Origin of the sequence: Rothia nasimurium (genome assembly GCF_035916755.1) — a bacterium.
In the GTDB taxonomy this organism is placed as follows: Bacteria; Actinomycetota; Actinomycetes; order Actinomycetales; family Micrococcaceae; genus Rothia.
On the sequence record NZ_JAYWIX010000002.1, the window covers coordinates 86,624 to 143,674 of the forward strand.

Sequence of the window (57,051 nt, forward strand, 5' to 3'; positions counted from 1 at the left end):
GTTCAATATTCCCACATTTGTTTTTAACACGGGTGGGGGCCCCTTTATTTTCCCCCCCCCCACCACCGTTGTATATGTTCCTGTAGGGCCTACTTGTAGGAGCCCAGCAGCACCGCCGCGCCGCCGTCCACGCCCTTAGCGCCCTGTACGTAGTCGGGGTTGCTCTTGTGCTCGCCGGTGTCCTTCTGTACGGTACCCAGTACCCAGGAGGGCAGGCCGCGCTTATTCAGGCGCTCAACAGCTGCATCGGCGACAGAGGGGTCAACCACGGCAATCATGCCTACACCCAGGTTCAGGGTGCGTTCCAGGTCAGCCTGGGGAACAGAACCCAGCTCACCGATCAGCTTGAAGATAGCGGGAACCTCCCAGGTAGAACGCTCCACCACACCTACGGTGCCCACCGGCAGCACACGAGCCAGGTTAGCGGCCAGGCCGCCACCGGTTACATGTGAGAAGCCGCGCACACCCGAGCCGGTCTGGCCGTCCTCACCGTTAACCGGGAAAGCCTCAATCAGATCCAGGCAGTCAGCGGTGTAAATGCGGGTGGGCTCCAGCAGCTCCTCACCCAGGGTACGGCCCAGCTCAGCCACCTCACGCTCGTACTCCCAGCCAGCAACCGAAAGTACCTTACGCACCAGGGAGTAGCCGTTGGAGTGAATACCGCTGGAGGCCATAGCAATCAGCACATCGCCCTCACGCACGCGGTCGGGCCCCAGCAACTCGTCAGCCTCAACAATGCCGGTAGCGGCACCTGCCACGTCGTACTCGTCCTCAGCCAGCAGACCGGGGTGCTCAGCGGTTTCGCCACCTACCAGGGCGGTACCAGCCAGGGAACAGCCCTCAGCCACACCGCGCACAATATCGGCGATACGCTCGGGCACCACCTTGCCGGTGGCAATGTAGTCGGTCATAAAGAGCGGGCGGGCACCGGTCACAACGATATCGTCTACCACCATACCCACCAGGTCATGACCGATGGTGTGGTGAATATCGAGCTTCTGGGCAATGGCCACCTTGGTGCCCACACCATCGGTGGAGGTCGCCAGGTAGGGCTTGCGGTAATCCTTGAGCACAGACAGGTCAAAGAGGCCAGCAAAGCCACCCACACCGCCCACTACACCGGCCCCGTGAGTTGCCTTGACGGCGTCCTTCATCAGCTCAACAGCGCGGTCGCCCGCCTCAACATCTACACCAGCCGAAGCGTAGGTAACTGCGTTCTGGTTCTCGCTCATTTAGCGGGCCTCTCGGTCAGTGCCGGTAGAATCGGCAGGAATCGTATCTTGGGGAAGGACTAAATCTTCAAGGTCTGAATCGGGGCCAGGCTCACAAGAGCCGGTGCCCGATGACGCCGGGGTGCCATCAAACTTGTGCTCCAGCGCCTCGGTGCCGGGGCGGGTTTCGATAGACACCGCCTTGGCCTTAGAAGGCTTCTGGGCAACAGGACGCTCCACCGTCACCTCGGCCGCGGTACCGGCCAGCGGGCCCCCCTTGGAATCATCGAAGATGGACTTGCCACGGCGGTCTTCACTGGGCAGCTCGATGGGGTACTTACCGGTAAAGCAGGCGGTGCACAGGCGCTCGCGGGGCTGCTCGGTAGCGGCAATCATGCCGTCTTCTGAGATGAAGCCCAGGGAGTCAGCGCCCAGCGACTTACCGATCTCTTCAATGGTCAGCCCATTCGCGATCAGCTCGGAGCGCGAGGCAAAGTCAATACCGTAGAAGCAGGGCCACTTGACCGGCGGGGACGAAATCCGTACGTGTATCTCTTTCGCGCCTGCCTCTCGTAGCATGCGCACCAGGGCGCGCTGGGTGTTGCCGCGAACGATAGAATCATCAATCACGACCAGGCGTTTACCCTCGACTACGGAGCGTAGGGGGTTGAGTTTGAGCCTAATGCCCAGCTGGCGGATGGTTTGCGAAGGCTGAATGAATGTGCGGCCCACATAGGCGTTCTTCACCAGGCCGTTACCGAAAGGAATACCCGACTCTTCGGCGTAGCCAATAGCGGCCGGGGTGCCAGACTCAGGGGTGGGCATGACCAGGTCAGCTTCTACCTTGTGCTCGCGGGCCAGCTGACGCCCCATCTCAACACGGGACTCGTAGACACTACGACCCGAAATCGTGGTATCGGGTCGGGCCAGGTACACGTACTCAAAGACGCAACCTGCGGGCTTGGCTTCGGCGAAGCGCTGGGAGCGCAGACCGTCCTCGTCGATGGTGATGAACTCACCGGGCTCAACCTCGCGCACGAAGGACGCGCCGACGATGTCGAGAGCGGCGGTTTCTGAGGCGATGACCCAGCCGCGGTCAAGACGACCCAGTACCAGCGGACGCACGCCCTGGGGGTCACGCGCTGCGTAGAGGGTGTGCTCGTCCATGAAGACCAGGCAGAAAGCACCTGAGAGGGTGGGGAGTAGGTCGAGGGCGGCTTCTTCGAGGCTGTCGAAGTCGTGGTCCTTGAGTAGGGCCGTGACCAGGGCGGTGTCGGTGGTGTTGCCCTGGGCGAGCTCGCCGCGTTCGGGGCGCTTGCCGCCGTTCTTAGCCAGTAGACGGTCGTAGAGGTCAGCCGAGTTGACCAGGTTGCCGTTGTGGGCCAGCGCTAGTGTGCCGTGGGGGGTGTCGCCCAGGGTCGGCTGCGCGTTCTGCCAGATGTTGCCACCGGTGGTGGAGTAGCGGCAGTGACCAACCGCCATATGGCCGCTCATTGAGTTGAGGGTAGCCTCGTCAAATACCTGGGATACCAGGCCAATATCTTTGTAGACGTTCAGGTGTTTGCCGTCGCTGGTGGCTATACCGGCTGACTCCTGGCCACGGTGCTGCAGGGCGTAGAGGCCATAGTAGGTGAGCTTAGCGATATCTTCGCCGGGGGCCCATACGCCAAAGACGCCGCATTCGTCTTTAGGTCCGTGGTCAACGGGGTCAAGGTCGAAGGATAGTTTTCCGTCAGGACGAGCCAAGGTGGTTTTCCGTCTCTTCTTGTGGGGTGGTTATCTCGCCGTGCAGCGTGGGATGGCGCACGTGAGCGAGCGAACATTACAAGTGTACCTGCCCAAGTGCTCTACTGATAAGTAAAGCCCACCTGCATCACCTCTTCAGTGATCAGATGGGCCTACTTTTAGTCCTGGCTACTGACAGCCCGGTAGGTGGTGGTGCGCTTGGTGGAACGCCGGTCAAGAATCAGGGCTAGCACTATGGCAAGGGCGGTGCACAGGGCACCGAAAATGACCGCCATTACGCCAAAGACAGCGCCGAAAGTATAGTTGGGGTTCTCCGGGCCGAGGGCTGTGACCACAAACGCTACAATCAGGCCGATGAGCAGACCGGTGACAGCAAAAGCCGGCAGGGACGGGGCACGGCGCACAGTGAGGTTGGCGCGGTCAGGTGCGGACGCCGGCGCAAAATGCTGGCCGGGAGCCGCCTGCTTCTCAGCCTCGGTGAGAGGAGCAGCAGGTTTGGTGGGGCGACGGAATCTCGACAGGATGCTCATAACTACTAACCTTACCAAGGCTAGGTTTATAAATCGTCTGTGGTCTGTGCTAACTCTAAAGCATGGAGAGACGTATACCTTTGACTTTGTGTATAGGCGCTTCCGCGACCGTGACGCTCGTGTTTGATGGGATGGCTAAGGGTTCGGTGCTCACCATGGGGAGGTTTTTCGTTGGGCGATGAAAGGATAAAAACCTGATAACGGCCGCCATCCCAGCCAGCAGCTCGAGCAGCCATGATAGCGTTACCAAGTTTGCGTTCATTTCGGTTGTTGCTTGCCATGAGCTGTTCCGCGTGTTCTTCGGTCCACAGCACATCATCACGTTTAAATTTAATCCGGGCTATTTCAGGCTTAATCTCTTTTTCAGAGTAAAAGGCCATATAGTTGACGTCTTTGAAGGATCTTCCGGCCTGACACACGTAGATATGGTGGTCGCAGTAAAGAGGCCAGGCCTCTTTCCCCGCTACTACAACGGTGTCTTCTGAGCTTACGGGCTTTTCTGCGTAGATAGCATGCACTCTCGATACAGATCGCATCCAGCTCTCGAACTGTGGGTCAATGTACCCAGCTAACTTAAAGATTCTTGTAACTTCAAAGAGAATGTCCGTATTAAGCAGAGAATCGTGATGGGCGATTCTATTTCTAAATTTTCTTACAGCCTCTAGCTCGACAGCGACGGACTTGCGCTTCCCTTGGTACGCATGCGGAAATGCTTTATGCAGGCACTTTTTCCATAGCTCATCGTATTTGCTTCCCAGTAGCCCTGACCAGAAGCCAAAAGAAAGAGACGCTGAAATCTGGTCCCGGTTATTTTGATGTACTTCAGGGAGTCGGTTCCGCCCTGTTGCTATCATTTCAGCAATGTGATGACTGATGAGTGGCTGTGAAAAAATCCACGGGACGCTTGAGGGGCTCTGTTCGTGGTATTCCCTGAGCGCCTTATCTATGGAATTACGTACCCCTACTTCAAGGTAGGCAATCAGCTCAAAACAAGTGCTCGCCATGCGATGGATCCAGGCGTAAAGTTCCAATGCTTCGGGATCTGAAGCTGTTTGTGCTCTGTAAGGCGAGAGACGTGGTTCGGAGAGAAGCTCCAAAATTTTTGTAATGTCCATCTCATTTTTATCAGGCATGTGTTCATGCTAGCATGAGTGTGAACGCCCCGGTGTGGCCTCTGCCTTGAGTAAGCCCCCGGGGCTTTTATTTTTAAAGAAGTGGCAGATAGTCGCTGAGATCTGCCCGTAGCCCGGACGCCGAAATCGCGAGGGCGGCACTCTGCCAGCTGGCATAACCCAGCGCGATAGCGCACCAGGTCAGCGGGTCGGTTTCAACAACATTGGGCGGGGTGCCGCGGGTATGGCGCGGCCCGGCGATACACTGGGTCACCCCCAGAGGCGGCACTCGTACTTCCACAGAATTCCCCGGGGCAAGGGTCGCCAGCTCCTCGAGCAGAAAACGGACGGACGCCGCCCGCACCCCGCGGGGCAGGGCAGCGAAAGCCGCGGCGCGGGCGTCCTCGTTCTCTGCTCCCTCAAAAACCTGCCGTACCTGAACGACGGCGGCGAGGCCGTCCGCCTCGGTAATCTTGCGGCGAATCGCCATTAGAGGAGCCCCTCAAAGGCAGCGCCCGGCTTGATAGAACCCACGGGCTGACCGCCGCCGGTGATAGGGAAGGTGGTCCCGGCAACTGCCCGGTCAGCTACCTCAGCCTCTACAAAACCTGCCACCTGGAGTGCCCGCACCGCCGCCAGGGAAGCAGCCCGGTTTGAGCCATCGAGCATCTTCAGGGCCACCGACGCGCCAGACCGCAACCCGATAGCGAGCACGCCTTCGGCACCGCGCTTGACCACGGCATCGAGAGTTTCAGCCAGAACCGTATCGGAGCCGCCGGTGGCGTGGACGTACTCGGGGTAGTCCACCATAGCGGTGGCCACGGTGGCTGCACGGGCATCGGCTTTAATGTTCTCAACCGCCGCGCCCAGGGTTGAATAGGCTCGGGCAAGCCCTACCAGGGAGGTTGCAGCTACTGGAGCGCCGCAGCCATCGACGGTGACGTGCTGGGGAGTTTCGCCCGTGAACTCCTCGAGGGTCTGGAGTACCAGTTCCTGTAGCGGGTGGGAAGGGTCGGTATAGTTCTCGGTCGGCCACCCCGACTTCACGCAGCCCCAGAGAAAAGCAGCGTGCTTACCCGAACAGTTGAAAGCTAGGCGCTGCTTGTCATGACCAGCCCTCACCAGGGTGTGGTAACTGGGCTCATCAGCAGGCCAAGCAGGCGGGCAGAGCAGGGCATCAGCGGTCAGACCTGCCTCAGCCAGTACCGACTGGGCCACCTTCATATGCTCAAAAGAACCGGTATGGGAACCGGCAGCCAGGGCAATTTGGGCCCCCTGGAGCTCAGCGCCCGCGTTCATCGACGCGATAGCCTGCAGGGGCTTGAGCGCTGAACGGGCATAGACCAGAGCCTCGGGGGCTCCCAGGCTTAGGGCGGTAGAACCGTCGGGCGCCAGCACAACCAGCGACCCCACATGGCGGGACTCGATAAAGTCACCACGGGTGACGACGGCCAGCTCTGCTGCCTGCTGCGCGGTAAAAGTCTGCATGACCACCAGTCTACTGGGTAGCCCTGGCCGCTGAAACGAGCGATGCCCGCACTTATTCTGATTTATCCGCAACTAGTTGCGGGTTTTTCAGAATAAGTGCGGGCATCAGCTGACTGGCCTTGCGAGATTAGCCGGGTGCGGCGTCCTCGCTACTGCTCCTTCTGCTGTTCAGAAAGGGCCTTGAGCGCCTCGCGGGCCGCGCGGGCAGCTCTCTGAGCCTCAACCTGGGCCTCGTCTGCCGCTGCTAGAGCCTGGTCGGCAGCAACCACAGCTGCCTGGGCCAGGGCACGCGTGGACTCCACCGCCACCACCTGGGTGGGGTTCACCGGACGCTCCGGAGCGGACGCCGGCTGCTGGGCGGGCGCCAGAGCGGACGCCGGTTCCTCAGCGGGTACTGCTGGGGTAGGTGCCTGCGTCGCAGCTACTGCCGGGGCCGCCTCTTCCTTCTGGGTCTGAACTTCGAGCTTGGTTCCCTCAACGTCCAGGTCGGGGAGTAGGCGGTCGAGCCAGGCTGGCAGCCACCAGGCCTTTTCACCCAACAGGTGCATGAGTGCCGGAATCAGGGTCATGCGAACCACGAAGGCATCGAGCAGAACACCGACCGCCAGAATGAAGCCGATAGAGGCAATCATGGGGTCACCCGAGAAAACAAAGCCGATAAAGACACCGGCCATAATCAGGGCAGCTGCGGTGACCACGCGGGCGCCGTGGTTGTAGCCCACCACAACCGAGGTCTTAGCCCCGCGACCGTGAGAGTAGGCCTCTTGCATGCCGGATACCAGGAAGAGCTGGTAGTCCATGGCCAGGCCGAAGAGAATACCCACCGCCAGAATCGGCAGGAAGGCAAGCAGCGGGCCGGGGGTTGAGACGTTGAAGAGCTCAGCAGCCCAGCCCCACTGGAACACTGCCGTGGTAGCGCCGAGGGCTGCCAACAGCGAGAAGAGGAAGCCCAGGGTCGCGGTCACCGGCACCAGAATGGAGCGGAAAACAAGAATCAGAACCAGCAGCGACAGACCCATGACCAGCGCAACATACACCGGCAGAACCTCAGCCAGGTTCTGGGCGATGTCAACAGACATCGCGGTCTGACCGGTAACGCCGAAGGTCACCTCACCGTTCTCGGTTGAGACGGTCATATCACGCAGGGCGTGCACCAGGTCAGTGGTTGACTCGGCGTTGGGGCCTTCATCGGGAATTATCTGGTAGAGCAGGGCGGAGTTGTCGTCAGAGATCATGGCGGGAATAACCGCTGAAACGTCACTCTGATCCAGAAGATCCTGACCCACCTCAACCTGCAGAGCCTTAGCCTGTTCCTCGGTGGTGCCCTCGGGCAGGCGGGCTGCCACCACGATGGGGCCGTTCTGACCCTCACCAAACTTGTCGGCAACGGTGGTGTACGAGATATAGGCAGCTGAATCAGTTGCCTGAGAGTCGCCAGCAGGCAGACCCAGACGCATATCGGTCACAGGCAGAGCCACAGCACCCAATGCAAGCACTACAGCGGCAACGGTAGCAACCGGCTTCTTGAGCACCAGACCAATCCAACCGCGGCGGGCCTCTTCATGGTCAGCCGCCGCCCGCTTAGCTTCTGCTCGAATGGAAGCCGCCTGGGCGTCGTCCCCGCTGGCAGCCTGCGCACCCGCCGCAATTTTCGCCCGCTGCTTTTTGCTCAGGATGCGCTCGCCCAGCAGGGACATCACAGCGGGGGAGAGGGTGGTGGCTACCGCCACGGCAACAGCAACCGCGAAGGCACCGGCGTTACCCATCACGCCCAGGAAGGGAATACCCACAACGTTTAGACCCAGCAGGGCGATGATAACGGTGGCGCCGGCGAAGAAGACCGCGCCGCCGGAGGTGCCGGTGGCCAGGGCAATGGATTCCTTCACGCCCATGCCCTTAGCGAGGTTGGTGCGGTGGCGGTTCAGAATGAAGAGGGTGTAGTCGATACCCACAGCCAGACCCAGCATGGTGCCCAGGGTGGGGGTAGTTGAGGTCATCTCAACGAGGCCAGACAGCGAAAGAACGGCCAAAGCAGAGGTACCCACTCCGATAACCGCCATAATAATCGGCAGGCCAGCAGCTACCAGGGTGCCAAGCATCAGAAGCAGAACGATAAAGGCAATGCCGATACCGATAATCTCGGCGGTTGCATTCATGTGGGGCTCAACGCCCTGCATGTACTGGTCGTAGGTGACGGTCAGGCCGCTATCTGCCAGCACATCAAGCTTCTGCTGGGTTTCTTCGAGAGTTTCTACCGGGATAGAACCGGTTTCAGCATCGAAGGTAACGGAGATAATAGCCGTGGAGTTATCCTCAGAAATCGCCACACCGCTCTGTGACATCTCGAGCAGGGAAGCGTTCTGCTCAAGGGTGCTCTTGCCGCTTTCTACCTGGGAGCGGGAGTCTTCGAGCTGGGCAAGACCGGCTTCATAGTCGGCTCGACCCTGATCAAGCTGGGCCTGGGCCTCTTCCAGCTGGGTGCGGCCCTGGTTGAGCTGCTCAGCGGTAGCGTCCAGTTGAGCCCGCTGGGCATCAAGCTGGGCCTGCTGGCCGTTGAGCTCACCAAAAGCCTCCGGCGGAGCACCCTCATCCTCAAGGCGGCTACGGGTCTCGTTCAGCTGATTCTGGGCGTCCTCAAGCTGGGCGTAGCCCTCATCGAGCTGCTGCTGAGCTGAATCCAGCTCGGCACGGCGAGCATCAAGCTCAGCCTGCCCCGAATCCAACTGAGCCTTAGCGGCATCAAGCTGGGCCTGGCCGTCCGCAAGCTGCTGTTCACCGTTAGCCAGCTCAGCCTGCCCAGCATCCAGCTGGGCCTGGCCGTCCGCAAGCTGCTGAGCCATAGCAAAGGGGTCGTTGACGGTATCAACACCCTCAACACCCTCAGCCTCAGTGGCGGCGCTGGCGACGGCAGCTTTTTGCTCATCGGTGAAGGTAGAGCCATCTTCGGTCTGCACAATAGCAGAGCCGGTACCCGCATTGAGATTCAGGTTGAAGGTATCGGTCAGCTCTTCCTGAACCAGCTGCGCCTCGGTGCCAGGAATAGTGATGGAATCGGTCAAATCGCCCTTAAAAGAGGCATAGGCACCGCCAGCTAAAGCAATCACCAGTGCCCAGACGCCGATAACGGCCCAGGCGCGGCGAGCTGCAAAGCTACCGACCTTGTAGAGGAACTCAGACATGGCCTGTCGGTTTCCCTTTCGTGTGGTTGTGTTTTCTCTTAAACGGTCTGGTGGGAGGTAACGCTGCCGTCAGCGGCAAATACCGGGGTTCCGGCTGCTACCTGGTTGATGGACGTATGAATATGTGGCACGAACATGTGGGGTTCGATCACCAGTTGCCCTTTTGCCCCGTCAGAGATGTTCTTGTCTAGCTCTTGGGCGAACCGAATAAAGGCAAAGACATAACCCATGAGCAGGTTGTAAGCGAAAAGGCCAAGGGCTAGTGACTGGTCGAGAGACAGGTCGGGGTAGAGCTGGTCAATTTCACTACAGAGGGCGTTGCAGATATCACCCAGGGTGAGGGTGACTTCGCGGGCTACCAGGTCAAATTCTTCTTCGATAAGTGCGGCCCCCAAGGTGATAAAGCGAGCGAGGTCCTGTTGCACCTTTTCGGTTTCAACCGCATCATGGAAGTGTTGCACCAGGGCCTGTGGGAGGTCTTCGATAGCAAGATCTCTGGGGAAGGGGGGCTCGTCGATGCAGGGTTCTAGGTGGGTTGAGAGCTGGTAGGTGAGGGCGTCCTCAAGTTTTTTGAAGTGGTTGAAGACGGTGCGTTCTGAGACCCCTGCTTGTTCTGCTAGGGCTGAGGCAGTTAGGCCTGCTCGTCCGGTGGTGAGCACAAGGTGTTCAGCGGCTGCGGCGATTTTTAGTTTGGACGCCGTCGAGCGAGCTCTGCGCCGGTCGAGGGGAGGGGTGTGTTTCAGCATGTATTTACAGTAACTGCAATATTGCAGGAACTGCAAATAGTTGGAGTGTGGGGTTGGGCACGAGCGAGTGTTGGGCGCGGCTGGCGCAAGTCTTCCGCATTTATTCTGATTTACCCGCAACTAGTTGCGGGTAAATCAGAATAAATGCGGGAGGTGGTGAGTGTGTGAGTCGAGCGGTTTCAACTGTGACCTTCTGTTGCAATTTTTTCCACAGGTTTGATGCATGCCCTGACAAAGTGGAACTGAAGTTATCCACAGGTTTGAAAATAGTGCTTGAGTGCTCACTGCTGCTCTGCGACAGTAGTCCCATGCACGAGAGAATTGAACGCGTTGCCGCCACAGTGAAAACATCTCAGCAGCTCAACCTTGAAGGGGTCAGCAAAAACCTCATCGGCGCCATGCACCGGCGGGGTGAACTCATTAGGCTGACGCGGGGTGTCTATGTTTCAGCTGCAGAAGGCCGGCAGTTCACGCCCGAAGAGCGGTGTATCGCTGTGACGATAGCGCTCGCGATGTCTCATCGGCAGGCGGTACTCAGTCACGCATCTGCTGCGCTGATGTGGGGTGCTCCGCTCTTCGGGCTGCCTGCCAAGGTTGAGCTGTCCCTTCCCCGTTCTAACCATCGGTGCCATAGCCAGGCTAGGTACCATAGTACCCGGTCGGACGCGTGCGAGCTGGCTCGTACGGTAGCTGGTTTTTCGGTCACAGACCCGTTAACGACGATTCTTGATTGTGCCCGAACTTTACCTGCGGTTCAGGCTTTGGCGATTGCAGATTATTTTCTGCACCGAGCTCATGCGAGTTACCGCGATGTGCACACTCGGCTTATAGAAGCTAGCGGCTACGGGACGGGTAGCTTTTCTCTCATTGCTGAGGCCATGAGTGCTTTGACCGAGTCGCCTCTTGAATCGCTGGCGATGTTTAGAATTGTGCAGTCAAAGCTTGAACGCCCTCGTCAGCAGCTAGAAATTTGGACTCACGACGGCCGGGTGCACCGCTCAGATTTTGCCTGGGAAGCACTGAAACTCTTGTTGGAGGTCGACGGCCTGCATAAGTACTACGGTGCCTACCGCCCGGCCGAGGAGCAGCTTCGTCGGGACGCCCTGCGGCAGCGTTCGCTTGAACTGATGGGGTGGACGGTCGTTCGGGCCACCTGGGATGACCTGATGAATAGACCGCAGACAGTTATTCAACGACTCATGCGTGCCGGGGTGAAGAAAATGGAGCAGTGACTCACAGTTCTCCCCGCACTTATTCTGAAAACCCCGCAACTAGTTGCGGGTAAATCAGAATAAATGCGGTAAGTAGATGGGGGCGGACGCCGCTACGCACCTACCAGCCCCGAGCGGACGTGCCGGGGCGGGCGTCCGCAAAAATCTATCGGTAAAAACCGCCCAAACTGCGGTAAAAACTTCATCAAATTGTGACCTTGCCGGTAGCCTAAAAGAATGAAGGTTTTGGTACTGGGCCCCGGCGGTCGTGAACACGCAATTATTCGAGCACTCCTGAAAGATTCAGCCGTTACCGAGGTGCACTCAGCCCCCGGCAACGCGGGCATCGCCCAAGACGTGCCCGTGCACGCTATTGATGCAAATAACCCCGAGGCAGCCCTTGCCCTAGCCACCGAACTGGCTGCTGACCTGGTCGTCATTGGCCCCGAAGCGCCCCTGGTTGCAGGCGTCTCAGATACCCTGCGCGATGCTGGCTTCCCCGTCTTTGGCCCCTCCAAGCCTGCTGCCCTGCTCGAGGGCTCCAAGGCTTTCGCCAAGGAAGTCATGGCCAGCGCCAATGTACCCACCGCTATGGCTAAGGTCGCCACCAACCGCGAAGAAGCAGAAACCGCTCTCGCTATCTTTGGTGCCCCATACGTTGTTAAAGATGACGGCCTAGCAGCAGGTAAGGGCGTCGTTGTCACCGAAGACTTCGATGCTGCCCTAGCCCACGCTGAATCCTGCTTTGCAGCTGGCGGTAGCGTCGTCATTGAAGAGTACCTCGACGGCCCCGAAGTCTCCCTCTTCGTCATCTCAGACGGCAGCATCTGCCTGCCCCTCTCACCTGCCCAGGACTTCAAGCGTATTTTCGATAACGACGAGGGCCCCAACACCGGTGGTATGGGTGCCTACACCCCCCTGCCCTGGCTACCCGAAGGTTTTGTCGAAGAAGTCATTGAGCGCGTCGCCCAACCCACCGTTGATGAAATGGCCCGCCGCGGCACCCCCTTTGTGGGTGTGCTCTACTGCGGTCTGGCAGTTACCTCTCGCGGTATCCGCGTGATCGAATTCAACGCCCGCTTTGGCGACCCCGAAACCCAGGCAGTGCTGGCCCGCCTGCGCACCCCGCTGGGTGGTGTCCTTCTGGCAGCGGCCAAGGGCGAGCTGCCCGCCGACCTTGCTCTCGACTGGGACCCCCGCACCGCCGTTGACGTGGTCATGGCAGCAGAGAACTACCCCGATACTCCCCGCAAGGGAGATACCATCACCGGCCTGGACGCCGCCAACCAGCGCGAAAACGTGCACGTTGACCATGCAGGTACCGCCCTCGATGGTGAAGAGATTGTCACCGCCGGTGGCCGTGTGCTGGCTGTCGTCGCCCTGGGCGAGAACCTCACCGAAGCCCGCGAGGCTGCCTACGCCGGTGTGCGCGACATTGCCTGGAAGGGCGCCCAGTACCGTTCAGACATTGCGTTCGCTGCCGCCGAGAATCGTATTCAGATTCCCGCCCAGAACTAACCTCCCCGTGACTGCCCACCGTACCCCGCGTGGGCAGTCACTTTTATCATTACCCCACACCCCACCTGCACACCCCCCAGGAGAAGAGCATGAGCCATACCCCCGTAGACATTCCCGGCTGGAAGCACGTGTATTCCGGCAAGGTCCGTGACCTCTACATCCCCGATGAGGATACCCAGGACGTTACCGGCCTGAACGTGAAGGACGACGCCGAACTGCGTGCCGGTTCTGTGATGGTGGTTGCCACCGACCGTATCAGCGCCTTTGACCAGGTGCTTCCCACCGAGATTCCCGATAAGGGCAAGATTCTGACCCAGATGTCCCTCTGGTGGTTTGAGCAGCTCAAGGGTGTGCCCAACCATGTGCTGTCTACCGACGTGCCCGAGGTGGTGGCAGGCCGCGCCATGATCTGTAAGTCTCTGAATATGTTCCCGGTTGAGTGCATCGTGCGCGGCTACCTGACCGGCTCGGGCCTGGCTTCTTACCGCAAGACTGGCAAGGTCAATGAGTTTGAACTGCCCGCTGGCCTGGTGGATGGCTCCCGCCTGGAGCCTGCCCTCTTCACTCCCACCGGCAAGGCAGAGGTGGGGGAGCACGACGAGCCCATCACTCGTGAAGAGCTCGACGCTGAGGTGGGGGAGGCTATCGCCGACCGCCTGCAGGAACTGACCCTCTACGTCTACGAAACCGCCGAGAAGATTGCCCGTGAGCGCGGTATCATTCTGGCTGACACCAAGATTGAGTTCGGCACCGACTCCTACCGCGGTGAGATCACCCTGGGTGATGAGGTGCTGACCCCCGATTCATCGCGTTTCTGGGATGCCAACGACTACGAGCCTGGCCGTGCCCAGGCGTCCTTTGATAAGCAGTACGTGCGCGACTGGCTCAAGAGCGAAGAGTCGGGCTGGGACGGCACCGGCCCCGTGCCCGAGCTTCCCGCCGAGGTCGTGGAGAAGACCCGTGCCCGCTATGTTGAGGCCTACGAGCGTTTGACCGGGCAGAAGTTCGGGGCTTAGACCTGCGTATCGCGTACCTTCTGGTGGTACTCGTAGTGGGCGGCCCCGATTTCTGAGAGGGCGTAGAACCAACGAATGTGCTCAGCGACTGTTCGCTGGGCACGTTCTGCATCTCCGGCAATAACCGCCGCGTAGATGGCCCGGTGCTGGTCCTGTAGTTCCCGTTTAGTTGCTTCCCAGTCGTCGAGGTAGGGCACGGCCTCCTGCACGTAGCCCACGGTGGCTAGGTGTAGGGAGTCAATGACGGTGTCCATGACGATATTGCCACCGAGGGAGGAAATTTCGTAGTGGAAGCGGGTGTCGCAGAAGTGGAAGCGGTCATCGCTGATATCTGCGTGGTCCATTTCTTCAAGGTACTGCCGGGCGGTTGCTAGGGACGCGGCGTGTTCGGGCTGGTGGGCTACATCGGCGGCGCGGGCGGCGGCTTCGCCTTCGAGCAGGACGCGGGTGCTCACGATATCTGCGACCGGCAGGGTGCGGGTGGCGATGTGCATGCGCAGGGCCCAGCCGAGGGCGTCGGAGGGTTCAGAGACCACGACAGCGCCGGCCTTGGGGCCTGAGCCCACACCTGACCGAATGAGCCCTACCGCGGAGAGAATGCGCAGGGCTTCGCGCACCGAGGCCCGTGAGATGCCGTATTCCTCTGCCAGGGAGCGCTCACCGGGCAGGCGGTCGCCGACGCGCAGCTGGCCGTGGCGCAACCGGTGTTCGATGGACTCGAGCAGGGCGGTGTAGGTGGGCTCTTTTTCTTTCACGCGCTGTCTTTCAGGTGGGGTAGGTACATAGACAAGGTATAGGTAAGGGCGGTGCAGTTCCACCGTGTGTTACGTGGGACTGCACCGCCCTTTGTGTGCCTAGCTCATAGGTGTGAACCTGTGATTAGTGACCGGTGAGGTAGGGCTCAACCAGCAGACCGGAGAGAACGGTTGCCTGGAGTAGGACCAGGGCACAGACGGCCAGCAGCAGGATGAAGGACCAGCCGAGAACTGCCTTGAAGATTTCGGACTCCTTGCCTTCCATGTTGACCGAGGTGGCCGCAATGGCGAGGGACTGGGGTGAAATCATCTTGCCAACTACACCACCGGTGGTGTTAGCTGCCAGCATGAGTTCGGGGTGGGCACCGGTCATGCCGCCTTCTTGCAGGTGCTCAGCGGCGGTGACCTGGAGCTTGGAGAAGAGGGCGTTGGCTGAGGTGTCGGAGCCGGTGACGGCGGTGCCGACCCAGCCGAGGACGGGTGCCAGGAAGGCGTAGGCTACGCCGAGGGAGGCGACGTATTCACCGATGGCAACGGTCTGGCCGGAGTAGTTCATGACGAAGGCCAGGGCCAGAACCAGGGCGATAGTGGCGGCTGACCAGCGCATCTTGTAGGCTACGGCGCCGATTTCCTTGAAGGCGTCGGCGATGGAGAGCTTGTACTTGCCGTTTTCGTTGAAGATGGCGTAGAGGATGGTGACCAGGATGCCGGAGATCAGCAGGTAGGTGCCGGGGTTGTTGAGCCAGGACCAGACGTAGACGGTATTGACGGGGTCGCCGGAGGCGGTCAGCAGGCGCTCGGAGAGCAGGGGCATCTTGAACTCACGGGCGGTCTCCTTCATCCAGTTGACCAGCGGGGTGTAGAGGTTTGCGACACCGAAGATGATGACAACGACCAGGTAGGGCATGAGGGCCATCCAGATGCGGCGGCCGGGCAGGTGCTCAACTGCGAGGGGGGCAGTGATGCCGTAGCGTTCGCGCACGCCTTCAACGCCGCGGGGCTTGACGAAGCGCAGGAAGACAACGGCTGCTGCGATGGAGACGATGCAGGCTACGACGTCGGTGAGCTGGTAGACGAAGTAGGTTGCTGCCCACCACTGGGCGATAGAGAAGGAGGCGCCGATGACGGCTGCGTGCATCCAGGCGTCCTTGAGGCCCTTTACGCCGTCGAGGATCCAGAGCAGGATGAAGGGCACGAAGAAGGCGATGAAGGGGGCCTGGTGGCCAACGAGGGCTGCGATGACGGTTGCGTCCTTGCCGCCGACTTCACCGGCGGTGGTGATGGGGATAGCAACGGCACCGAAGGCTACGGGTGCGGTGTTGGCGATGAGGACGGTGGTGGCTGCCTTGAGGGGCTTGACGCCGAGGGCCAGAATCATGGTTGCGGTAATAGCAACGGGGGCACCGAATCCTGCGAGTGCTTCGAGCAGGCCGCCGAAGCAGAAGGCGATGAGGATGGCCTGAATGCGCAGGTCGCCGCCGCCGATGAGGTCGAAGGTGCGGCGCAGGTCTTCAAAGCGGCCGGAGAGTACGGTGACCTGGTAGAACCAGATGGCCATGAGGATAACCCAGACGATGGGGAAGAGGCCGTAGATGCCGCCGCGGAAGGCAGACATACCGGCGAGATCCCAGGGCATGCCGAAGCCGAAGATGGCAACGAGCAAGGCGACCAGCAGGGAGACCAGGCCGGCGACGTGGGCGCGGGCCTTGAGGCCGAGCAGCATGATAAAGAATGCCAACAGCGGCAGGGTGGAGACCAGGGCGCTGAGCGCGAGGCTTCCTCCTACGGCGTCGGTTACAGCGGTATAGGTATTTTCCACCGTATTCTCCTTAGTGATGTGTGGTATGGCTCAGCGTCACATCTGTGGGGCGCTGAGCCAAAAAATATGAGGCCTAACCTCCTGTGGTCAGACCATTGTTTTTCGAGGTCTACGTTACATGAGGCAGTTCACTTTCGCCAAGTTGTGGCCGCATCTATTTGCGGTATTTTTTTCGCCCCTGTGGTTTTGTGGGTTTTCGGGGGTTTTGGGTGCGCTCTTGTGTTGGTATGCGCCTGTTTGTATGGTTCTTGGGGTGCGCGGACGCCCGTGGCGGGGGAGCCGGGTTCTTTCAGCTTCCTTTATGTGGTCAGACCGTTAGTTTATTTGCATAAGAAAATATGCCCTATTTAAAGTATCGAAACACCGACCCCATCGTGTTAAATGAGGGAGTAGGAAAAGAATCTAACAGGCACCCTGCCTGCCCTTCCTCTCCCACCCGGCCACCGGCGTCCGCGCCCCTGAACCGGTAAGGAAGACGCGGGCTACCCATGCCGCACAGAAGAAGAGAGAACCAACATGCGTGTCGCACTGTTTTCAACGTGCATCGTCGACGCAATGTACCCCAAGGTAGCTAAGGCTACCGTTGACATCCTGGAGCGTCTCGGCCACGAGGTCGTCTTCCCGCAGGGCCAGACCTGTTGCTCCCAGATGCACGTCAACTCGGGCTACTTCGACGACGCCTACCCCATCGTCAAAACCCACGTACAGGCCTTTGAAGAATGGGACTTCGACGCCATCGTTGCCCCCTCAGGCTCCTGCGTAGCCTCCCTGGGCCACCAGCAGCCTATGATCGCAGAGCGGGCAGGTGACGACGCCACCGCCCGCGCTGCCGCCTCACTGGCTGCCCGCTCCTTCGAGCTTTCCCAGTTCCTCATCGACGTCTGCGGCATCACCAACGCAGCAGAACAGCTGGGCTCCTACTTCCCCGAGAAGGTCACCTACCACTCCTCCTGCCACGGCATGCGCCTGCTGGGTCTGGGCACCCGCCAGGAAGACCTGATCCGCACCGTTGAGGGCCTGGAATACACCCAGATTGACGGTCTTGACCAGTGCTGCGGCTTCGGCGGAACCTTCTCCTTCAAGAACGCAGACACCTCCGGCGCCATGGTTGCCGACAAGGTAGAGAACATCGAAGCAACCGGAGCATCGGTCTGCACCGGCGGCGACTCATCCTGCCTGATGAACATCGGCGGCGCTCTCTCCCGCAAGAACTCACCCGTACAGACCGTACACTTCGCCGAGATTCTTGCATCCACCAAGGAAAACCCGCTCAAGGTCACCGGCCCCGTAGCTGTTACCGCAGGAGGTAAGTAAAGCCATGTCAACCACCGCACTCGGCATGCCTAAGGTCCGCCACGGCGTCGGCAACATCTTCGAATTCGAGCCCTTCCCCGAATATGCAGAGAAGGAACTCCAGAACGAGCAGCTGCGCGCCAACCTGGGCTTTGCTACCCACAAGATCCGTAACAAGCGCGCCGCCGTCATCTCAGAACTGCCCGACTGGCAGGATCTGCGCACCGCAGGTTCCATGATCAAGCAGAAGGTCATGGCCAACCTCGACACCTACCTCGAAGAGTTCGAAAAGAACTTCACCGCTCGCGGCGGCCACGTGCATTGGGCCCGCGACGCCCACGAGGCCAACGAAATCGCCCTCAAGCTGATCCAGGCCGAAGGTGTCACCGAGGTCAACAAGATTAAGTCAATGGCCACCGCTGAAACCGGCCTCAACGAGTTCCTCGAAGAGCACGGCATCCACGCTATTGAAACCGACCTGGCAGAAGAAATCGTCCAGCTGGGCGACAACGACCGCCCCTCCCACATCCTGGTGCCCGCAATCCACCGCAACCGCACCGAGATTCGCGACATCTTCCTCAAGAAGATTGATGGCGTCAACCCCAACCTCACCAACGACCCGGCAGAACTGGCAGAAGCCTCCCGCTTCCGCCTGCGCGAGAAGTTCCTGACCAACAAGGTCGCCATCTCAGGCGTTAACTTTGGTATCGCCGAAACCGGCACCATGACCATCGTTGAGTCTGAGGGTAACGGCCGTATGTGCCTGACCTTGCCCGATACCCTGATCACCTTCATGGGCATTGAAAAGCTGCTGCCGACCCTGCAGGACCTCGAAGTCTTCACCCAGCTGCTGCCCCGCTCGTCCACCGGTGAGCGTATGAACCCCTACACCTCCATGTGGACCGGTGTAACCCCCGGCGACGGCCCCCAGAACCTGCACGTCATCCTGATGGACAACGGCCGCACCGCAGCCCTGGCCGACCAGGTTGGCCGCCAGGCCCTGCACTGCATCCGCTGTTCAGCCTGCATGAACGTCTGCCCCGTCTACGAACGCGCAGGCGGCCACGCCTACGGCTCCACCTACCCCGGCCCCATCGGCGCAATTCTCTCCCCCCAGCTGGGCGGTATCGAGAACGAGTACAACTCCACCCTGCCCTACGCGTCTTCCCTCTGCGGCGCCTGCTACGAGGCCTGCCCCGTCAAGATCAACATCCCCGACGTGCTGGTTCACTTGCGCGGCAAGGCTGTTGACCACGAAAAGGCCCAGGGCGAATTCGCCGGTGGCAAGAAGGACCGCCACGTGCAGATGGACGCCATGATGTTCGGCGCCAAGAAGCTCTTCAGCTCAGGTGCCCTCATGGCCCTGGCTACTAAGGGCCTTCCCGCCTCCAAGCTGATTACCGGCAAGAAGGGCAAGATCACCAAGCTGCCCGGTATCGTTGGCGGCTGGACCGAATACCGCGATATCCCGGCACCCCCCAAGACCTCCTTCCGCAACGAATGGAAGAAGGAGCGCGGCTCTTCCCCCAAGCGTGTAGGCGGCGAACGCGTTGACCTGCAGGCCATTATTGCCGCTAACCAGGCCAAGATCGCCGAGGCCCATGCCAACGCTGAGACCGCTAACCCCATCGCCCCCAAGGAGGCCAACTAATGTCTGATGCAAAAGCAGAAATCCTGGGCCGCATCCGCGCCTCCCTCTGGGACAACCCCCAGCCGGCTGAGCCCGTCCGCGCCTACCGCCGCGAAAGCGACAAGGGCACCGAGGAAATCATCAAGATGCTGGTCGACCGCCTGATCGACTACAAGGCTAACGTCTACCACGAGACCGAAGAAACCATCGCCGCCCGCGTGGGTGAGCTGCTCGGCAAGTCCTCCCGCTACGTGGTACCCACCGGTCTCAAGACCGAGTGGCTGCCCGAAGACACCGCAGCCCGCTCCCGCGTGGTTGACTCCGGTAACGCCAACAAGCCCGGGGCCCTCTCCGTGCGTGAGCTCGATGCCATCGACGCGGTGGTCACCTCTTCGACCGTCTCCTGCGCTGAAACCGGCACCATCGCCCTGAACAGCACCGAGACCGAAGGCCGCCGCGCCATCACTCTGGTGCCCGACCACCACATCTGCGTGGTTCCCGTCGATACCATTGTCGAGCTAATCCCCGAGACCGTGGCCCGTCTGAACTTCGACAAGCCCATCACCTGGATCTCAGGCCCCTCAGCGACCTCAGATATCGAGCTGATCCGCGTTGAAGGTGTGCACGGCCCCCGTAACCTGGACGTTATCATCCTCAAGTAGGCTGATGCCCGCTCTGTGATAGAAGGGCCCCCTTGCTCAGGCAAGGGGGCCCCTTTTATTGGGTGCTTTAAGGGGAAGCTAGGAATTCGGGCGCTTGATCACGGGAAGGGCGCCCGTTGCCGCCCGCACCGCGGCGGCCCGCTCTAGTTTCTTAGCGCTGCGGCGCTGCCGCGAGCTTGAGCCGTCATGGGCTTCTGAGCTGCTACCGGCGTCCTTACGCCCTACTGCCCCGATGGCCGAGGCCCACAGGGGGAAGAGAAGGACGGTCAGCGCCCCACCTGCCACTAGCAGGGAGGCGTTTTGTTCGCTGAGTAGGTCGTTGGCCAGCGCCACTTCGGTGACAGCAACAATGATGGGCAGACCCGCCGCAGAGTAGAGACCCAGCTGCAGCTTTTCCTGCACGGTGGTGAGCCCCGAACCGGTGTCAAAGAATTTTTCGGCGGCAAAGACCGGCAGACCGCGCACCACCAGAATGCCGAGCACGATGCCGGCAAGAAGCAATGGCTGCTCCCAGATAACCGATACCTTAATGCCCATACCCGAGCTCACGAAGAAGAGGGGAATGAGGAAGGAAAAGCCCAGGGCCTCAAGGCGCTTGGAGAAGGGCTCGAAGGCGCCCTCGGGGGTAAGGGAGCGAAGGATGATGCCGGCAGCAAAAGCACCGAGCACCACATCGAGCTCAAAGACCGCGGCGACCATCATGAGGGTAGCCAGAAGGAACATGGCCAGGCGGAGCATGGTCTGGCTGGTGGTGTTAGCCTCAGCAGCCATGGTGCGGCGCAGGCCCGGAATATGCTCGAAGAGGCGGTGGGGTACAACCGCTGAAATGACAGCAATGACCATAAAGGCCAACAGAATCAGCACCGCAACCCAGGGGGCGTGCGATGAGAGCAGCAGGGACATCGCGAAGATAGGGAGAACCTCGCCGATAGCCCCGTGCACCATCACCCCGTCGCCGACTTTCGTGCCCGCCTTTCCGTGGCTCTTGAGCAGGGGCAACAGGGTGCCCAGGGCGGTTGAGCTCAGGGCAATGCCGACGACCGCGTAGGTAGAGAAAGAACTCGAAAACTGGGAGAGGCTCATGGCCAGAATCAGGCCGAGGGTGAAGCTCACTAGCCAGGACCCCACAGCGAAAGCCCCCTGGCGTCCGCGCAGGGCTCCAGCGTTAATTTCGTAACCAGCCAGCAAAAAGAGTAAGCCCAGGCCCAGATCCTTCACCAGAGCAACCCCGCCGTCGGTGCTGGCAAACCCTAGCACCTGCGGGCCGATGAGTACGCCGAAGATAATCAGGAAGACAACATCAGGGATTTTCTTCTTCACCAGGGCGGACGCCAGGGGCGCCAGTAGGGCAGCGGCAGCTATCCAGAAGATAGAAACATACTCGCTGGTCGCCGAAGAACCGGCGGCCAGAAGGACGACGTCGGTGGAGTGAGTGCTCATAGTGACTTTCAAAGAGGTGAGGGGCAACCTAACCAGTGTGCCATGGGTGCCCCTGCCCGCGCAGGGTGGTGGGGCAGTGTTAGGCTAAAGCAGGTATTTATTGAGGAGTATTGCGTGACCGACCTAAAAACCGCAGGCCGTGTTATCGGTATTGACCTGGCTCGCTGTGCTGCCCTGATCAGCATGTTTATTGCATACTGTGCTCCAGTCAGTGGCCCCAGGGATGTCCTAAATCTCAGCGAGTTCTTGGCCACCCCGCTCTTTGCCTTCCTCTTGGGGGCGGGCGCCTTCTTCTCATCTCAGCGTATGAGCTTCCCCGCCCTCTTCGCCTCCTCGGTGGTGCGGGCTATCGCCCTGGTTGCTCTGGGGCTCTACATCGGTACCTGGGGCGCCCAGGTCGATATCGTGCTGGAATACCTGGGGCTGCTGAGCCTGCTCATGGCCCCTCTTATCTTCCTGCCCTCCTGGGCCCTGGCCCTCCTGGCTGTGGGCAGCTGGTGGTTTGCGGCGTCCGCCCGGGCCTACTTCCGCCCCCAGGCTATGCAGGCATCTCTCGACGGCAGCTACACTGCCTACCTCTACGAGTGGATGTTCACCGGTCAGAACTACCAGGTTTTTACTCTGCTGACCTACGCCTGCATCGGTGCGGTGATTGTCTTCCTCATCGAACGCTGGGGCGTCTGGGGTGATGTAGCCCTGGCCCTGTTGGGAAGCCTGGCGACCGGCGGTCTCTTCTGGTACTCCCGTTTTGCTGTTGCAGAGTTCCTTCCCTACACCTCCAGCCGGCTTGAGATTGCCTTTAGCCTGGCAGCCTGCCTGGCGACCGTGGGCTGGTGCTGCCTGCTGGCGCGCGCTCTGGCCGGGCGGGAGCACCTGGCCGGTGCCCTGGTGGGAGCCGGGCGCATGACCCTTTCCCTCTACGTGCTCCAGATTGCCGTGCTGGCCCTGTACGCTAACTACGCCCCGGCCTACGGCCTGCCTGCATCTGATAACTCCTGGGCCATGATGTTCGGCCTGATTCTGGGTGCCCTGCTCTTTGCCTGGGTCTGGCAGCGCCTGCTCGGGCAGACCTTCTTGCGGCGCGGCCCGCTTGAGACTCCCTTAGCCTGGGTCTCCGGCAGGGGCTAGACTGTCAGTATGCATACTTCTTCTTCGGAAACCGGCTCTATCAGGGCCGGTTCCTCTTCACGCACCTGGGTGCGGGTTGCTCTTGCCGTCCTATTGACCCTTACCTGGCTTGCTGTGGCGGGTATCGGCGGGCCCTACTTCGGAAAAATCTCCGAGGTCTCAACCAACTCCCAGACTGACTTTCTGCCCGCCTCCGCTGAATCCACCCAGGTGGTAGAGCAACAGGGCGACTTCCTGGGCACCGACGCGGTGCCCGCGATTCTTGTCTTTGAAGCTGACGGTTCCCTCACCGATGCCCACCGCACCTACCTAGAGGGGCTCACCGGCCAGCTAGCGGCGTCCGGCACTTTCACCGGTGAAAGCTCGCCCGTCATTTACTCAGAGGACGGTCGGGCAGCGGAGCTCATTCTGCCCATCTCCACCGCCGATGAGACCCGAGATGTCGTTGATGGAATCCGCGCCGAGATAACCCAGGCTCCCGACGGCCTCACCGGCTACGTGACCGGCCCGGCTGGCTTCTCGGCCGACCTGGTTGAGGCATTTGGCGGTATCGACGGCATCCTGCTGGCAGTTGCCCTGATTGTGGTTTTCGTGATTCTGCTGGTGGTCTACCGCTCACCCCTGCTGCCCATCATCGTGCTGACCAGCTCGATGGTTGCCCTCTCGGGCGCTATCTTCGTCATTTGGCACATGGCGAATGCCGGCTGGGTCATGATCAACGGCCAGGTGCAGGGAATCCTGCTGATTCTGGTGGTTGGTGCTGCAACCGACTACTCCCTGCTCTACGTAGCCCGCTATCGCGAAGCCCTCACCCAGTACGTTTCGCGCTGGGAGGCAACCCGGTTTGCCTGGCGCGGGTCCCTTGAGCCGATTCTGGCCTCCGGCGGTACGGTGATTGCGGGCCTGCTGTGCCTGCTGCTCTCTGAGCTGTCGTCGAACAAGGCCCTGGGACCCGTGGCAGCTACCGGCATCGTGCTGTCCATGCTTACCTCACTGACCTTCCTGCCCGCCGTCCTGGCCCTGCTGGGCAGGGTTGCCTTCTGGCCTGCCCGTCCCCGCTATTCCTCTACAGTGAAGGACGCTTCAGCCGGCTTCTGGGCAAAAATTGCGGCTTTCGTGTCGGGCAAGCCCCGCAAGGTTTGGCTGGTCACGGCTCTGGCGCTGGCTATCTTCGCCGGCTTTTCTGCGACTTTCCAGGCCAACGGGGTGCGCCAGTCTGACCTGGTGCTGGGGCAGTCCCAGGCACGGGACGGCCAGAATGTGCTGGCTGAACACTTCCCCGGTGGCTCAGGCTCCCCGGCGAACGTGATTGTGCCTGCTGCCGAGCAAGATACCGCAGTGGCTGCCCTTGACGGGCTCGACGGGGTGAGCTCCATTGCAGCGGTCGCCCAGGAGTCACCCGCTGGTACTGTGCCGGTGGGTGCTTCTGCTGAGTCCGTGCCGCCGGTTTTTGCCGCTGTTACTCCCACCGAGGTGGACGGCCGAGTCATGCTCCAGGTGACCCTGGCTGACCCCGCCGACTCACCGCAGGCAGAAGAGACCGTGCGCCAGATGCGCGAGAGCCTTGCCAGCGCAGCTCCCGGCTCGCTGGTTGGCGGGACGACCGCGTCCGCCCTCGATACCATCGATAGCGCCCAGCGCGACCGTACCCTCATCATCCCGGTGGTGCTTGTTGTTATCGCCCTGATTCTGATGGTTCTGCTGCGCTCAATTCTGGCCCCGCTGATGCTGGTGGCTGCCACGGTGCTGTCGTACCTCACTGCCCTGGGCGTTTCGGCCCTGGTCTTCAACCATGTGTTCAACTTCCCCGGGGCTGACCCCACCGTGCCCCTCTACGGGTTTGTCTTCCTGGTCGCTCTGGGGATCGACTACACCATCTTCTTGATGACCCGTGTACGAGAAGAAGCCCTGCATCAGGGGACCGAACAGGGCCTACGAACGGCACTGATTGCAACGGGTGGCGTGATTACCTCAGCCGGTATCGTGCTTGCGGCAACCTTCGCCGCCCTGGGCGTCATCCCGCTGATTTTCCTGGCCCAGCTTGCCTTCATTGTGGCCTTCGGCGTGCTGCTCGACGCCACCGTAGTGCGAGCCCTGCTGATACCCGCCCTCGTGGAAGATATCGGCAAGAAAATCTGGTGGCCCTCGAAGCTCTCCCGCTGAATCTAGCTCGCTGAGCCGAACTGCTGAAACCCATGCAAAAGGGCCTCCCTGTGTGCCAGGGAGGCCCCAATTTTTTGAGTTCAGGTGATTAGTCGGCCAGGAACTTCAGGTAGTCAGCAACGAACTGATCAACGTTCTTCTGCTGCTCTTCGTCCAGTTCTAGCTTGCCGGTGCCCCAGGCCTCACCGGGGATGCGGACGCCCAGGCCCTCGCCCTCCATCAGGTTGGCACGAACATAGGGGACCAGGCTACGCAGGTGCTCGCGCACGAACTTACCGTAGGTTGAGTTGGCGACCGAGGCAACGCCGACCTTCTTGCCGTTAAGAACGGTGGGAGTGGTGTTGTCACCCGCGATGACGGCGCGTGAGGCCCAGTCAATCAGGTTCTTCAGGCGGGCAGGGTAGGAGCCGTTGTATTCGGGTGAGACCAGAATTAGGCCGGCCGCATTAGCAATATCGGCGCGTAGCTTTTCGACGGAGGCCGGTGCCGGGAACTCGGAGTTCTGGCTGAGCAGGGGAACTGCTGAGAAATCGTAGACCTCAGCGCGCTGGCCCTCATTTTCCAGGGCTTCGACGAGCTGCTCGGCGAGCTGGGTGTTGAAGGAACCGTCGCGGTCTGAGCCGGAGATAACGAGAATTTTCTGTGACACGGGTCGTCCTTTCACTTCTGCATTTTTCTTCAGCTTACACTCGGTAAACTTTACAATGCAAGTATCTATGACGATGTGTGACCCTATGGGGGCAAAAGCGGGCAACAAAAAACCGCCCCCGGCTAGAGCCAGGGGCGGTTACGCTTGGTCGGGATGACAGGATTTGAACCTGCGGCCTCGTCGTCCCGAACGACGCGCGCTACCAAGCTGCGCCACATCCCGATTGTTGCGTATAACAACCTCTCAAGTATAGCGCGGTGGTCTTAAGCCTGCCAAATCACCCCGATTTAGCCCTCGGTACTGTTGTTCTCTTCCCAGGCCTGGGCCATAGCGGCAAAGCGTCCGCCGGCCTCGACCAGGGCGGCGGGGGAGCCGTCCTCCACCACGCGCCCGTCCGACACCACCAGCACCCGGTCGGCGGTGAGGACCGTGGAGAGGCGGTGGGCAATCACCACAGAGGTGCGCCCCGCCAGTAGGGACTCAAGCCCCTGCTGTACCAGCTTTTCGGTCGGAATATCGAGGGAGGCGGTGGCTTCATCGAGAATTAGGACGGCCGGGTCGGCCAGGAAGGCCCGGGCAAAGGAAATGAGCTGACGCTGGCCCGCAGAGACCCGCCCACCGCGCTTAGAGAGGTTGGTGTCGAAACCCTGGGGCAGGCCGGTGATAAAGTCGTAGGCCCCGACCTTGCGGGCCGCCTCGAACACTTCTTCATCGCTGGCAGCCGGGTTGCCCAGGCGGATATTGTCAGCCACGGTGCCCTTGAAGAGGTAGGCCTCCTGGGTGACCATGACGACCTCACGGCGCAGCTGCTCATCGGACAGGTCACGCAGGTCTACCCCGTCAAGGGTGAGCTGCCCGTGGGTGACATCGTAGAAGCGGGCAATGAGTTTGGCGATGGTTGATTTACCGGCACCGGTTTCTCCCACCAAGGCTAGGCGCTGCCCGGCAGGGATGTCGAGATTCAGACGGTGCAGGGTGGGGCGTCCTTCGACGTACTCAAACTCAACCTCATCAAAGACCAGGTGCCCGCTCGCGGGAGCTGTTCGGCGGGCCGGACGCTCGGGCTCGGCTACCTCGGGCTCTTCGTCGAGGAAACCCGACACTTTCTCGAGGGCCGAGACAGCCGACTGGAACATGTTGTAGTAGTCCGAGAGCATGAAGATAGGTTCAAAGACACGGTTGGCGTAGATGACAAGGGCTAGCAGAGTGCCTGCCTGCATGGACCCGCCCAGGATGGAGTAGCCGCCAACCACGAGCACAATGGCAACAAAGGTGTTGCCCAGGGCCTGAAGGGCTGGCATGTAGGTGCCGTGTACCTTGATGGACTGCATAACGCGCACCCGGTAGTCCTCGGCGGCGTCCGCGTAGGCTGCGCGCGAGCTTGCCTCGGCGCGGAAGGCCTTGACGGCGCGTAGGCCGGTGAAGGTCTCGGCAAAGCGGGAGATGATGCGGGCGGACGCCACCCGCTGGGCCCGGTAGGCCAGTTCAGATTCGCGGCGGAACCAGGCGGTGAGCCAGGCGACGGGGAACATCATCACCAGTAGGGCGAGGCCAGCCCGCCAGTCCATCAGGCAGAGGGCCACGATGGTAAAGGAGATAGAGAGCAGCATGGCTGCAAGCTCAGAAAGCCCCGAGTCGAGGAACTGCCGAATCGTATCGAGGTCACTGGTGAGACGGGAGATTACACGACCCGAGGTGTAGGTATCGTGGAAGCCTACCGAGAGTTTTTGGGCGTGCTCAAACATACGCTGGCGCAGGTCAAAGAGCACCTTCTGGGAAATCTTGTAGGTGAGCAGAATATTGGTGTAGGTCGCTAAACCGGCCACGACCGCTGCCGCTACATAGAGGGCTGCCAGCGTCATCGCGTAGCTGCTGTCTCCCGCCAGCAGGGGTTCTAGGGCGTCGTTGATGGCCGTAGAAATGAGCCAGGGCATGGCCGTGGTCAGGGCCGTTGCCAGGATCACCAGGAAAAGGGTGAAGAGCAGGTGGCTCCGCACCGGCCTCAGTACATCGAGTAAGAGCGCCACCGACCGGCGGCGAACGGCTTTAGCTTCGCTCTTAGAGAGCTGAATTTTATCTTCTGAATCGGTAATTCTCTGGCTCATCGTCCGCCCTCCTGTATCTCGCTCTCAATCTCACCGGCGTCAGCTAGCTTTTCGGGGGTTAGCTGGGTGTCGGTGCTCATGAGGTCGCGGTACATGGGGTTGCTGAGCAGCTCGGTGTGGGTGCCCACTGCAGCTACCTGCCCCTGCTGCAAGAGCACCACCCGGTCGGCCAAGGCCACTGTAGAGGGCCGGTGGGCCGTGAGCAGGGTGGTGGTTTCGGTCAGCTCCTGCTTGAGCAGACCCACCACCTTCTCTTCGGTCGTCACATCGAGGGCAGAGAGCGGATCATCGAGCAGGAGGACGGCCGGGCTCGCGGCGATAGCGCGCGCTAGCGAGAGGCGCTGACGCTGGCCGCCAGATAGGCTCATACCTTCTTCGCCGATGACGGTATCGATTCCCTCAGGGAGCTGGTACACATAGTCAGCGGCAGCCACGGTCAGGGCGCGGGTCAGAATGGCTTCTTCCTCAGCCAGGGTGAGTTCGCTGCGGTCTAGACCCAGCAGGACGTTATCGCGCACGCTCGCCGAAAACAGCAGGGGGTCTTCAAAGGCAATTGCTACCTGGGAACGCAGCTCAGGCAGGGGAAGGGAGGCGATATCGCGACCGTTCAGGCTGATGCTGCCCGCGGTCGGCTCATAGAGCCTCTGCACCAGCTGAAGGACGGTAGACTTACCCGACCCGGTCGAACCGACCAGGGCAATAATCTCTCCCGGGCGCACCTGCAGAGTAAAGCCGGTGAGCACCTGCTGCTCCTGCTCCCCGTAGCTGAAGGCGACGTCCTTAAAATCGAGGCGGGCAGCTGCCGCCTCGGGGCGCTCGCGGTGGGCGGGCAGAATGTCGATATCTTCACCGGCCTCGCCCACCATGACCTGGCGGTGGCGGTCCATAGAAACACTCGATGCCAGATACATGGAAATCAGCATGCCCGAGCGCTCCACCTGGGTAAACAGGATGGTGGCGGTTGCGAAATAGCTGGTGAGGGCACCGACGGTCATGACGCCCGTGCTGACCAGGTGCAGCCCCCAGAGTAGGGCCACGCAGAGGGAGGCTCCGCTAATGAGGGTGGTCTGCATGCGGACCCGCCCCATGGCCCGGCCTCGCGCAACTTCAAGGTCTAGTAGTTCTTGGGCTTCTTGGCGGAACCCGGCCAGGGCGTGTGGGCCTCGCCCTAGCGCCTTGAGCACACGTAAGCCCTGCACCGATTCCTCGACGGTTGTTGCCAGGTCGCCGGTGCGCTCTTGGGCCTTGCGGGTCAGGGTGCGGAAGGTCAGCACAAATCGCCAGACGCAGAAGAGGGTCAGCGGCATGCTGGCCAGAAAGACCAGACCCAGCTGCCAGGCGCCGGTAAACATGTAGAAACTACCGACGGTTACCTGGACGGCTACGGTAATGATTTGGATCAGGCCGAAGGCGGTCCAACGGCGGATAGTGCCTAAATCGCTCATGGCACGGGTTAGGAGTTGGCCCGAAGGCCAGCGGTCGTGGAAGGCCACGGGGGAGCGCAACAGGCGGTCGAAGAGGTCGATGCGCATGGTGTTTTCTACCGTGCTGGCGGGCTCAATAACCAGCTGCCTACGCAGGAAGAAAAGGGCAGACTGGGCTAGACCCAGCGCAAAAACCAGGGCGCCGCCTGCCCAGACCGCTCCCACGGTGGGCTGGTCGGTCAGCATGGCATCGACAATCCAGCCCAAAACCTGGGGGATGGAGATAGCGATAATGGCTGCGGTGAGTGCTACGAAAAGCCCGCAGACCCAGCGCGCACGAATAGGGCGGGAATACTGCCAGAGGGTGATGTCCTGCTCGGTGCGGGCACCGTAGGGCACAGGGGGAGGCGTGGGTATGGGGGAGACGCGCAGTAGCCGAGAAGCCATAGTAATCTATCTTACATTTGCATTCCTGTAAAAACCAGATAGGTTACCGGGCTGTCAGCGTCACCAGCACAGCCTCGGGCGGGCAGAAGAGGCGCACCTGGGCATAGCGCGAGGTGCCCAGGCCAGCCGTTACCTGCACGGGCACGTCCCCCTGGTAAGAAAGACCCTTGGCCCGGGCCGGGGGTAGATCGCAGTTGGACACTAGAGCCCGCCCACCCGGGAGGCATACCTGTCCACCGTGGGTGTGGCCCGCGAAGATAGCCTGGGCGCCGTCGTCCGCAAACCGGTCCAGGGTGCGCAGGTAGGGGGCGTGGCAGATACCCAGGCGGACGCTCGGGCCCGGCTCCGCGCTGAAAGCTGTGGGGGAGAAACCGGGGTGGCGGTCGTACTCCAGGTGGGGGTCGTCCACCCCGGAGAATTCTAGGCGCAGCCCTCCGAGGGTGAGCGTCTCATAGCGGTTAATCAGCCCTACCCAGCCGCGGGCATCGAAGGCATCGTGCATCACCTGGGTGGGGAGTACCGCGCGGGTTTGGTCGTTGGCCTCGTCCCCGGTGTTCTTCTTCCAGAGGTAGCGGGCCGGGTTTTTGGGCACCGGAGCAAAGTAGCAGTTAGAGCCGGGCACATAGACACCCGGGAAATCCAGCAGGGGGTCCAGGGCCTCTAGTAGGGCGGGAAGGCCATCGAGATGGGAGAGGTTATCGCCGGTATTGATGACCAGATCAGGCTCTAGCTCGGTTAGAGAATGCATAAAGGCGGTTTTCTGGGCCTGCCCCGGAATCATGTGCATATCCGAGATATGCAGAATCTTAAAATCGGGGCTACCTGCCGGCAGAATCGGCAGGGTTTCCCTACGTACCTGGAAGTTATTGAGCTCAATAAAGTGGGCATAAGCGGCCGTGGCGGCCCCAGCTACGGCACCCGCTGCCAGAACCGCTGAAAGGGTCTGGGTAAGAGCGCCAGCTGAAGCCGCCACGCCACGAGAATTCTGAGAATTCAAGGGAGTCCTTACTGGTTAGTACCAAGAACCGTGTTCGAGGGGGTATCGAACTTATCGGTGTTGTAGTTCTTAGCCTGGGCCTGCATGAACTTCTGCCACTGGGCACCTGCGTAGGTGGCACCGTCCACGTAGTCCAGAACTCTACCGTTGATGGAAAGGCCGTTGAGAGGGCGAGAGGTGTTTTCCATGCTGCCCACCCATGATGCGGTGGAAAGGCCGCGCGTGTACCCTACGGTCCAGGTCTGGGCAGAGTTATCGGTGGTACCGGTTTTAGCGGCGGACGCATCGGTCAGGCCAATACCGCGCTGGTAACCCGAGCCGTCCACCAGAACCTGCTTGAGTACGTAGTTCACGCCGTTGGCAACGTCCTCTTCAAGTACGCGCTCACAGGTGGACTCATAGGTCTTGACCTCGGTATCGCCCTTGCTGACCTTCTCCAGCGAAACAGGCTCGCAGTAGGTGCCGCCGCTGGCAAAAGTGGCGTAGGCCGAAGCCATAATCAGCGGGGTGGTACCCTGGGGCCAACCACCCAGCAGGTAGGCGGGGCGGGTGATGGAATAGGGGTCTGCCCCGTTACCGTCGGTGATGCGGAGCTTGGCCCGTAGGTCGTTGAGGGCACAGGCATCGGTCACCGACGCCATCTTAATGGAGTAGGAGTTAATGGAGTTCTTCAGGCCGTAGGCCACGGTACCCCAGCTCTGGTTGCCGCCTTCAGAGTTGGTGAAGACGTAGCCATCAGCGTCTTCGGAGGTAACGAAGCCGCCCTCCTCGCATTTAGCAGGCCACTGGAAGCTCTTGGGGTAGCTGAGGGAAGTGCCATCAATGGTGGCGTTGACGCCCTTGCCGTCCTTAATCCACTGGGCCAGAATCACGGCCTTGAAGGTTGAACCGGGCTGGAAGCCTGCTGTACCACCGTGGGAGACACTCACGTTGAAGTTGAAGTAGTTATCCGCAAAGTCGCTTGTATCAGAGGGGCCGTAGCCGGAGTTCTGGGCCATGGCAATAATCTTGCCGGTGCCGGGAGCAACTGAAACGAGAGAGGCACTGACACGGTCGGGGTTGTTGGTGGAAGGCTGAGTGGCTTCAACCTGGGTCTTGGCGTCCTTCTGGGCGTCAGGGTCAATGGTGGTAATGATCTTGTAGCCGCCGCGGTAGAGGGCGTTGGTGCGATCGTCCTCGGTTGCGCCGTAGGTTTCGTCGTTCAGGAAGTCCGTAACAGCGTAGTAGCAGAAATGTGCAAAGTCACCGGCGGTAGAGCAACCCATGGGGGTGGTGTGAATATCGAGAGTAATTTCCTCATTTAGAGCATCAGAGTATTCATCTTCGGTAATCTTACCGTCGCGGAACATGGTACCGAGCACCACGTCACGGCGCTCTTTGGATAGCTCAGGATTTACATCGGGGCGGTAAATGTTGGGAGACACCACCATGCCCGCCAAAATGGCCGACTGGGAGATGCTGAGCTCTGAAGCTGAGATACCCCAGTAGTAGTAGGCTGCTGCCTCTACGCCGTAGTTGGAGCCGCCCATGTTAATGATGTTGAGGTAACCCTCGAGAATCTCGTCTTTAGAGAGGTTCTGTTCCATCGAAATGGCCAGCTTGAGTTCCTTGACCTTGTCAAGGTAGTCCTTGTTGGCCCCCAAAGTGGAGGCCTCTTCGCCCGACTGCTCAGCAGCGTCAATGAGCAGGTTGTTGACGTACTGCTGGGTTAGGGTTGAGGCGCCCTGGCGGGCGTTCGGGTTGATGATGTTATTGACCAGAGCACGGGCGATACCCATGGGGGAAACCGCGCCGTGGTCGTAGAAGTTGCGGTCTTCAGACGAAAGAATTGCATCCTTCATGTGCTGGGAAATGTCATCCAGCGCCACCTCGGTGCGGTTCTGGGCGTAGTAGGATGCTAGCTCAGTTTTTCCGTCATTTGCGTAGATGACGGACGGCTGAGAGAGCGGTCCGTCACTCAGGGAGGCGGGCAGACTCTTAAACCAGTTCATTGATGCATTAATGGATGCACTGAGAGCTGTAGTGGGCGGCACCATAATCAGCGCCGCAATAAAACCGGCAATGATGCTCAGCGCAATAAACTGAACAAGGTCGCCGGGACTACGGCGCCTCTTTCGTACATTCTTTGAAGAAGCCATTGCATCAGTTTATCGGCTCAGGGCGAAAAGCGCACCGGCATGCATGTCACAGCCACCCAAGAAAAACCTGTGAGAGATGTAAGAGTCGTCTTTTTAGCCCCGGTGGTCTAGGCTTGGTGCTATGGAAAAATGGGAATACGCAACAGTGCCCCTGATGATTCACGCAACCAAGCAGATCCTCGATAACTGGGGTGAAGACGGCTGGGAGCTCGTTACCGTGCTCCCCGGTGCCCCCGCTCCTAGCGGCGCCACTCCCGCCGGGAACATGGTTGCCCCCACTCAGGGCAATCCAATCGCCTACTTTAAGCGCAAGAAGGCTAGCAACTAAATACTCACACCAGAACCGGGTTCAGGCTTCGCCCCGAGCCCGGTTTTTGGCCCCTAGAAACACTGCTTTTCAAGAAGGTACACCGTGTCAAAAATCGAAGATCGACTCACAGAACTTGGCTATGACCTGCCCGAGCTGGCAGCCCCGGTAGCTGCCTACGTTCCTGCCGTCACCAGCGGTAACTACGTCTACACCTCGGGCCAGCTGCCTTTCGTTAAGGGCGAGCTGCCCGCCACCGGCAAGGTCTCAGATTCCGGCGCCGAAGGCTTTGTAGACCCCGAAACCGCGCAGAAACTGGCTAGCCTCTCAGCCCTGAACGCCCTGGCTGCCGTCAAATCCGTCATCGGCGATCTTGACCGCGTCACCCGCGTGGTCAAGGTGGTTGGCTTTGTCTCATCAGACCCTTCTTTTACCGGCCAGCCCGCCGTCATTAACGGGGCCTCCCTGCTGCTGGGTGAGGTCTTTGGCGAGGCAGGCGTGCACGCCCGTTCAGCTGTTGGCGTGCCGGTACTACCGCTGGACTCCCCGGTAGAAGTTGAAATCATCGTGGAATATGCCTAGCCAACCCATGTATACCGGTGCCCTCAAACGGGTGCCGCCGCCGGCGTCCGCCCCCTACGCTTCGGCGGCGGCCTTGGCACCCAAAACCCACCCCATCCCCTCAAGCCAGCAGGATTCCGCCCGCACCTGGCTCGATGAAGGGGACTGCACCCCGCGCGCGGCCAAGCCCGCAGCCGCGGTCGTTTTTGTGCGCGATGGCGCTTCGGGGCCTGAAACCTTTATAACCTACCGGGTGAAATCCCCTATGGGCCGGGTCGCCTTCCCCGGCGGCCTGGGCGTGCCTGAGGACGCCGCCCCCATCGGCTGGGTCGGCCCCGGTGGTGACTACTGGGCTAAAGCTTTTAGCGAGGATGACCTGGGGGCAGCTAACGCTGCCGTGGTCACCGCGGTACGTGAGCTCTTTGAAGAGACCGGCGTGCTCTTGGCAGGTAGCGGCGAGCTCTCGACCATCGAGCTCACCAGCGGGCACGAGTGTATGGCCTCCCGCCTGGCCGTAGCCCAGCAGGATAAAACCTTTGCTGACTACCTGGAACGCCGTGGCCTCAAAATCCGTGCCGACCTGCTCAAGCCCCTAGCCCGCTGGCAGTCACCGGGCTTCTTCCACAAGCGTTACGACATTCACTATTTCACCTGCGCGGTGCCGGTGGGGCAGAACCCCTCCCTGCTCGCCGGGAAGGGAATATGGGGGCGCTGGGTCAGCGTGCGCGAGCTGGTTGCCCACCCCATGAGCGTGGAACTTGGTAACGAAATCGGGCAGGACGATACCGTCGGGGTTCCCTTCCAGGAGCTGGTGACCCCCGGGGTCATGTACCTGCTGGAACAGCTCGCTGCGGCCTCCGGGGCGGTTGCCTTCCTGGCCAAGCGACGCCAGGTTTCCCTCTACCTGCCCGAGGTCAAGCAGGATGCCGCTGGCACCTGCTACCTGGCGGTGCAGGAGAAAAAGGCCTAGCTGTGTCTCTTGAGCATCAGGTCCCCAGTTCAGAACCCATCTTGTTCTCGCAGAGACTTACCAGATGGGCGACCCTGGGGGCCTGTCTGTTACTGGTGGCTATGATCGGTGGACGCTTGGGGCTGGGCGCCATGGGGTTGCAACTTATCCCAGGGCTAGGCTTGGTCTGCCTGGGACTCTCTTACCTGGCGGCCCTTACCTTACTGGTGTGTGGAACCGCCTATATCCTCAAGAGCCTGGGAAGAATTCCCCAGCCAGATGGGGCTAGAGGCAGCACTCTGGCCCTGTTAACCACCTGGTTCGCCCAAGGGCTTCTGCTCTTGCTGGTAAGTGCTCTTGCCCTGGTAATGACTTTTAGCTTCTTCATCGTTCTGGTTTTCAGTACCGGTTGGATTCGCTATGAAGATGAGGGGAAAACCTACTACCAGTTCCCCGTAGGGCTAGACCGTGACTATTGCAGGGAGGCACAACAGGTCAACCTTATATTTGCTCGTGACCTTGGGGGAACCAATGACTGTTGGCCCAAAAGCCACGACCCCGGGAGTACCTCAACCCCACCTGGCAACCTGGGCGACGTCCAGGCCGCCACGTCAGCCCCCGAGTCCACCGGCCACCCCTACACTCCCACCCCGCTTACTCTTGTTGAGGCTGAGAACGTCACCGACATCGACGAGAGCGGAACCTTCGGCCTGGTTCTGGCCAATAGCAACGACATCTACGCCGCAACCTACAGCCCAGACCAGGGCTACTGGCTCTTTGGCGGGAAGATTTCTACGGTAGGAGCCAAACCCCTAGAGCTCTGCGGCCACCAGCGCCTCAGCGAGACGGTTCTGGTCTACTGCCAAGCCCGTGCCGAAGGGGCCACACTGCTGACCAGCGCAGATAACGGGCTCACCTGGACCACCCACGAGCTAGACCCAGCTGCTTCCTACCTGTTAGAGGCCCACTACGCCAACGGCACATACACCCTCGAAGTTGGCTACCCGGCCTGGGTGCTCTCAAGCAGCACTACCCTCATCACTTCATCCGACGGTCTCACCTGGCAGACCCGCTAACCACCGGCGTCCGCCCCTGCCCCCGTAGGTGCAAAAAACCGGGTGGTCAGCTAGAGCTGACCACCCGGTTTTAGAGTATTGAGAGCAGGCAGGACGCCCGCCCCACCTTAGCGGGAGCGCTGGCGCAGACGCTGCAGATCGAGGATGACCACAGCGCGAGCTTCCAGACGAATCCAGCCGCGGGAAACGAACTCAGCCAGAGCCTTATTCACGGTCTCACGGGAAGCACCGACCAGCTGGGCCAGCTCTTCCTGGGTCAGCTCGTGGGCAACCAGCACACCGTCGGTGGCGGGACGACCGAAGCGGTCAGCCAGGTCAAGCAGGGCCTTAGCAACGCGGCCGGGGACGTCTGAGAAGACCAGGTCGGCCAGGTTCTCATTGGTGCGGCGCAGACGGCGGGCCAGAGCCTGCAGAACCTGAGCAGAGATGTTGGGGGACTTCTCCATAGCCTTGCGCAGGGACTCGTGCTTCACACCTGCCAGGCGGGTCTCAGAAACAGCGGTTGCGCTGGTTGAACGGGGTGAGGGATCGAACAGGGCCATCTCACCGAAGATTTCGCCGGGGCCCATGATAGCTACCAGGTTCTCACGGCCGTCGGAAGCGGTGCGGCCCAGCTTCATCTTGCCTGAGATAACGAAGTAGAGCTGGTCGCCCTGGTCGCCTTCGTAGAAGAGGGTGGCACCGCGTGAAAGGTCAACTTCGGTGATGTCTTCGGTCAGCGCTGCAAAGGCTTCGTCGTCGAGTGAAGCGAACAGCGGAGCACGGCGTAGTACTTCAATATCCATGGTTCTCTTTTACTCCTGAAATGGTGGATCTAAAGGGCGATTCGAGTGCGGTGCCCTGTCCGTACAGGGCGGGCAGACTTCTAAGCATAGTCTTTGCCTAGTTCATCACACAGCACTTTTATCTGTGACTTATTCAACTATTACGAGCCTACAGGATATTTGGTGCTTTCGATACCCAAAGACGGCAGGGCGCTACCGCTTACCGAGAATTTTTCCCTAGTTTCCGCCTATTTTTTCAGGTTGGGAGTGTAGGCTGTGGTATTCCTGTGAGGGCTGAATGTCGGCAGGGGCTGCACTATCTACTGCGGTGTGTCTTGCTGTAGCGATAGGTACCGGAACCCGGCCTGCCCAGCCTTCCCCGTTGAATGGAGAGTCATGACCGTACTTGACTGGGTCATTATCGCTGTTATTGCCCTCTACTTTTTAGCCGGTGTGCGGCAGGGCCTCTTTGTCACCCTTGGCACCTTTGTAGGTTTCGTGCTGGGCGCAGTTGCCGCTATCTACGCAACCCCCTGGGTCATTGACCAGGTTGATGCACGGTGGTATCTGCTGGCCGGGCTGGGTACGGTACTTGCCTGCCTGGTTTTGGGGCAGACTCTGGGTATGACCCTGGGCAGTGCTATCCGCAGGGCAAGCGACCGCACGCCCCTGCGAGGTCTGGAGCGGCTTGCCGGTGGATTATTCAACATGGTGCTGGCCTCTCTCGTGATTGTCACGGTGGTGCTGGTCGTCCGCCCCCTGGGTATTCCCTCTGTTACCGCTTTGACCGCAGACTCTAAGGTCATCAGCTGGATGATGCAGATGACCCCGGCCTCCGCCCAAGAGAAGGTCACCGAGATTCGCGGCCAAATCGTGCAGGCTACCGGTCTTCCTGAAATCTCCCAGCTGCTTTACCCCGAGCAGTCTGCCCCTCTGGGCACCCTACAAACGGCGGCCCTGGACGAGGCCGGGTGGTCGGTTGTGCAGGTGGTGGGATCAGCTCAGGCTTGTAATTACACATCAGAGGGGTCAGGGTTCGTGGCGGATGGCGGCCTGGTGGTCACCAACGCCCACGTGGTGGCAGGTGTCAGCACTCCCACCCTGCTGAGCCGCGACGGCCAAGCCGCAACAGGCGATGTGGTCTACTATGACACCGAACGCGATATCGCGATTATCAGCGCCCCCGATCTTGACCTCACCCCCCTGGCCGTCAACCAGGCCGAGGTCGCTTCGGGAACCGAAGTTGCCTTCATGGGCTACCCCGGTGGCGGCCCCTTTACGAGCCGGGCTGCAATAGTTCAGGGGTTGGGTTACACCCAAACCATCAATTCACAAACCGGTGAAACTAACCCCTCCCGCCTGGTCTACCAGCTCGCTGCCCAGGTGCAGCAGGGTAACTCTGGCGGGCCTGTGCTCACCGAGGACGGGCAGGTCATGGCTATGGTCTTTGCCAAGTCAACCCAGAGCCAGACCGGCTATGCCGTCCCGGCAACGCATATTCTTGAGGCCCTGGCCCAGGTCAGCGCAGCCTCACCCGAGGTTGCAACCGGCCAATGCGTACCTAACTAGGGCTTTGCGGCCTGGGTGGGGCGGGCGTACAGAAGATAAATCGCTAGCCCCACCCCCAGCAGAAGTAGCCCGCCCGCGATAGAGGTGGGCGGCAACGTCCCCACCACCAAGCAGCAGCCCGCTGCCCCGGCAACCTGCAGGGCGCGCGGGTAGCGGCGGTAGGGGGCGGTTTGCGTGAAGGCTGCCAGGTTGGCTACACAGTAGTAGAGCAGCACCCCGAAAGACGAAAAGCCGATAGCGCCGCGCACATCAAAGAGCAGAATCAGGGCGGTGACAGCAACCGCTACGGTGATTTCTAGCCGGTAGGGTACCCCGTAGACCGGGTGCAAGCGGGCAAAGTAGGTAGGTAGGTCGCGATTGGATGCCATAGCCTGGCCGGTGCGGCCGATACCCGTAATGAGGGCAAGCAGGGCTCCAAGTGCGCCGATCGATGCGGCCAACCCCATGAGGGTTGCCAACGGGACCGAGGACCCCACGGCGGCAGCCAGCGGGGCGGACGCGTCCGCCAGACCCTGATAGCCCAGCTGGTGAATGAGGGCGAGAGCAACCAAGAGGTAGAGCGAGCCCACCAGGGTGAGGGCAATGATGATGGCCCGCGGAATGGTGCGGGCGGGGTCCCTCACCTCTGACCCCATAGTTGCGATACGGGCATAGCCCGCGAAGGCAAAGAAAAGCAGGCCCGCGCCCTGCATCACCCCGTAGATGGTTGCCGCTGGGCTGATGGGGGCAGTGGACGCACCCGCCCCGGCCCCTGCGTTTGGGCTGGTGATCGCAGGGTCGGGGGCTACCCCGAGTAGAACTGCCCCGAAAAAGACTGCCAGAGCTAAGAGCACCAGCGTAACCAGGATTTTAGTGAGGGCCGCGGTGCGGGTAATGCCCCTGTAGTTGACGGCGGTGAGGGCAGCAACTGCGGCGATAGCGAGGGGCTTTTCGTAACCCGGTGCTAGATAGGAGGCAAAGGTCATGGCCATGGCGGCACAACTGGCGGTTTTACCGATCACGAAGCACCAGCCAGCGGCAAAGCCCCAGGCATGGCCCAGTTGGCGACTACCGTAGATGTAGGTGCCGCCTGATTCTGGGTGCTGGGCGGCCAGCTGGGCCGAAGAGGTGGCATTGGCGAAAGCGAGAAAAGCAGCCAGAGCAAGTGAGAGTAGTAGCCAGTTGCCCGCTGCCGCTGTTGCCGGGGCGAAAGCGGCAAAGAGGCCAGCCCCAATCATGGACCCAGCACCGATGTAGACGGCGTCGGTGAGGGTCAGCTGTGCCCGAGGTTGGGTAGCCATCGTGCCGAACTAGCCCAGGTGGCGGGCTAGGAAGGAGAGCGCCAGTTCGTAGCCCTGAGCACCTGCACCGGCAATCACGGCGGTCGCCTGGGGCGAGACGTAGGAGTGGTGGCGGAAGGGCTCCCGCCGGTGCACGTTGGAGAGATGTACTTCAACGACCGGCAGCTCGGCCGCTTCAAGGGCATCGTGCAGGGCCACGGAGGTGTGGGTGTAGGCGGCCGGGTTGATGATGATACCGGCGGACGCGGTACGGGCTGCCTGGATTGCGTCGATGAGGTCGCCCTCGTGGTTGGACTGCATGAAGCTGATCTCGTAGCCCAGCTCGGCGGCTTGGGCACGAAGGGTTGCTTCGATGTCGGCCAGAGTGGTGCGCCCGTAAATCTCGGGTTTGCGCACGCCAAGCAGGTTGAGGTTGGGGCCGTTGATTACGGAGATATGTCGTGGTGCAGTCTGTGGTGTTGCCATAGTTTCTAGTTTTTCACACGAAAACGCCCGCCTCCAGCTTGCTGCCATAGATGGAGCACAAGAGGGCGGGCGTTTAGTCAAGAACACTCACTTCGATGGATGTGGGGTATGCGTGCCAAAGCCGACTGGCTGGGGCTGGCATGAATTGCTTGCGAGCTTGCGAGCCAGCAAGAAGGTTAGTCGGCGGGCACGCATGCCCCACATCCTGTTATATCGCGCTGCTAACCCTTCTTGAAGTTAGCCTCGATAGCTTCCATGACGGTGGGGTCTGCCAGGGTGGTGGTGTCGCCGACCGGGCGGTCTTCGGCGACGTCCTTGAGCAGGCGGCGCATGATCTTGCCGGAGCGGGTCTTGGGCAGGTCATCCACAATCAGCACACGCTTGGGCTTGGCAATCGGGGAGATTTCGACACCCACGTGAGCGCGAATCTGCTCTGCCAGCTCGGTCTCCTCGTGCCCTGCTGCCTTGGCTTCGTCGTTGAGGATGACGAAAGCCATGACGGCCTGGCCGGTGGTTTCGTCGGTTGCACCGACAACCGCTGCTTCGGCGACGGCGGGGTGGGAGACCAGGGCGGACTCAATTTCGGGGGTGGAGAGTCGGTGGCCGGAGACGTTCATGACGTCGTCCACGCGGCCCAGGACCCAGAGGTCGCCGTCGGCGTCGCGCTTAGCGCCGTCACCAGCGAAGTACATGTTTTCGAAACGGGACCAGTAGGTGTCGACGAAGCGGTCGTCGTCTCCCCAGATGGTGCGGAGCATGGAGGGCCAGGGCTCGCGGATGGTCAGGAAGCCGGACTGCTCGTTGGGGAGGGACTCACCCAGGTCGTCCACTACGTCGATGGTGATGCCGGGGATGGGCTGCTGGGCGCTACCGGGCTTGGCGGTGGTGATGCCGGGCAGCTGGGAGACCATAATCGCGCCGGTCTCGGTCTGCCACCAGGTATCGACGATGGGGCATTTGCCGCCGCCGATGACGCGGTGGAACCAGCGCCAGGCTTCGGGGTTGATGGCTTCGCCCACGGTGCCCAGTACGCGCAGGGTGGACAGGTTGTACTGGGCTGGGATGTCTTCGCCCCACTTCATCATGGTGCGAATAGCGGTGGGGGAGGTGTACATGATGGTCACCCCGTACTTCTGTACGATTTCCCAGAAGCGGCCACGGTGGGGGGCATCAGGGGTTCCTTCGTAGATGACCTGGGTGGAGCCATTGACCAGGGGGCCGTAGGCAACGTAGGAGTGGCCGGTGACCCAGCCGACGTCGGCGGTGCACCAGTAGACGTCGCTTTCGGGCTTGAGATCGAAAATGTTCTTGTGGGTGAAGGCACCCTGGGTCAGGTAGCCGCCGGTGGTGTGCAGAATACCCTTGGGCTTACCGGTGGTGCCAGAGGTGTAGAGGATAAAGAGGGGGTCTTCGGCGTTCTGGCGGGAGGGCTCGTGCTCGGTGGACTGCTCGGCAACCAGCTCGTGCCACCAAACGTCGCGACCCTCAACCCAGTTGATGTCTTCACCGTTGCGCTTGACGACCAGCACCTTTTCCACTGAAGCCCCGCCCTTGCTCAGGGCGGTATCGACGGCGGGCTTGAGCATGGAGGGCTTGCCGCGGCGGAATGAACCATCGGCGGTGATGACCAGCTTGGCTTCGCCGTCCTCAATGCGGGAGAGCAGGGCATCGGCGGAGAAGCCGCCGAAGACAACAGAGTGCACAGCGCCGATGCGGGCGCAGGCCAGCATGGCAATCACGGCTTCGGCAATCATGGGCATGTAGATAGCAACGCGGTCACCCTTAGAAACACCCAGGGATTCGATGCCGTTGGCTACGCGGGAGACCTCGTCCTTGAGTTCTGCGTAGGTGTAGGACTTGGTGTCGCCGGGCTCGCCCTCAAAAAGGATGGCGGTGCGGTCGCCGTTGCCTGCTTCGACGTGGCGGTCTACGGCGTTGTAGCAGGCGTTGAGCTCGCCGTCTGCGAACCACTTAGCGAAGGGCGGGTTGGACCAGTCGAGGGTTTCGGTGAAGGGTTTGTACCAGGTGAGCAGGTTGCGGGCCTGTTCTGCCCAAAATTCGGTGCCCTTTTCTTTGGCTTCTTCGTAGATGCAGGGCTGGGCGTTGGCCTGGGCTGAGAACTCGGCGCTGGGGGCGAAGACGTCCTGGGTGTCGGTCATGGTGTGCCTTCCTGTTCTGTGGGGCGCGTCATTGATGTGCGCCACAAACGGACTTTTTCTCACCTTAGCGCACCCTGTAGCGCTAGTCACAAATTTGTGCGTTCGTGTTACGCGAAATCAGGACGCCGGCGGCAGCTAACCCGGGTACCGCAAGGACGGGCGGCGGTAGGCTTGGGTATATGCCCCTACATGCCGATGTACCTCTTAACCCTGACGAGCTCGCCCAGCTTGAAACTCGCTCTGTACCCGAGCCCAAGGCGCGAGCGTCCGCCCGAAAGCATGCCCGCGCGTCAGCTCGCGGCGAGGCCGAAAGCCCCCTTGCCCTGACCCGTCGCGCCCGCAAAATCAACCGTATTTTGGGGAAGACCTACCCCTATGCGGTTGCCGAACTCGACTTTGATAACCCCTTTGAGCTGCTGGTAGCTACCGTCCTCTCAGCCCAAACCACTGACGTGCGCGTGAATGCCACCACCCCCGAACTATTCTCCCGCTACCCCGATGCGGCGGCGCTGGCGTCCGCGCGGATTGAAGACGTGGAAGACATTGTGCGGCCCCTGGGCTTCTACCGCTCCAAGGCCAAGGCAATCGTGAACCTGGCAGCCCAGCTGGTGGCAGATTATCGCGGGCAGGTACCGGGCAGGCTTGAGGAATTAGTTAAGCTCTCCGGTGTGGGGCGAAAAACTGCTTTCGTGGTGCTGGGTAATGCTTTTGGAAAGCCGGGCATTACCGTCGATACCCACTTCGGCCGCCTGGCCCGCCGCTTTGGCTTCACCACCGAAGAGGACCCCGTTAAGGTCGAACGCGACGTCGCCGAGCTTTTTGAACCCAAGGATTGGACGCAGCTTTCCCACCGGCTGGTCTACCACGGCCGGCGTATCTGTCACGCCCAAAAACCGGCCTGCGGGGCCTGCCCCGTTGCCGACCTCTGCCCGGCTTACGGCGCCGGTGAAACCGACCCGGTGGCGGCAGAGAAACTGCTCAAGTACGAGATGGCCCCGGGGCGTGAGCGTCTGCATCTGCGTTTTGTGCAGGGTGCTACCCGTCGCCAGCTGCGGGAAGAGGGGTGGACGCTCAGTGCCTAGGAAAGAGACCTCAGGGGAAGAGATAGCGGGTCAGCACCCCGCCCTAGCGGCCCTGCAGGAGTTGGCGGAACGGGCCCCGAGTATTGTGCGCCCCGAGGATTCGTGGCCGATTGGGCAGATGGACTCGGGCACCGTTAAAGAGGCCGCTGTGCTGGTGCTGATGGGGGTGCTTGATGAAGCTCCTGCGCAGAATGCCGGGTGCGGCACGGTTGCATCGGACCTTGACCTCTTGGTGCTGGTGCGGTCGGACGCCCTGCGTCACCACGCCGGTCAGCCTGCCCTGCCCGGTGGGCGGATTGACCATGAGGACTACGACGAGGCAGCTCGTACCGGCCGAACCGTCCAGCAGGTGGCTGCCCTGCGGGAGGCCGTTGAAGAGACCGGTCTGCAGGCTGAGGGGGTGCGCCTGCTGGGCCAGCTCCCGGCGGTTGATTTGCCGGTCAGTAACTACCGGGTGACTCCCGTGCTGGGCTGGTGGGACCTACCGACCCCGGTGGAGGCAGTAGACCGGAATGAGTCAACCCTGGTGGTGCGCGTGCCGGTGGCAGACCTGCTGAACCCGGCTAACCGGCTGACCATGACAGTGACTCGCGGCCGGAGCAGACACAAGTCCCCGGCTTTTGAGGTGACCGGTGACTTCGCTCCGTTTACTATCTGGGGTTTCACCGGCAACCTGCTCTCCCGGGTCTTTGAAGAGCTGGGCTGGGAAGAACCCTGGGATAAGAAGCGCACTCGGGAAATTGGGAATTAGCCTATTTAGCCTGTGAATAATCGTCGGTAGTCACGACGGTGACGGGGAACTCGACGTCGGTGGGTCCGAAGATGAGTTCGGCGGCAACTTGCGCTGATTCGCGCACGATTTCGGCGGCTCGGGCTGATTCGCCGGTAGGGCCGTAGAGCATGATTTCGTCGTGGAGGAAGTAGACCAGGCGGGTTTGCATGCGTTTGCCGAAGCGACGTTCGGTGCGCAGGCGTTTGCGGATTTGGGCCATCCAGATGACGGCCCATTCGGCGGCTGTTCCCTGGATGACGAAGTTGCGGGTGAAGCGGCTGTGGGCGCGGGCGGCTGAGCGGGCGGCACGTTCGTCGGCTGCGGTGACCTGGTTGCGTTGGGCTTGGAACCAGGCGTGGGAGGGTGCTGGGGAGGTGCGCCCCAGGTAGGTGGTGACCTGCCCGCCGCGTAGGCCTACGTCGGCGGCGTGTTCGGTGAGGCCGATTGCGGCGGGGAAGAGTTTTTTGAGGTGGGGCATGAGCTGCCCGCCTTCACCGGTGGTGGCTCCGTACATGGCAGCCAGCAGGGCGATTTTGGCGTGGGAGCGGTCGTTGAGCACGCTGCCGGTGCGCTCGCCAATCTGGGCGATGCCGAGGTAGAGGTCGGTGCCGCGTCCGGCGACGGCGAGGGCACGGTCGCCGCTCATGACGGCGAGGATGCGGGGTTCGATTTGGGCGGCGTCAGCGACGGTGAGCATCATGCCCTCTTCGGCGCGGATGGCGGGGCGCACGCCCTTGGGGATTTGCATGGCCCCGCCGCCGTGCCCGCCCCAGCGGCCGGTGGCGGCTGAGCCGACTTCGTAGGTGGGGTGGAAACGGTTGTTGGTTACCCAGGTGTCGAGCCAGTTCCAGCCGTTGGCGGTGTAGATCCGGGAGAGGCGTTTGTAGTCGAGCAGGGGGCGGACGAGCTGCCAGCGTTCTTCGCGCAGGTGGGGAACGGCGTTGGCCCATTCGGTGAGTTCCCATTTGCGGGTGGAGGTGACCGAGTGGCCGGCTGCCTGTAGGGCTTTGAGGACTTCTTGGGGCGAGTCGGGGTTGAGGTTGGGGGCCCCGAGTTCTTCGCGGATGCGGGCGGCGAGGCGCTCCATCTTGTAGGGGCGGTCGTAGCCTGCGGGGCGGGGGCCGAGGGCGTGTTCGAGGATTTTTTCGTGGATGGCGCGGTTCCAAGGCATGCCGTGGTGCTTCATTTCGGCTGCGATGAGGGCGCCCTGGGATTCTGCGGCGAGTAGGAGGGAGAGCCGGGCTGGGGCTGGGCAGGTGGCGACGGCCTCTAGCTGGGCGCGGAGTTCGGTGAGCAGGGCGGACGCGGTTGGCCCGGCTACCTCGTGCCGTTCGGGGGAGGCCGTGCCCAGGTCGTCAAAGAGGGAGGTTTGCCCCTCGATTTGCCGTCTGGCCGGTAGCACTCCTGCCGGGGACGGGGGTTCGGGGGTGAGGTCGATGGTCGGCGTGTAGGGCAGCCGGTTTTGGGCACGGGTAGCGGCGGTGAGCAGGATTCGCTGGGCAAGGCGCAGGTCGTGGCAGGACGCCGGTGAGACGCCAGCTACCAGCAGGGCGGGCATGAGCTCGCGGGCGTCCGCCCAGGCCCAGCGGATCACCCGGTGCGGGTTTTGGGCTTCCACCGCGCGCACAAAGTCGGGGAGCTTAGTGAAGGGGAAAGTGCGGTGGGTGCCTGAGCCGGTGTCGTTCAGCGTAATGGCCTCCCACAGGGGCGTATCGCCGGGGGAGGTCGCTGGGCCAAGCACGATGTACATCTTTCTATTATGCCGTTTGCGCTGTTCACAGGGCTAGACACGGCACTTCTTCTGTGGCATAAAGAGAGGCAAGAGAAAGATGCCGGGGCAGGGGCCTACCCTGAAAGGTAGCCATGCCCGATACTGAGATGCGTGTGCGCCGGTCGCGGCGCCGTTTCTTTGAGTCTCTTCCCACAGACCTACCCGATGATGTGCCGCTCTTAGCGGTAGAACCGGCCGAGACCGACCTGGGCCCGCTCACACCCCTGGTGAGCCGGGAAGGGCTGACCGATATTTTCGTCAACGGCCCCCAGGACGTCTGGTACGAGGCCGCCGGTACCCTGCACCGGGCTGCCATTACCTTCCCCAATGATGAAGCCGTGAGAGCGCTGGCTACCCGGCTCATTCTTTCCGCAGGTGGCCGCCTGGACGACGCCTACCCGGCAGCCGACGTCCAAACCCAGCAGGGAATCCGCATCCACGCCCTGCTCCCGCCCCTGAGCCGCTCCGGCACCCTGCTGTCCCTGCGCCTGCAACCGGCTCAGCGCCCGTCCTTACGGCAACTACAAGAGCGCGGCATGATGGGGCGTGAGTTGGAACAGGTGCTGCGGCAGCTGGTGCGCTCGCGGGCTAATCTACTGGTCAGCGGAGGAACAGGGACCGGCAAGACCACCCTGCTGGGTGCCCTGCTGCAGGAGGCGGACGCCGGTGAGCGGCTACTGCTGGTAGAAGACACTTCTGAACTGCAGCTAGACCACCCGCATACCGTGAGCCTGCAGGCCCGGGCTGCTAACGCTGAGGGGCAGGGGGAGGTGGGGCTGGCCGAGCTGATTCGGCAGGCCCTTCGCATGCGGCCCAGCCGGCTGGTGGTGGGAGAGTGTCGCGGCGCTGAGGTCATGGACATGCTTACAGCCATGAATACCGGTCACGCGGGTAGCGGCACCACCGTTCACGCCAATTCGGCTCAGGCTGTGCCTGCCCGGCTCTATGCCATGGGGGCTCTCGCGGGGGTGAGTAGTCAGGCCGTGGCCCTGCAGGCTGCGACGGCGCTGGAGTATATTGTTCACCTTGAACGCGAGGGTAAACGCCGTATGGTGCGCGGGGTTTACCGGCTGGTAGGCGGGCACAACCTTGCTGTTGAGCCGGTCTGCACCGTGGAGCCGCGCCGCCGCGGCACCTACCTGCGCTGGCACCCCGGTAGCGAAGAGCTCCAACAGGCAGCCGGGCTGTTTCAGAGCACAGGGGTGGGATCCTGATGCCGGTCGACAGTCTGAAAAGTCTTGGGGTTCGCAGCGATTCTGTGGGCTTGGAAGAGCTGGAGCTATGGCCCGATGCCATCTGGCGTCTTGCCGCCCTGCTGCGCGCGGGGTGCTCCCCGGCGCAGGCCTGCACCCACGTAGCGGCCTATCTGGTGGGCCTAGAACACGAGGAGCGCACCGAACAGAAATCCGGCCTGCTCGCAGTTGTGGGAAAGCTGCGGCCGTCCGTGCGTCAGCAACAGGGCCTCGAAGGTGCTCGGGCCCAGATGGCCCAGCTTTTTGAGACTGCGAGCGCCCAAGCCCAGAAGGGCCTGCCCCTAACCGGCGTGTATCTGAAGGCTGCCGGGCAGGCTGAGTTGCGCGAGAGCGTGAGACAGGGAGCCGCCAGGGTGGCAGCCTGCTGGCAGGTGGGGGAGCGGACGGGCGCCTCGCTAGCCCAGGTGTTTGAGCGCCTAGCCTGCTATCTGGAGACGGAAATTGACCTGCGCCAGCAGCGGGAGACCGCTTTGAGTGGGCCGCGGGCTACCGGTCGAATCCTTTCCTGGCTGCCTTTTGTGGGGTTGGGGCTGGGGATCTTGATGGGTACGGATCCCTTAGGGGTGCTTCTAGGCTCAGTTCCCGGGGCTTTCGTCGGGTGCCTAGGGTTGGCGCTGGCCTGGTGCGGCAACCGCTGGACGGCCCGCCTGATTCGCCGAGCGGAAGAGGGGCAGTGATGCTGGCTTTATCGAGAGCGGGGAAGCAGCCCCGGTCGTCCGCTCCTGACCTAGATGCTGCCCTCTACCTGGATATGGCGGCGACCATGCTCGCGGCAGGACTTTCGATTCCTGCGGTGCTGCACCAGCTGGGTCAGCTTGAAGAGGGGCGGTACGAGGCAGAACTGACCGCTGTGGTGGAGCGCCTCTATCAGGGGCATAGCTGGGCGGACGCCTGGGAGCAACCGGTTGCCCCGGGGCTCGTAGGCCTGTATGAGGCGCTGGGGCTGACGCTGAGCACGGGTGCACCGAGCGCCCAGCTAGTGAGGGTACTGGCCCAGCGGCAGCGCCGTCACAGGCAACGGGCCTACGAGAAGGCAGCTGCCCGGCTGAGCGTCAAACTGGTGGTGCCGCTGGGAGCTTGCTCGCTGCCGTCCTTTATCTGCCTGGGAGTGGTGCCCGTTCTCATCGCCCTGTTTCCGGCGCTTTTTTAGAAGCGGGCAGGCGGTGCGGACAGGATGTTCACAGGCACCCGGTGGAGGGCGCTGGGGCGTCACAAACATGTCACGGCTACACCGCTGAAGAGGGTGCTGGGAGCTTTGCTACCTGAAAAGACGGGAGAGCAGGCCCGCTGCCCTTATCCACAGGTAACACTTCTCTTTACGCCATCTTGGGCAACTGGAAAGCTACAGGTACCTCGGGTGAAGGCCCCGGCGTCTTTCTCACTACCTCAACCCGCCCCTTACCCCGTCTTCGTCCGAGCCCACCCGAAAGAACACAGCGCCTCGGCAAGGCCGCCGAGGAGCACCATATTAAGGAGGAAACCGTGTCGAACACTCACCCCACATCACCTGTAGAAGGCCAGGTCTTTCAGGCCGGTCTCGATGACCCCGAAGCGGGTGCTACGACTGCCGAGTACGGAATCGTCATGCTAGCGGCCGTAGGCTTTGCGGGTCTGCTCGTGGTCATCCTCAAATCTGAAGAAGTCCGCCAGATGCTGCTGGGGCTTGTGCAAACAGCTCTCTCAACTGGAGCGTAGACCGCCTTCTGTCTCTGTGCCCGGGCTGAACCGCCCGGGCACAGAGACGGGAAAATCCGTAATCGATACTTGAAAACCCTGGAACCCTCAGCACTATATAAGGTGGTGATACCGTGCAGACCCTAGCCGCAACAGAAGATGAGAGAGGGTCAAGCACCGCCGAATTTGCGGTGATACTCCCGGCTCTTGTATTCGTTCTGGCCTTGGTGTTGGGAGCTGCCGCAACCGGTATCGTGCAGCTCAAACTGGAAGAGGGCGCTCGCCTGGGAGCCCGGGCAGCAGCCCGCGGGGAAACCGCCGAGACCGTCACTCGCATTGTGCAGGAGATAGACCCCGCTGCTATCGTCACCCTGGCTCAGGATGACGACATGACGGTCGTAACGGTGAGCAGGCAGGCTCCGGGAGTTGTGGGAAAGGTCAGCGGTTGGACGCTTACCGCCGATGCACGGGCCCTCACCGAATACAGGGCTACCACCGGGAGTGCTGACTCATGAATCGCGAAGTCGAGCGGGAACGAGGAAGCAGCACCGTTGCCACGGTAGGTCTGGTCTGCGCTCTTCTTATTCTCGGGGCCACCTGCGCCGGACTCATTGGGGTCATCACCGCGCAGCACCGGGCAACGGCAGCAGCAGATCTAGCCGCCCTTGCCGCAGCGGACGCAGCCCGTGGTCTTGCTGCCGGGGAGCCCTGCACGGTCGCCGAACGCGTTGCCCAATCCAACGGGGCTTGGCTGGGTGGCTGCGGCCAGCCTGCCGGGTTGGGCGGGACGGTGGACGTGCGCACCCTTGTTGATATTAGCGGCCCCTTCGCCTTCCTTGGCCCTGCTGAGGGCCTATCCCGGGCTGGGCCACCTGACTCCTCATAACCAAGGCCAGCCCCGCTCGCTATACCACGGCTAGAAGGGGTCGTCGGTAGCGGCGAAGCCGGTCAAAGACTCAGCTACATCCACCGGGGTAGGTTTCCCCTCGTCCCGGTGCCCCACCGCGTAACTTCCGGCTCCTGTTTCCCCAGCTACCGGGCTTTCAGCCGTCGGGCCTAAAGGCTTGAGCAGTCTTCTGCGCTCTTCATCGGTAAGTTCATCAGCCTCAACGAGCAGGGCAGCTAAAAGCCGGGCGGCGCCTGCCTTGTGCAGGGGCTCGTTCCGGTTACCGCACTTGGGGGACTGCACACACGATGGGCAGCCTAGATCGCACTCGCAGGCCAAAATCGTATCGAGAGTGGCCCGTAGCCAGTGGCCTACCTGCTCAAAGCCCCGCTCGGCAAAGCCCGCCCCGCCAGGGTGGCCGTCGTAGACGAAAATCGTGGGCTGTTCGGTATCGATATGAAAGGCGGTCGATAAACCACCGATATCCCACCGGTCGCAGGTGGCTACCAGGGGGAGCAAGCCAATAGCAGCGTGCTCAGCGGCATGCAAAGCCCCGGGGATATCCCGCTCATGAATACCTGCAGCGTGGAGCAGGGTAGCGGGCATAGCCCACCAGATAGCCCTAGTCTGAAGCTCCTGCGGGGCAAGATCAAGCGGCTCATCGCCCAGAACTTGTTGACCCACCAGGGACTTCCGCTGGTAGCCCACCACCTGGGAACGAACCCGCACCCTGCCGTAGCTCAACGACACCTGCCCCTGCTGCCGCGTTTCTTCAGCACCCAGCACGGTAACTTCGGTGATATCACGGGACTGGGTGTAATAATCGGGGTTCACCGCAGAGACCGCAATAACCTTGTTGTCCTCGTCAAGGTCTTCCACCACGTAGGTCTTGCCCTGGTGAGTGTAAATAGCGCCGGGGTGCCCCTGGGAGTGGGCGTGGCCGTCGTCCATACTGCCAATCACGGCACCCGTTTCGCAGTCAATAATCTGCAGGGGAGAGCCGCCCCCGCGCAGGTTCACAACATTGCTGGCAGACTCGGGGTGGGTCCAGAACCAGCCGGTGGCCCGCTGCCTCAGGTAGCCCTGCTCCACCAGACGGCCCAACAGCGCCTCGGCGGTGCGCCCAAAAACCATGAGCTCATCCCGGCGCAGGGGGATCTCAGCTGCCGCAGCACACAGATGTGGACTAAGCACATAGGGGTTCTCAGGGTCGAAAACGGTTTTTTCAACCGGCCGGTCAAAAATATCTTCGGGGTGGTGTACCAGGTAGGTATCGAGGGGATCTTCGCTGGCAATCAGGACGGCAAAAGCGTCCTGCCCTGCCCTACCTGCTCGTCCTATCTGCTGGTAGAAGGATGCCCGCGTCCCCGGCCATCCGCCCACCAACACGGCATCCAGCCCCGCAATATCAATACCCAGCTCCAGGGCGTTGGTCGAGGCTACGCCCAGAATCTCACCCCGGCGCAGGCTGGCTTCAAGGGCCCGCCGCTCTTCGGGCAGATAGCCAGCCCGATAGGCTGCAATACGGGCAGAAAGGCCGGGCTCAACCTCATCGAGATAGCGGCCAGCGGTCTGCGCGATAGCTTCAGCACCGCGACGGGACTTGATGAAAGAGATGGTGCGGGTGCGGTTCACCACCAGGTCGGTGAGCATCTCAGCGCTCTGGGTAATGACCGACTTACGCACCGGCGCTCCGTTCTCACCCGCACCACAGCCCTGGGCACCGGGCCGAACGCTCACCCCGTTGGCGTGGGCAGAAAGCTTGTCATTGACCGCCGCCGCATCGGTAAACTCCGGCTCCCACAAGAGCACATGGGTAGCACCGCGCGGAGCGGTACTTTCCGTCACCGCCGTAACCGCGGTGGGCCGCGACCCAATCAGCCGGGCAAAAGACTCAGCAGGCTCCGCGCTGGTAGCGGACGCTCCAATAAATACCGGGGTAGCGCCGTAGTAGCGGCACACCCGCCGCAAGCGCCTCATCAGCAGAGAAACATGGGCCCCAAAGACGCCCCGATAGCCGTGGGCCTCATCCACGATCACATACTTGAGTTTGCGCAAAAAACCAGCCCAGCGGGCATGGTTGGGCAAGATAGCGTGGTGCAGCATATCCGGGTTAGCCAGAATGAAGTTGGCGCGTTCGCGAATAAAGCGGCGGTCGGCCTGCGGGGTATCGCCGTCGTAGCTCTCAGCCACGAGCCCGGGCAGCCCCAGGTTGCGCAGGGAGGCCAGTTGGTCTGCCGCTAGGGCCTTGGTGGGGGAGAGATAGAGGGCCGTTGCCCGTCCTGAATCAAAGCCGCTAGCCTGGGCCTCGAATTCGCCCCGGTAGATAGCGTCAAGGGCAGGTAGCTGGTAGGCCAGGGACTTACCCGAGGCGGTTCCCGTTGCCAGAATGACGTGCCGGTTGCCGGGGGACTCATGCGCGGCCGTTGCCGCCTGCACCTGGTGCAGATAGGGCTCGGCGACCCCTAGGTTCTGGTAGGCCTCAATTACTCGCGGGTGGGCCCAGGACGGCCAGGGGGCAGTTTCTGCGCGCCGGGCAGGCAGGGTGCGCACATGGGTGACCTGATCAGGTAAGGACGCCAGCCCCAGCTGGTCGAGTACTACGGCCAGCTCACCGGGTTGGGGAGCGTGAGTGGACGGGGCTCCGGCTGGGTGTGAGCGCGGGGGAAGGGCATCTGTAGGCACCCGTCTATTATGGCACCGCGAGAGTGCGCGTAAATATTTGCTCTTTCTATCCTGTTATCTGTGACCTGCACTATAAGGGGTGGGATAATGGGCTCTATGAGTATTCCAATGAACATTCAGGGTAAGAAGACCACCGAGCAGGAGCCTGTGGTTACGGTCCTCACCGAAGAGCAGATTTGGGAGCTGATTGAGGGCACCCGGTTTGCCCGTCTGGGTACGGTAGGCGAGGACGGCTACGTGCACATCACCCCGCTCAACATTGTGACCGACGGGGTTCGCATTTTCTTCCGAACCGCCTCCGGCAGCAAGCTCACCCAGCTTTTGCTCAATGAGAAAGTAACCGTGCAGTTCGACCGGGCAGAGGGCAGTCACGCCTACTCGGTCAATGTCTTTGCTACAGCCCGCCTGCTGACCGAAACCCGCGACATTGACTACGTTGGCAAGCTCAACCTTGAGCCCTGGCTCGATACCGAGAAGCTGGAGATTGTGGAGCTGACCCCGCAGAAAATGACCGGGCGCCGCTTCCGCCTGGGCTAGGAGCGCCAGTCGCCGCCCCCCCGCCGAGGGGAATAAGGTCTAAAATAGGGGTGTGTCTCAAGAAAAAATTATCCTCTACTACTGCTTCGCCCCTGTGACCGACCCCAAGGCCGTGATGCTGTGGCAGCGTGCCCTCTGCGAGAAGCTGGGCCTGACCGGACGCATCCTGATTTCTAAGCACGGCATCAACGGTACCCTGGGCGGCGACATCAATGCCCTGAAACAGTACGGTAAGACTACCCGCCAGTACCCGGGCTTCGAAAAGCTCGAACTCAAGTGGTCCGACGGTAGCGCTAGCGACTTCCCCCGCCTCTCGGTAAAGGCCCGCGACGAGATTGTCGCCTTCGGTACCCCTGATGAACTCATCGTCGATGAAAACGGTGTGGTGGGCGGCGGCGTGCACCTGAAGCCTGAAGAAGTGAACAAGCTGGTTGAAGAACGTGGCGATGAGGTGGTCTTCTTCGACGGCCGCAACGCCTTCGAAGCCAAAATCGGTAAGTTCAAGAACGCCATTGTGCCCGATGTACGCACCACCCACGACTTCATCAAAGAAATCGAATCGGGCAAGTACGATGACCTCAAAGACAAGCCCGTCATCACCTACTGCACCGGCGGTATCCGCTGCGAAATTCTTTCAGCTCTGATGAAGAACCGCGGCTTCAAAGAGATCTACCAGATCGACGGCGGCATCGTGCGCTACGGCGAAAAGTACGGTGACTCCGGCCTTTGGGAGGGCTCACTTTACATCTTCGACAAGCGCCAGCACATGAACTTCTCACCCGACACCGTCACAATCGGCGAGTGCGAACACTGCGGCGCTAAGGCCAACACCTTCGTCAACCTTGATGTGGACGGAGTGCGTGATTTGGTGCTCCTGTGCCCCGACTGCCAGGCCAAAGCAGAAGCTGAGCTCAAGGCTGCGGCAACCTCGGCATGAGTGAGCAGAAAACCCCGGCCTACGAAACAGCCCTGATTGAATACGGCACCTTCATGGTCGCCGGTGTCACCGACCCGGCGACCGAAGAGAGCGACTTCGGCTCCTGGTGGGAGCGCCTTTATAGCAAGCTTGAGTCGGGCGGGGGCGACCTGGCCGCCCAGCGCCTGGCCGCGGTAGAAAAGCTACAGAAGGTGGGCGTCGTAATGCCGGACGCCGACGATACTGGTTTTACCTACACCGCCGGTTTCATTGTGCCCGGCGGTATTAAGGACGTCGCAGCCCTGGGGCTTACCGGCGTGATGGTACCGGCCGCTATGTACGCTACCGTCCTGGTGCAGGGGGCCATTACCCCGGGCGTCCCCCCTGGCCATATCAAGGCAGGCTTCAACCACCTGGCCAGCACCTTCATCCCCTCGAAGGGGCTGGAGCCTACCGGCGTCTGCCTAGAAGTGTACGGGCCCGGTGAAATCACCGACGAGAACTACCGTATGTATCTCTGGCAGGCTGTAACGAGCCCGCAGGCCGCCTAAAGAGACAATAAAATACCTCCCGCAGTGCGATATGCGGGAGGTATTTCTCTCTAAAGTATGTGCGCTTGCGCGCCCCTGGATAACGGTTGAACTGGTGTGGTAATACCGAAGGGAAAAATCTTTAGGAGTTCTGCTCTACGGCCAGTTCGGCCTCGAGCTTCTCGATAATCTCTGCGATAAAGGCAGGGCCACCGTTAGCGGCCTTTTCCTTCCAGTCAGCGATGGACTTTTCCAGTTCGGCAATTTTTTCTACATTAGCCATAAGGTAAATATAACCCAGACCTCTAGAAAAAATCACCTTGATTACTATTTAACCTTTTCCCAGCTTTCGATGGAGCCGGGGACGACGGTGAAGAGGGGGTGGGTGACTTTGCTGGGTGACGTGGCAAAATGCTGGTCATACCACTGAGGTGAGCGGGTTTTTACTTTTTCTGCCAAAAATGAGATTTCGTAGTCCAGTTGACCGTCGGTAACCGGTAGCGGTGATAACTCCGGTTGAGCGGGGAGTACCAGCAAACCGCGATTGAATCTATAGCCCCGCCCGTCAGCTTCGTTAGCCAGTCCGTGCAGATAAGTGCAGATGTAGGCTAGGGGGTCGCTAGAGGCTTTGAAACGGTCAAGCTGGGGGTGGCTGGTGTAGCCCTTGGTGAGACCCTGGAGCACTTTCTGAGCAAGCAGGGTCTCACGCCAGCAGGCTACTAGCCCCTTAGCGTCGAGCAGGGAGGGGTGAACAGACCAGATACGCACTAGCGGTCAGCTCGGCGGGCGATGGCTTCTTCGAGGCGGTCGAGCTTGCCGGTGAGTTCGCCGGAGTCGTGACCTGGGCGAATATCGGCCTTGAGCACCAGGGAGACCCGGTTGCCGTACTTTCCAACGGCTTCGGTGGCGGCTTTGATAACGGCCATGCACTCGTCCCAGTCACCTTCGATGGTGGTAAACATGGCGTCGGTGCGGTGGGGCAGGCCCGAATCGCGGACAATCTGGACGGCTTCTGCAACGGCGTCGTGCACGGACCCGGACGGGTCTCCGCCGCCGGTGGGGGCTACAGAGAATGCAAATAACATGTCTCTACCCTACCGCTCATACGGTTAAATAGAGAGCGTGATGACTTCTGATTTTTCTCGTGTTCCCGGTGCCCCCGTCAGCGCCGATACTGCTGCCCTGGCCCACCTGCACACTGCCCTGACCGAGCTCAACTACACTTACGACGGTATCGAGGAGCTGCTAGGCTCCCGCGCTTTTGAGGCTATGACCCGCGACCAGGTAGTGCCAGGCCTCTACCGGGTGAGCCAGATTCTGGGGCAGGAGGCTACATCAGAAACCTTCACAGCAGCCCAGCGGAACCTGGCCCAGCTGGTGCGCTTCTTCCTCTTTGGCACCGCCCTGCCCGGCGGTGAGCTTGAGGACGCGCTGGGGGCGGGTAGCCTTGACCTGCTTCTGACTCTGGGGTTGGCTGAGCATACTGGGGACGGCCTGATTCAAGCCGCCGTGGACCTGCGGCCGCATGCAGCGGACGATGGAACCGAACTCTTTGTAGCCAGTGACTTGGGCGCCCACCAGCGCCCCGGCGTCCTGCGAAAGGACCACGTGCTGGGTGTCGGCCAGGCATCCCTGACCCTGGCCCAGCTGACCGAACGGACCCCCGTCGACCGGGCCCTCGATCTGGGCACCGGCTGCGGCATCCAGGTCTTCCACCTGCTGGCCCACACCCGCCATGTAACCGCTACTGATATTTCCGAGCGTGCCTTGGCCTTCACCCGCTTCAACCTGCTGCTGAACGCGTCCGCCCTGAACCTTGATACGGCCAACCTCCAAGATCGTGTGAGCCTGCGCCTGGGCTCCCTGCTCGAGCCGGTTGCCGGTGAAACCTTCGACCTGGTGGTTTCTAACCCGCCCTTCGTTATCACCCCGCGGAGCGACAATGAAACCCCCGAAGACCAGTTCACCTACCGCGATGGCGGTATGGCAGGGGACGGTATCGTCTCAACCCTGGTGCAGCAGCTACCCACCGTGCTTGCCCCCGGCGGGCGCGCCCAGATGCTGGGTAACTGGGAAATTCCCGTGGACGGGCAGGACGGCCCCGTCGACTGGGCAGATCGCCCCCGCACCTGGGTGGGGGAGCAGACCGAAGCCTGGTTCATCCAGCGTGAGGTGCTTGAACCCGAACAGTACGCCGAAACCTGGTTGCGGGACGCCAGCGAAAACCGGGACCCCGCCCACTTTGAAACCGCCTACACCGCCTACCTGCGCGACTTCGCCTCCCGAGGTGTTGGCTCTATCGGGTTTGGCATGATCTGGTTGCGTAAGCCGAACCCGGCGTCTGCAGGGGAGCGCCTGCACCGCTTTGAAGAAATCACCTACCCCATCCAGCAACCCATCGCTCCCTTCATCACCGAGGCAGTGGAGCACTTTGATCAGGTCACTGCCCTGAGCGATGCTGACCTGCTAGAGAAGCACCTGGTCGTTGCCGGAGATGTGACCGAAGAGCGCCACTCCACCCCCGGCTCCGAGCACCCCTCCGTGATTCTGCTGCGCGCAGGTGCCGGGCTACGCCGCACCATTCTAGAAACCACGGAGACCTCGGGCTTTGTCTCCGCCTGCGACGGGGAACTAACCGCTGGCCAAATCGTCGGTGCCCTAGCTGCCCTGCTGGGTTGGGAGACCGAAGAACCCAGACAAGTATTAATCAGTAACATGCGCGAACTGCTTGAAAAGGGCTTTTTGCGGATTGACCAGGGCGACTAGACTGGGGCCATGGTAGAGAATCCTATTAAAACCCTGACCGAAGACCGCTGCTGGGAGCTGCTAGCTGCCCACGAGTTCGGCCGTCTGGCCCTGGCTGTTGGCGGGGAGGTAGATATCTACCCCGTCAACTTCGTGGTGCACGAGAAGAAAATCTACTTCCGCACCGCGGCCGGCCAGAAGCTCTCAGAAGTCGTGATCAGCCGCAAGGCCGCCTTCGAAATTGATGAGGTCATCGACGGTACTGCCCGCTCCGTTGTCGTGCACGGTAACGCCCACTGGCTCACCAGCGAAGCAGACCTCGACGCGGTCGAAGCCCTGGGGTTACGCACCTACTCACCGACCTACAAGACCAACTGGGTTGAGGTAGAGCCGGTGAGCGTCAGCGGTCGCGAGTTCGAAATCGGGGCAGAACCTGCCGACGAGCTTTAAGGGGCTAAGGGGGCAAGCACCGGCGATGGCCCCGAACCCGCGCTCTAAGGTCACACTGGTCTAAGTAGACACGAAGCCCCGTAAGTCGGCTATTGTTGTGCATACACGCGAAAAACCGACCCCAAGGAGCCCTCAGTGCCCACTAAGGCAACCACCGAGCACGGCAAGTCACTGCTGATCGTGGAATCCCCCTCGAAGGTGAAAACCATCAGC

Annotated in this window: 52 protein-coding genes and 1 tRNA gene (1 of these 53 running past the window's edge); 27 read left to right on the forward strand and 26 right to left on the reverse strand. The window is 61.3% G+C overall.

Annotated features, from left to right (window positions below; genetic code table 11):
* Positions 1-89 precede the first annotated feature (89 nt).
* The 8 genes from purM to VSX42_RS02215 form a co-directional block, all read right to left on the reverse strand.
* Positions 90-1,232 carry a phosphoribosylformylglycinamidine cyclo-ligase gene (purM, locus tag VSX42_RS02180; RefSeq protein ID WP_326502764.1) on the reverse strand — a complete coding sequence of 381 codons (1,143 nt, stop codon included), beginning with the start codon at positions 1,230-1,232 and terminating at the stop codon, positions 90-92.
* Positions 1,233-2,957: an amidophosphoribosyltransferase gene (gene purF, locus VSX42_RS02185; RefSeq protein ID WP_326502765.1), complete on the reverse strand. Its 1,725-nt coding sequence runs from the start codon at positions 2,955-2,957 to the stop codon at positions 1,233-1,235.
* A 158-nt stretch (positions 2,958-3,115) separates the two neighbouring features.
* Positions 3,116-3,487: a hypothetical protein gene (locus VSX42_RS02190; RefSeq protein WP_326502766.1), complete on the reverse strand. Its 372-nt coding sequence runs from the start codon at positions 3,485-3,487 to the stop codon at positions 3,116-3,118.
* 26 nt (positions 3,488-3,513) lie between these two features.
* Positions 3,514-4,620: a hypothetical protein gene (locus tag VSX42_RS02195; protein ID WP_326502767.1), complete on the reverse strand. Its 1,107-nt coding sequence runs from the start codon at positions 4,618-4,620 to the stop codon at positions 3,514-3,516.
* A gap of 73 nt (positions 4,621-4,693) precedes the next feature.
* Entirely contained in the window at positions 4,694-5,089 is a 396-nt protein-coding gene (locus tag VSX42_RS02200; protein WP_326502768.1) for a sterol carrier family protein, read from the reverse strand.
* Positions 5,089-6,087, reverse strand: coding sequence for an asparaginase (locus tag VSX42_RS02205; protein WP_326502769.1), 999 nt, complete (start codon positions 6,085-6,087; stop codon positions 5,089-5,091). Before VSX42_RS02205 ends, VSX42_RS02200 begins: the two co-directional genes overlap by 1 nt.
* A gap of 149 nt (positions 6,088-6,236) precedes the next feature.
* Positions 6,237-9,266: an MMPL family transporter gene (locus tag VSX42_RS02210; protein ID WP_326502770.1), complete on the reverse strand. Its 3,030-nt coding sequence runs from the start codon at positions 9,264-9,266 to the stop codon at positions 6,237-6,239.
* A 38-nt stretch (positions 9,267-9,304) separates the two neighbouring features.
* Positions 9,305-10,012 carry a TetR/AcrR family transcriptional regulator gene (locus tag VSX42_RS02215; RefSeq protein WP_326502771.1) on the reverse strand — a complete coding sequence of 236 codons (708 nt, stop codon included), beginning with the start codon at positions 10,010-10,012 and terminating at the stop codon, positions 9,305-9,307.
* Positions 10,013-10,890: 878 nt separating this feature from the next.
* Between VSX42_RS02215 and VSX42_RS02220 the strand changes: the two genes are divergently transcribed.
* The 3 genes from VSX42_RS02220 (at position 10,891) to VSX42_RS02230 (ending at position 13,757) form a co-directional block, all read left to right on the forward strand.
* On the forward strand, positions 10,891-11,244 hold the full coding sequence (locus VSX42_RS02220; RefSeq protein ID WP_326502772.1) for an endonuclease domain-containing protein: 354 nt from the start codon (positions 10,891-10,893) through the stop codon (positions 11,242-11,244).
* A 216-nt stretch (positions 11,245-11,460) separates the two neighbouring features.
* On the forward strand, positions 11,461-12,741 hold the full coding sequence (purD, locus tag VSX42_RS02225) for a phosphoribosylamine--glycine ligase (RefSeq protein WP_326502773.1): 1,281 nt from the start codon (positions 11,461-11,463) through the stop codon (positions 12,739-12,741).
* Between the two features lie 89 nt (positions 12,742-12,830).
* Positions 12,831-13,757 carry a phosphoribosylaminoimidazolesuccinocarboxamide synthase gene (locus VSX42_RS02230; protein ID WP_326502774.1) on the forward strand — a complete coding sequence of 309 codons (927 nt, stop codon included), beginning with the start codon at positions 12,831-12,833 and terminating at the stop codon, positions 13,755-13,757.
* Here VSX42_RS02230 and VSX42_RS02235 read toward each other — a convergent pair.
* Complete coding sequence (locus VSX42_RS02235) at positions 13,754-14,512, reverse strand: FadR/GntR family transcriptional regulator (RefSeq protein WP_326502775.1); 759 nt, start codon at positions 14,510-14,512, stop codon at positions 13,754-13,756. The two genes, VSX42_RS02230 and VSX42_RS02235, sit on opposite strands and share 4 nt — an antisense overlap.
* Before the next feature lie 124 nt (positions 14,513-14,636).
* Positions 14,637-16,331 carry an L-lactate permease gene (locus VSX42_RS02240; protein WP_326502776.1) on the reverse strand — a complete coding sequence of 565 codons (1,695 nt, stop codon included), beginning with the start codon at positions 16,329-16,331 and terminating at the stop codon, positions 14,637-14,639.
* A 516-nt stretch (positions 16,332-16,847) separates the two neighbouring features.
* Between VSX42_RS02240 and VSX42_RS02245 the strand changes: the two genes are divergently transcribed.
* From VSX42_RS02245 to VSX42_RS02255, 3 genes are read left to right on the forward strand one after another with little or no spacing between them, the layout of a single operon-like run.
* Positions 16,848-17,645, forward strand: a complete 798-nt coding sequence (locus VSX42_RS02245; RefSeq protein ID WP_135012547.1) for a (Fe-S)-binding protein — start codon at positions 16,848-16,850, stop codon at positions 17,643-17,645.
* Between the two features lie 4 nt (positions 17,646-17,649).
* Positions 17,650-19,275, forward strand: coding sequence for a LutB/LldF family L-lactate oxidation iron-sulfur protein (locus VSX42_RS02250; protein ID WP_326502777.1), 1,626 nt, complete (start codon positions 17,650-17,652; stop codon positions 19,273-19,275).
* Positions 19,275-19,916, forward strand: coding sequence for a LutC/YkgG family protein (locus tag VSX42_RS02255; protein WP_326502778.1), 642 nt, complete (start codon positions 19,275-19,277; stop codon positions 19,914-19,916). The genes VSX42_RS02250 and VSX42_RS02255 overlap by 1 nt, the downstream gene beginning before the upstream one ends.
* Positions 19,917-19,994: 78 nt before the next feature.
* On the opposite strand, the gene VSX42_RS02260 is transcribed toward VSX42_RS02255, so the two are convergent.
* A complete protein-coding gene (locus VSX42_RS02260; protein ID WP_326502779.1) occupies positions 19,995-21,356 on the reverse strand; it encodes a cation:proton antiporter in 1,362 nt (453 codons plus the stop codon).
* 114 nt (positions 21,357-21,470) lie between these two features.
* On the opposite strand from VSX42_RS02260, the gene VSX42_RS02265 reads away from it, so the two are divergent.
* Entirely contained in the window at positions 21,471-22,484 is a 1,014-nt protein-coding gene (locus tag VSX42_RS02265) for a hypothetical protein (RefSeq protein ID WP_326502780.1), read from the forward strand.
* A 9-nt stretch (positions 22,485-22,493) separates the two neighbouring features.
* A complete protein-coding gene (locus tag VSX42_RS02270) occupies positions 22,494-24,647 on the forward strand; it encodes an MMPL family transporter (protein ID WP_326502781.1) in 2,154 nt (717 codons plus the stop codon).
* 88 nt (positions 24,648-24,735) lie between these two features.
* Here the strand turns inward: VSX42_RS02270 and VSX42_RS02275 are convergent, their stop codons facing one another.
* From VSX42_RS02275 to VSX42_RS02300, 6 genes are all read right to left on the reverse strand, one after another.
* A complete protein-coding gene (locus VSX42_RS02275; RefSeq protein WP_326502782.1) occupies positions 24,736-25,296 on the reverse strand; it encodes an NADPH-dependent FMN reductase in 561 nt (186 codons plus the stop codon).
* 145 nt (positions 25,297-25,441) lie between these two features.
* Positions 25,442-25,518, reverse strand: a tRNA-Pro gene (locus VSX42_RS02280).
* A gap of 65 nt (positions 25,519-25,583) precedes the next feature.
* Positions 25,584-27,401 (reverse strand): ABC transporter ATP-binding protein, encoded by a 1,818-nt coding sequence (locus VSX42_RS02285; protein ID WP_326502783.1) that lies wholly within the window; start codon positions 27,399-27,401, stop codon positions 25,584-25,586.
* Positions 27,398-29,272 (reverse strand): ABC transporter ATP-binding protein, encoded by a 1,875-nt coding sequence (locus tag VSX42_RS02290; protein ID WP_326502784.1) that lies wholly within the window; start codon positions 29,270-29,272, stop codon positions 27,398-27,400. Before VSX42_RS02290 ends, VSX42_RS02285 begins: the two co-directional genes overlap by 4 nt.
* Positions 29,273-29,315: 43 nt before the next feature.
* The gene (locus VSX42_RS02295) at positions 29,316-30,245 is read right to left on the reverse strand and encodes a metallophosphoesterase (protein ID WP_418950759.1); all 930 of its coding nucleotides are present in this window, start codon (positions 30,243-30,245) and stop codon (positions 29,316-29,318) included.
* A 32-nt stretch (positions 30,246-30,277) separates the two neighbouring features.
* Positions 30,278-32,407, reverse strand: coding sequence for a transglycosylase domain-containing protein (locus VSX42_RS02300; protein WP_326502785.1), 2,130 nt, complete (start codon positions 32,405-32,407; stop codon positions 30,278-30,280).
* Positions 32,408-32,528: 121 nt separating this feature from the next.
* Here VSX42_RS02300 and VSX42_RS02305 point away from each other — a divergent pair, with 121 nt between their 5' ends.
* From VSX42_RS02305 to VSX42_RS02320, 4 genes are all read left to right on the forward strand, one after another.
* Complete coding sequence (locus VSX42_RS02305; RefSeq protein WP_185174154.1) at positions 32,529-32,735, forward strand: DUF4177 domain-containing protein; 207 nt, start codon at positions 32,529-32,531, stop codon at positions 32,733-32,735.
* Between the two features lie 84 nt (positions 32,736-32,819).
* Positions 32,820-33,296 carry a RidA family protein gene (locus VSX42_RS02310; protein ID WP_326502786.1) on the forward strand — a complete coding sequence of 159 codons (477 nt, stop codon included), beginning with the start codon at positions 32,820-32,822 and terminating at the stop codon, positions 33,294-33,296.
* Positions 33,289-34,245: an NUDIX hydrolase gene (locus VSX42_RS02315; protein ID WP_326502787.1), complete on the forward strand. Its 957-nt coding sequence runs from the start codon at positions 33,289-33,291 to the stop codon at positions 34,243-34,245. The genes VSX42_RS02310 and VSX42_RS02315 overlap by 8 nt, the downstream gene beginning before the upstream one ends.
* Before the next feature lie 347 nt (positions 34,246-34,592).
* Positions 34,593-35,300, forward strand: a complete 708-nt coding sequence (locus tag VSX42_RS02320) for a hypothetical protein (protein ID WP_326502788.1) — start codon at positions 34,593-34,595, stop codon at positions 35,298-35,300.
* Between the two features lie 107 nt (positions 35,301-35,407).
* Here the strand turns inward: VSX42_RS02320 and VSX42_RS02325 are convergent, their stop codons facing one another.
* Complete coding sequence (locus tag VSX42_RS02325) at positions 35,408-36,085, reverse strand: Crp/Fnr family transcriptional regulator (RefSeq protein ID WP_083091991.1); 678 nt, start codon at positions 36,083-36,085, stop codon at positions 35,408-35,410.
* Between the two features lie 375 nt (positions 36,086-36,460).
* On the opposite strand from VSX42_RS02325, the gene VSX42_RS02330 reads away from it, so the two are divergent.
* Entirely contained in the window at positions 36,461-37,633 is a 1,173-nt protein-coding gene (locus VSX42_RS02330) for a MarP family serine protease (RefSeq protein ID WP_326502789.1), read from the forward strand.
* Here VSX42_RS02330 and VSX42_RS02335 read toward each other — a convergent pair.
* The 3 genes from VSX42_RS02335 to acs all read right to left on the reverse strand — a co-directional run bounded on the left by VSX42_RS02335 (position 37,630) and on the right by acs (position 41,537).
* Positions 37,630-38,913, reverse strand: a complete 1,284-nt coding sequence (locus tag VSX42_RS02335) for an APC family permease (protein WP_326502790.1) — start codon at positions 38,911-38,913, stop codon at positions 37,630-37,632. The two genes, VSX42_RS02330 and VSX42_RS02335, sit on opposite strands and share 4 nt — an antisense overlap.
* A 9-nt stretch (positions 38,914-38,922) precedes the next feature.
* A complete protein-coding gene (aroQ, locus tag VSX42_RS02340; protein ID WP_326502791.1) occupies positions 38,923-39,378 on the reverse strand; it encodes a type II 3-dehydroquinate dehydratase in 456 nt (151 codons plus the stop codon).
* A 221-nt stretch (positions 39,379-39,599) separates the two neighbouring features.
* Positions 39,600-41,537: an acetate--CoA ligase gene (gene acs / locus VSX42_RS02345; protein WP_326502792.1), complete on the reverse strand. Its 1,938-nt coding sequence runs from the start codon at positions 41,535-41,537 to the stop codon at positions 39,600-39,602.
* Between the two features lie 179 nt (positions 41,538-41,716).
* Here acs and nth point away from each other — a divergent pair, with 179 nt between their 5' ends.
* Together nth and VSX42_RS02355 are read left to right on the forward strand one after the other, a co-directional pair.
* Positions 41,717-42,619 (forward strand): endonuclease III, encoded by a 903-nt coding sequence (gene nth / locus VSX42_RS02350; protein ID WP_326502793.1) that lies wholly within the window; start codon positions 41,717-41,719, stop codon positions 42,617-42,619.
* Entirely contained in the window at positions 42,612-43,370 is a 759-nt protein-coding gene (locus tag VSX42_RS02355) for a CoA pyrophosphatase (RefSeq protein ID WP_326502794.1), read from the forward strand. The genes nth and VSX42_RS02355 overlap by 8 nt, the downstream gene beginning before the upstream one ends.
* A gap of 1 nt (position 43,371) precedes the next feature.
* On the opposite strand, the gene VSX42_RS02360 is transcribed toward VSX42_RS02355, so the two are convergent.
* A complete protein-coding gene (locus tag VSX42_RS02360) occupies positions 43,372-45,141 on the reverse strand; it encodes a bifunctional 3'-5' exonuclease/DNA polymerase (protein ID WP_326502795.1) in 1,770 nt (589 codons plus the stop codon).
* Positions 45,142-45,254: 113 nt separating this feature from the next.
* On the opposite strand from VSX42_RS02360, the gene VSX42_RS02365 reads away from it, so the two are divergent.
* The 6 genes from VSX42_RS02365 to VSX42_RS02390 all read left to right on the forward strand — a co-directional run bounded on the left by VSX42_RS02365 (position 45,255) and on the right by VSX42_RS02390 (position 48,975).
* Complete coding sequence (locus tag VSX42_RS02365) at positions 45,255-46,376, forward strand: TadA family conjugal transfer-associated ATPase (RefSeq protein ID WP_326502796.1); 1,122 nt, start codon at positions 45,255-45,257, stop codon at positions 46,374-46,376.
* Positions 46,376-47,092, forward strand: coding sequence for a type II secretion system F family protein (locus VSX42_RS02370; RefSeq protein ID WP_326502797.1), 717 nt, complete (start codon positions 46,376-46,378; stop codon positions 47,090-47,092). The genes VSX42_RS02365 and VSX42_RS02370 overlap by 1 nt, the downstream gene beginning before the upstream one ends.
* Complete coding sequence (locus VSX42_RS02375) at positions 47,092-47,565, forward strand: type II secretion system F family protein (RefSeq protein ID WP_326502999.1); 474 nt, start codon at positions 47,092-47,094, stop codon at positions 47,563-47,565. The genes VSX42_RS02370 and VSX42_RS02375 overlap by 1 nt, the downstream gene beginning before the upstream one ends.
* 332 nt (positions 47,566-47,897) lie before the next feature.
* Entirely contained in the window at positions 47,898-48,110 is a 213-nt protein-coding gene (locus VSX42_RS02380; protein WP_237194936.1) for a DUF4244 domain-containing protein, read from the forward strand.
* A gap of 113 nt (positions 48,111-48,223) precedes the next feature.
* Positions 48,224-48,604: a TadE family type IV pilus minor pilin gene (locus tag VSX42_RS02385; protein ID WP_326502798.1), complete on the forward strand. Its 381-nt coding sequence runs from the start codon at positions 48,224-48,226 to the stop codon at positions 48,602-48,604.
* Positions 48,601-48,975, forward strand: a complete 375-nt coding sequence (locus tag VSX42_RS02390) for an Rv3654c family TadE-like protein (RefSeq protein ID WP_326502799.1) — start codon at positions 48,601-48,603, stop codon at positions 48,973-48,975. The genes VSX42_RS02385 and VSX42_RS02390 overlap by 4 nt, the downstream gene beginning before the upstream one ends.
* A 30-nt stretch (positions 48,976-49,005) precedes the next feature.
* Here VSX42_RS02390 and VSX42_RS02395 read toward each other — a convergent pair whose 3' ends face one another.
* Entirely contained in the window at positions 49,006-51,585 is a 2,580-nt protein-coding gene (locus tag VSX42_RS02395) for a DEAD/DEAH box helicase (protein WP_326503000.1), read from the reverse strand.
* Between the two features lie 171 nt (positions 51,586-51,756).
* Between VSX42_RS02395 and VSX42_RS02400 the strand changes: the two genes are divergently transcribed.
* The 3 genes from VSX42_RS02400 to VSX42_RS02410 are packed head-to-tail and all read left to right on the forward strand — an operon-like array spanning position 51,757 to position 53,664.
* On the forward strand, positions 51,757-52,197 hold the full coding sequence (locus VSX42_RS02400; protein ID WP_326502800.1) for a pyridoxamine 5'-phosphate oxidase family protein: 441 nt from the start codon (positions 51,757-51,759) through the stop codon (positions 52,195-52,197).
* Between the two features lie 52 nt (positions 52,198-52,249).
* Entirely contained in the window at positions 52,250-53,134 is an 885-nt protein-coding gene (locus tag VSX42_RS02405) for a rhodanese-related sulfurtransferase (protein WP_418950756.1), read from the forward strand.
* Positions 53,131-53,664, forward strand: a complete 534-nt coding sequence (locus tag VSX42_RS02410; protein WP_326502801.1) for a GyrI-like domain-containing protein — start codon at positions 53,131-53,133, stop codon at positions 53,662-53,664. The genes VSX42_RS02405 and VSX42_RS02410 overlap by 4 nt, the downstream gene beginning before the upstream one ends.
* Before the next feature lie 121 nt (positions 53,665-53,785).
* Here the strand turns inward: VSX42_RS02410 and VSX42_RS02415 are convergent, their stop codons facing one another.
* From VSX42_RS02415 to VSX42_RS02425, 3 genes are read right to left on the reverse strand one after another with little or no spacing between them, the layout of a single operon-like run.
* Positions 53,786-53,926 carry a hypothetical protein gene (locus VSX42_RS02415; RefSeq protein WP_326502802.1) on the reverse strand — a complete coding sequence of 47 codons (141 nt, stop codon included), beginning with the start codon at positions 53,924-53,926 and terminating at the stop codon, positions 53,786-53,788.
* Between the two features lie 44 nt (positions 53,927-53,970).
* Positions 53,971-54,411: a pyrimidine dimer DNA glycosylase/endonuclease V gene (locus tag VSX42_RS02420; RefSeq protein ID WP_326502803.1), complete on the reverse strand. Its 441-nt coding sequence runs from the start codon at positions 54,409-54,411 to the stop codon at positions 53,971-53,973.
* A complete protein-coding gene (locus tag VSX42_RS02425; protein WP_326502804.1) occupies positions 54,411-54,728 on the reverse strand; it encodes a thiamine-binding protein in 318 nt (105 codons plus the stop codon). Before VSX42_RS02425 ends, VSX42_RS02420 begins: the two co-directional genes overlap by 1 nt.
* A 40-nt stretch (positions 54,729-54,768) precedes the next feature.
* Here VSX42_RS02425 and VSX42_RS02430 point away from each other — a divergent pair, with 40 nt between their 5' ends.
* From VSX42_RS02430 to topA, 3 genes are all read left to right on the forward strand, one after another.
* Positions 54,769-56,409: a DUF7059 domain-containing protein gene (locus VSX42_RS02430; RefSeq protein WP_326502805.1), complete on the forward strand. Its 1,641-nt coding sequence runs from the start codon at positions 54,769-54,771 to the stop codon at positions 56,407-56,409.
* Positions 56,410-56,418: 9 nt separating this feature from the next.
* A complete protein-coding gene (locus VSX42_RS02435; protein ID WP_326502806.1) occupies positions 56,419-56,838 on the forward strand; it encodes a pyridoxamine 5'-phosphate oxidase family protein in 420 nt (139 codons plus the stop codon).
* A 135-nt stretch (positions 56,839-56,973) separates the two neighbouring features.
* Positions 56,974-57,051 carry the 5' end (the start) of a type I DNA topoisomerase gene (topA, locus tag VSX42_RS02440; RefSeq protein ID WP_326502807.1) on the forward strand. 2,733 nt of this gene lie beyond the right edge of the window, so the window shows 78 of its 2,811 coding nt (coding positions 1-78); its start codon is at positions 56,974-56,976; its stop codon lies beyond the right edge, outside the window.

Excerpts from the sequence above, each read along its gene's own strand:
- purM (WP_326502764.1), bottom strand. The coding sequence starts at position 1,232 with ATGAGCGAGAACCAGAACGCAGTTACCTACGCTTCGGCTGGTGTAGAT.
- VSX42_RS02190 (WP_326502766.1), bottom strand. The coding sequence starts at position 3,487 with ATGAGCATCCTGTCGAGATTCCGTCGCCCCACCAAACCTGCTGCTCCT.
- VSX42_RS02195 (WP_326502767.1), bottom strand. The coding sequence starts at position 4,620 with ATGCCTGATAAAAATGAGATGGACATTACAAAAATTTTGGAGCTTCTC.
- VSX42_RS02200 (WP_326502768.1), bottom strand. The coding sequence starts at position 5,089 with ATGGCGATTCGCCGCAAGATTACCGAGGCGGACGGCCTCGCCGCCGTC.
- VSX42_RS02205 (WP_326502769.1), bottom strand. The coding sequence starts at position 6,087 with ATGCAGACTTTTACCGCGCAGCAGGCAGCAGAGCTGGCCGTCGTCACC.
- VSX42_RS02210 (WP_326502770.1), bottom strand. The coding sequence starts at position 9,266 with ATGTCTGAGTTCCTCTACAAGGTCGGTAGCTTTGCAGCTCGCCGCGCC.
- VSX42_RS02215 (WP_326502771.1), bottom strand. The coding sequence starts at position 10,012 with ATGCTGAAACACACCCCTCCCCTCGACCGGCGCAGAGCTCGCTCGACG.
- VSX42_RS02220 (WP_326502772.1), top strand. The coding sequence starts at position 10,891 with ATGAGTGCTTTGACCGAGTCGCCTCTTGAATCGCTGGCGATGTTTAGA.
- purD (WP_326502773.1), top strand. The coding sequence starts at position 11,461 with ATGAAGGTTTTGGTACTGGGCCCCGGCGGTCGTGAACACGCAATTATT.
- VSX42_RS02230 (WP_326502774.1), top strand. The coding sequence starts at position 12,831 with ATGAGCCATACCCCCGTAGACATTCCCGGCTGGAAGCACGTGTATTCC.
- VSX42_RS02245 (WP_135012547.1), top strand. The coding sequence starts at position 16,848 with ATGCGTGTCGCACTGTTTTCAACGTGCATCGTCGACGCAATGTACCCC.
- VSX42_RS02250 (WP_326502777.1), top strand. The coding sequence starts at position 17,650 with ATGTCAACCACCGCACTCGGCATGCCTAAGGTCCGCCACGGCGTCGGC.
- VSX42_RS02255 (WP_326502778.1), top strand. The coding sequence starts at position 19,275 with ATGTCTGATGCAAAAGCAGAAATCCTGGGCCGCATCCGCGCCTCCCTC.
- VSX42_RS02260 (WP_326502779.1), bottom strand. The coding sequence starts at position 21,356 with ATGAGCACTCACTCCACCGACGTCGTCCTTCTGGCCGCCGGTTCTTCG.
- VSX42_RS02270 (WP_326502781.1), top strand. The coding sequence starts at position 22,494 with ATGCATACTTCTTCTTCGGAAACCGGCTCTATCAGGGCCGGTTCCTCT.
- VSX42_RS02285 (WP_326502783.1), bottom strand. The coding sequence starts at position 27,401 with ATGAGCCAGAGAATTACCGATTCAGAAGATAAAATTCAGCTCTCTAAG.
- VSX42_RS02290 (WP_326502784.1), bottom strand. The coding sequence starts at position 29,272 with ATGGCTTCTCGGCTACTGCGCGTCTCCCCCATACCCACGCCTCCCCCT.
- VSX42_RS02300 (WP_326502785.1), bottom strand. The coding sequence starts at position 32,407 with ATGGCTTCTTCAAAGAATGTACGAAAGAGGCGCCGTAGTCCCGGCGAC.
- VSX42_RS02305 (WP_185174154.1), top strand. The coding sequence starts at position 32,529 with ATGGAAAAATGGGAATACGCAACAGTGCCCCTGATGATTCACGCAACC.
- VSX42_RS02315 (WP_326502787.1), top strand. The coding sequence starts at position 33,289 with ATGCCTAGCCAACCCATGTATACCGGTGCCCTCAAACGGGTGCCGCCG.
- VSX42_RS02320 (WP_326502788.1), top strand. The coding sequence starts at position 34,593 with ATGACTTTTAGCTTCTTCATCGTTCTGGTTTTCAGTACCGGTTGGATT.
- VSX42_RS02325 (WP_083091991.1), bottom strand. The coding sequence starts at position 36,085 with ATGGATATTGAAGTACTACGCCGTGCTCCGCTGTTCGCTTCACTCGAC.
- VSX42_RS02330 (WP_326502789.1), top strand. The coding sequence starts at position 36,461 with ATGACCGTACTTGACTGGGTCATTATCGCTGTTATTGCCCTCTACTTT.
- VSX42_RS02335 (WP_326502790.1), bottom strand. The coding sequence starts at position 38,913 with ATGGCTACCCAACCTCGGGCACAGCTGACCCTCACCGACGCCGTCTAC.
- aroQ (WP_326502791.1), bottom strand. The coding sequence starts at position 39,378 with ATGGCAACACCACAGACTGCACCACGACATATCTCCGTAATCAACGGC.
- acs (WP_326502792.1), bottom strand. The coding sequence starts at position 41,537 with ATGACCGACACCCAGGACGTCTTCGCCCCCAGCGCCGAGTTCTCAGCC.
- nth (WP_326502793.1), top strand. The coding sequence starts at position 41,717 with ATGCCCCTACATGCCGATGTACCTCTTAACCCTGACGAGCTCGCCCAG.
- VSX42_RS02360 (WP_326502795.1), bottom strand. The coding sequence starts at position 45,141 with ATGTACATCGTGCTTGGCCCAGCGACCTCCCCCGGCGATACGCCCCTG.
- VSX42_RS02365 (WP_326502796.1), top strand. The coding sequence starts at position 45,255 with ATGCCCGATACTGAGATGCGTGTGCGCCGGTCGCGGCGCCGTTTCTTT.
- VSX42_RS02370 (WP_326502797.1), top strand. The coding sequence starts at position 46,376 with ATGCCGGTCGACAGTCTGAAAAGTCTTGGGGTTCGCAGCGATTCTGTG.
- VSX42_RS02375 (WP_326502999.1), top strand. The coding sequence starts at position 47,092 with ATGCTGGCTTTATCGAGAGCGGGGAAGCAGCCCCGGTCGTCCGCTCCT.
- VSX42_RS02390 (WP_326502799.1), top strand. The coding sequence starts at position 48,601 with ATGAATCGCGAAGTCGAGCGGGAACGAGGAAGCAGCACCGTTGCCACG.
- VSX42_RS02400 (WP_326502800.1), top strand. The coding sequence starts at position 51,757 with ATGAGTATTCCAATGAACATTCAGGGTAAGAAGACCACCGAGCAGGAG.
- VSX42_RS02410 (WP_326502801.1), top strand. The coding sequence starts at position 53,131 with ATGAGTGAGCAGAAAACCCCGGCCTACGAAACAGCCCTGATTGAATAC.
- VSX42_RS02415 (WP_326502802.1), bottom strand. The coding sequence starts at position 53,926 with ATGGCTAATGTAGAAAAAATTGCCGAACTGGAAAAGTCCATCGCTGAC.
- VSX42_RS02425 (WP_326502804.1), bottom strand. The coding sequence starts at position 54,728 with ATGTTATTTGCATTCTCTGTAGCCCCCACCGGCGGCGGAGACCCGTCC.
- VSX42_RS02430 (WP_326502805.1), top strand. The coding sequence starts at position 54,769 with ATGACTTCTGATTTTTCTCGTGTTCCCGGTGCCCCCGTCAGCGCCGAT.
- VSX42_RS02435 (WP_326502806.1), top strand. The coding sequence starts at position 56,419 with ATGGTAGAGAATCCTATTAAAACCCTGACCGAAGACCGCTGCTGGGAG.